This is a genomic window from Variovorax sp. RCC_210 (assembly GCF_041355175.1).
In the GTDB taxonomy this organism is placed as follows: domain Bacteria; phylum Pseudomonadota; class Gammaproteobacteria; order Burkholderiales; family Burkholderiaceae_C; genus Variovorax.
Genome location: NZ_JBFUPJ010000002.1, coordinates 57418 through 112075 on the forward strand (window position 1 = coordinate 57418; position 54658 = coordinate 112075).

At 69.1% G+C, this 54658-nt stretch carries 56 protein-coding genes and 1 tRNA gene (1 of these 57 cut by a window edge); 28 read left to right on the top strand and 29 right to left on the bottom strand.

Annotation, left to right across the window (positions count from 1 at the left end; genetic code table 11):
* Positions 1-42 precede the first annotated feature (42 nt).
* Entirely contained in the window at positions 43-510 is a 468-nt protein-coding gene (locus tag AB6807_RS08175) for an Lrp/AsnC ligand binding domain-containing protein (RefSeq protein ID WP_116913480.1), read from the top strand.
* Between the two features lie 21 nt (positions 511-531).
* On the opposite strand, the gene AB6807_RS08180 is transcribed toward AB6807_RS08175, so the two are convergent.
* The gene (locus AB6807_RS08180) at positions 532-1242 is read right to left on the bottom strand and encodes a YggS family pyridoxal phosphate-dependent enzyme (protein WP_371084198.1); all 711 of its coding nucleotides are present in this window, start codon (positions 1240-1242) and stop codon (positions 532-534) included.
* Between the two features lie 51 nt (positions 1243-1293).
* On the opposite strand from AB6807_RS08180, the gene AB6807_RS08185 reads away from it, so the two are divergent.
* Positions 1294-2337, top strand: a complete 1044-nt coding sequence (locus tag AB6807_RS08185; RefSeq protein ID WP_093132776.1) for a type IV pilus twitching motility protein PilT — start codon at positions 1294-1296, stop codon at positions 2335-2337.
* A gap of 26 nt (positions 2338-2363) precedes the next feature.
* Complete coding sequence (locus tag AB6807_RS08190) at positions 2364-3500, top strand: PilT/PilU family type 4a pilus ATPase (protein ID WP_116913482.1); 1137 nt, start codon at positions 2364-2366, stop codon at positions 3498-3500.
* A 24-nt stretch (positions 3501-3524) separates the two neighbouring features.
* On the opposite strand, the gene AB6807_RS08195 is transcribed toward AB6807_RS08190, so the two are convergent.
* Positions 3525-5081, bottom strand: coding sequence for an MFS transporter (locus AB6807_RS08195; RefSeq protein WP_371084199.1), 1557 nt, complete (start codon positions 5079-5081; stop codon positions 3525-3527).
* Between the two features lie 120 nt (positions 5082-5201).
* The gene (locus tag AB6807_RS08200) at positions 5202-5711 is read right to left on the bottom strand and encodes a MerR family transcriptional regulator (protein WP_371084200.1); all 510 of its coding nucleotides are present in this window, start codon (positions 5709-5711) and stop codon (positions 5202-5204) included.
* An 88-nt stretch (positions 5712-5799) separates the two neighbouring features.
* Here AB6807_RS08200 and AB6807_RS08205 point away from each other — a divergent pair, with 88 nt between their 5' ends.
* Positions 5800-6708 (top strand): NAD(P)-dependent oxidoreductase, encoded by a 909-nt coding sequence (locus tag AB6807_RS08205; RefSeq protein ID WP_371084201.1) that lies wholly within the window; start codon positions 5800-5802, stop codon positions 6706-6708.
* 45 nt (positions 6709-6753) lie between these two features.
* Here AB6807_RS08205 and AB6807_RS08210 read toward each other — a convergent pair whose 3' ends face one another.
* From AB6807_RS08210 to AB6807_RS08220, 3 genes are all read right to left on the bottom strand, one after another.
* A complete protein-coding gene (locus tag AB6807_RS08210) occupies positions 6754-7545 on the bottom strand; it encodes a BON domain-containing protein (RefSeq protein ID WP_371084202.1) in 792 nt (263 codons plus the stop codon).
* Positions 7542-8186: an SIS domain-containing protein gene (locus tag AB6807_RS08215; protein WP_116913487.1), complete on the bottom strand. Its 645-nt coding sequence runs from the start codon at positions 8184-8186 to the stop codon at positions 7542-7544. Before AB6807_RS08215 ends, AB6807_RS08210 begins: the two co-directional genes overlap by 4 nt.
* Positions 8187-8273: 87 nt before the next feature.
* The gene (locus AB6807_RS08220) at positions 8274-8666 is read right to left on the bottom strand and encodes a YraN family protein (protein ID WP_371084203.1); all 393 of its coding nucleotides are present in this window, start codon (positions 8664-8666) and stop codon (positions 8274-8276) included.
* Between the two features lie 76 nt (positions 8667-8742).
* On the opposite strand from AB6807_RS08220, the gene rsmI reads away from it, so the two are divergent.
* Complete coding sequence (rsmI, locus tag AB6807_RS08225; protein WP_116913489.1) at positions 8743-9708, top strand: 16S rRNA (cytidine(1402)-2'-O)-methyltransferase; 966 nt, start codon at positions 8743-8745, stop codon at positions 9706-9708.
* Here rsmI and AB6807_RS08230 read toward each other — a convergent pair.
* Complete coding sequence (locus AB6807_RS08230; protein ID WP_371084204.1) at positions 9705-10241, bottom strand: RNA 2'-phosphotransferase; 537 nt, start codon at positions 10239-10241, stop codon at positions 9705-9707. The two genes, rsmI and AB6807_RS08230, sit on opposite strands and share 4 nt — an antisense overlap.
* On the bottom strand, positions 10238-11131 hold the full coding sequence (locus AB6807_RS08235) for a LysR family transcriptional regulator (protein ID WP_371084205.1): 894 nt from the start codon (positions 11129-11131) through the stop codon (positions 10238-10240). The genes AB6807_RS08230 and AB6807_RS08235 overlap by 4 nt, the downstream gene beginning before the upstream one ends.
* Positions 11132-11226: 95 nt before the next feature.
* On the opposite strand from AB6807_RS08235, the gene AB6807_RS08240 reads away from it, so the two are divergent.
* Positions 11227-11724 (top strand): hypothetical protein, encoded by a 498-nt coding sequence (locus AB6807_RS08240; RefSeq protein WP_371084206.1) that lies wholly within the window; start codon positions 11227-11229, stop codon positions 11722-11724.
* 25 nt (positions 11725-11749) lie between these two features.
* On the opposite strand, the gene AB6807_RS08245 is transcribed toward AB6807_RS08240, so the two are convergent.
* On the bottom strand, positions 11750-12478 hold the full coding sequence (locus tag AB6807_RS08245; RefSeq protein WP_371084207.1) for a glutathione S-transferase: 729 nt from the start codon (positions 12476-12478) through the stop codon (positions 11750-11752).
* 108 nt (positions 12479-12586) lie between these two features.
* Positions 12587-13405, bottom strand: coding sequence for a sulfite exporter TauE/SafE family protein (locus AB6807_RS08250; protein WP_371084208.1), 819 nt, complete (start codon positions 13403-13405; stop codon positions 12587-12589).
* 124 nt (positions 13406-13529) lie between these two features.
* Between AB6807_RS08250 and AB6807_RS08255 the strand changes: the two genes are divergently transcribed.
* Positions 13530-14294, top strand: coding sequence for a helix-turn-helix domain-containing protein (locus AB6807_RS08255; protein WP_371084209.1), 765 nt, complete (start codon positions 13530-13532; stop codon positions 14292-14294).
* A 28-nt stretch (positions 14295-14322) separates the two neighbouring features.
* On the opposite strand, the gene AB6807_RS08260 is transcribed toward AB6807_RS08255, so the two are convergent.
* The 3 genes from AB6807_RS08260 to AB6807_RS08270 all read right to left on the bottom strand — a co-directional run bounded on the left by AB6807_RS08260 (position 14323) and on the right by AB6807_RS08270 (position 15827).
* On the bottom strand, positions 14323-14691 hold the full coding sequence (locus AB6807_RS08260; RefSeq protein ID WP_371084210.1) for a hypothetical protein: 369 nt from the start codon (positions 14689-14691) through the stop codon (positions 14323-14325).
* A gap of 349 nt (positions 14692-15040) precedes the next feature.
* Positions 15041-15115, bottom strand: a tRNA-Arg gene (locus AB6807_RS08265).
* A gap of 43 nt (positions 15116-15158) precedes the next feature.
* Entirely contained in the window at positions 15159-15827 is a 669-nt protein-coding gene (locus tag AB6807_RS08270; protein WP_371084211.1) for a TetR family transcriptional regulator, read from the bottom strand.
* A 181-nt stretch (positions 15828-16008) separates the two neighbouring features.
* Between AB6807_RS08270 and AB6807_RS08275 the strand changes: the two genes are divergently transcribed.
* From AB6807_RS08275 to AB6807_RS08290, 4 genes are all read left to right on the top strand, one after another.
* Entirely contained in the window at positions 16009-17337 is a 1329-nt protein-coding gene (locus AB6807_RS08275; protein WP_371084212.1) for an efflux RND transporter periplasmic adaptor subunit, read from the top strand.
* Between the two features lie 17 nt (positions 17338-17354).
* Positions 17355-20516, top strand: a complete 3162-nt coding sequence (locus AB6807_RS08280; RefSeq protein ID WP_116913497.1) for an efflux RND transporter permease subunit — start codon at positions 17355-17357, stop codon at positions 20514-20516.
* Positions 20513-21961 carry an efflux transporter outer membrane subunit gene (locus AB6807_RS08285; protein ID WP_116913498.1) on the top strand — a complete coding sequence of 483 codons (1449 nt, stop codon included), beginning with the start codon at positions 20513-20515 and terminating at the stop codon, positions 21959-21961. Before AB6807_RS08280 ends, AB6807_RS08285 begins: the two co-directional genes overlap by 4 nt.
* A 131-nt stretch (positions 21962-22092) precedes the next feature.
* Positions 22093-22761, top strand: coding sequence for a cytochrome c5 family protein (locus AB6807_RS08290; protein ID WP_371084213.1), 669 nt, complete (start codon positions 22093-22095; stop codon positions 22759-22761).
* 78 nt (positions 22762-22839) lie between these two features.
* Here AB6807_RS08290 and AB6807_RS08295 read toward each other — a convergent pair whose 3' ends face one another.
* The 3 genes from AB6807_RS08295 to AB6807_RS08305 form a co-directional block, all read right to left on the bottom strand.
* Complete coding sequence (locus tag AB6807_RS08295; RefSeq protein WP_371084214.1) at positions 22840-23412, bottom strand: DUF2946 family protein; 573 nt, start codon at positions 23410-23412, stop codon at positions 22840-22842.
* A 4-nt stretch (positions 23413-23416) separates the two neighbouring features.
* Complete coding sequence (locus AB6807_RS08300) at positions 23417-24469, bottom strand: YheT family hydrolase (protein ID WP_371084710.1); 1053 nt, start codon at positions 24467-24469, stop codon at positions 23417-23419.
* A 65-nt stretch (positions 24470-24534) separates the two neighbouring features.
* Positions 24535-24987 (bottom strand): nuclear transport factor 2 family protein, encoded by a 453-nt coding sequence (locus AB6807_RS08305; RefSeq protein ID WP_081266065.1) that lies wholly within the window; start codon positions 24985-24987, stop codon positions 24535-24537.
* A gap of 217 nt (positions 24988-25204) precedes the next feature.
* On the opposite strand from AB6807_RS08305, the gene rutA reads away from it, so the two are divergent.
* Genes rutA through rutF form a run of 6 tightly spaced genes read left to right on the top strand, consistent with a single transcriptional unit; the run spans position 25205 to position 29586 of the window.
* Positions 25205-26323 carry a pyrimidine utilization protein A gene (gene rutA / locus AB6807_RS08310; RefSeq protein WP_371084215.1) on the top strand — a complete coding sequence of 373 codons (1119 nt, stop codon included), beginning with the start codon at positions 25205-25207 and terminating at the stop codon, positions 26321-26323.
* Between the two features lie 34 nt (positions 26324-26357).
* A complete protein-coding gene (gene rutB, locus AB6807_RS08315; protein ID WP_371084216.1) occupies positions 26358-27176 on the top strand; it encodes a pyrimidine utilization protein B in 819 nt (272 codons plus the stop codon).
* Positions 27177-27198: 22 nt separating this feature from the next.
* On the top strand, positions 27199-27591 hold the full coding sequence (rutC, locus tag AB6807_RS08320) for a pyrimidine utilization protein C (RefSeq protein WP_371084217.1): 393 nt from the start codon (positions 27199-27201) through the stop codon (positions 27589-27591).
* A 5-nt stretch (positions 27592-27596) separates the two neighbouring features.
* Positions 27597-28421 carry a pyrimidine utilization protein D gene (gene rutD, locus AB6807_RS08325; RefSeq protein WP_371084218.1) on the top strand — a complete coding sequence of 275 codons (825 nt, stop codon included), beginning with the start codon at positions 27597-27599 and terminating at the stop codon, positions 28419-28421.
* On the top strand, positions 28418-29023 hold the full coding sequence (locus tag AB6807_RS08330) for a malonic semialdehyde reductase (protein ID WP_371084219.1): 606 nt from the start codon (positions 28418-28420) through the stop codon (positions 29021-29023). Before rutD ends, AB6807_RS08330 begins: the two co-directional genes overlap by 4 nt.
* 14 nt (positions 29024-29037) lie before the next feature.
* Positions 29038-29586 (top strand): NADH-dependent FMN reductase RutF, encoded by a 549-nt coding sequence (gene rutF / locus AB6807_RS08335; protein WP_371084220.1) that lies wholly within the window; start codon positions 29038-29040, stop codon positions 29584-29586.
* Positions 29587-29834: 248 nt separating this feature from the next.
* Here rutF and rutR read toward each other — a convergent pair whose 3' ends face one another.
* A complete protein-coding gene (rutR, locus tag AB6807_RS08340) occupies positions 29835-30560 on the bottom strand; it encodes an HTH-type transcriptional regulator RutR (RefSeq protein WP_116913508.1) in 726 nt (241 codons plus the stop codon).
* A gap of 208 nt (positions 30561-30768) precedes the next feature.
* Here rutR and AB6807_RS08345 point away from each other — a divergent pair, with 208 nt between their 5' ends.
* From AB6807_RS08345 to AB6807_RS08375, 7 genes are all read left to right on the top strand, one after another.
* Positions 30769-31770, top strand: a complete 1002-nt coding sequence (locus tag AB6807_RS08345; protein WP_371084221.1) for an isopenicillin N synthase family dioxygenase — start codon at positions 30769-30771, stop codon at positions 31768-31770.
* A 116-nt stretch (positions 31771-31886) separates the two neighbouring features.
* Complete coding sequence (locus tag AB6807_RS08350; protein ID WP_116913509.1) at positions 31887-32273, top strand: VOC family protein; 387 nt, start codon at positions 31887-31889, stop codon at positions 32271-32273.
* A 72-nt stretch (positions 32274-32345) separates the two neighbouring features.
* Positions 32346-33452 carry a BMP family ABC transporter substrate-binding protein gene (locus AB6807_RS08355; protein WP_116913510.1) on the top strand — a complete coding sequence of 369 codons (1107 nt, stop codon included), beginning with the start codon at positions 32346-32348 and terminating at the stop codon, positions 33450-33452.
* A gap of 39 nt (positions 33453-33491) precedes the next feature.
* A complete protein-coding gene (locus AB6807_RS08360) occupies positions 33492-35018 on the top strand; it encodes an ABC transporter ATP-binding protein (protein ID WP_371084222.1) in 1527 nt (508 codons plus the stop codon).
* Between the two features lie 97 nt (positions 35019-35115).
* Positions 35116-36204, top strand: a complete 1089-nt coding sequence (locus tag AB6807_RS08365) for an ABC transporter permease (RefSeq protein WP_371084223.1) — start codon at positions 35116-35118, stop codon at positions 36202-36204.
* Positions 36201-37133 carry an ABC transporter permease gene (locus AB6807_RS08370; RefSeq protein ID WP_371084224.1) on the top strand — a complete coding sequence of 311 codons (933 nt, stop codon included), beginning with the start codon at positions 36201-36203 and terminating at the stop codon, positions 37131-37133. Before AB6807_RS08365 ends, AB6807_RS08370 begins: the two co-directional genes overlap by 4 nt.
* A 5-nt stretch (positions 37134-37138) precedes the next feature.
* Complete coding sequence (locus tag AB6807_RS08375; RefSeq protein ID WP_371084711.1) at positions 37139-37813, top strand: cysteine hydrolase family protein; 675 nt, start codon at positions 37139-37141, stop codon at positions 37811-37813.
* Positions 37814-37852: 39 nt separating this feature from the next.
* Here AB6807_RS08375 and AB6807_RS08380 read toward each other — a convergent pair whose 3' ends face one another.
* Positions 37853-38644: a hypothetical protein gene (locus tag AB6807_RS08380; protein ID WP_371084225.1), complete on the bottom strand. Its 792-nt coding sequence runs from the start codon at positions 38642-38644 to the stop codon at positions 37853-37855.
* 151 nt (positions 38645-38795) lie between these two features.
* Here AB6807_RS08380 and AB6807_RS08385 point away from each other — a divergent pair, with 151 nt between their 5' ends.
* Genes AB6807_RS08385 through AB6807_RS08395 form a run of 3 tightly spaced genes read left to right on the top strand, consistent with a single transcriptional unit; the run spans position 38796 to position 40892 of the window.
* A complete protein-coding gene (locus tag AB6807_RS08385; RefSeq protein WP_207786841.1) occupies positions 38796-39395 on the top strand; it encodes a LemA family protein in 600 nt (199 codons plus the stop codon).
* Positions 39396-39407: 12 nt separating this feature from the next.
* Complete coding sequence (locus AB6807_RS08390; protein ID WP_371084226.1) at positions 39408-40352, top strand: YgcG family protein; 945 nt, start codon at positions 39408-39410, stop codon at positions 40350-40352.
* 12 nt (positions 40353-40364) lie between these two features.
* Positions 40365-40892 (top strand): TPM domain-containing protein, encoded by a 528-nt coding sequence (locus AB6807_RS08395; protein WP_371084227.1) that lies wholly within the window; start codon positions 40365-40367, stop codon positions 40890-40892.
* 136 nt (positions 40893-41028) lie between these two features.
* On the opposite strand, the gene pdeM is transcribed toward AB6807_RS08395, so the two are convergent.
* Entirely contained in the window at positions 41029-41697 is a 669-nt protein-coding gene (gene pdeM / locus AB6807_RS08400) for a ligase-associated DNA damage response endonuclease PdeM (RefSeq protein WP_371084228.1), read from the bottom strand.
* A gap of 98 nt (positions 41698-41795) precedes the next feature.
* Here pdeM and trxC point away from each other — a divergent pair, with 98 nt between their 5' ends.
* A complete protein-coding gene (trxC, locus tag AB6807_RS08405) occupies positions 41796-42260 on the top strand; it encodes a thioredoxin TrxC (RefSeq protein ID WP_116913517.1) in 465 nt (154 codons plus the stop codon).
* A 5-nt stretch (positions 42261-42265) separates the two neighbouring features.
* On the opposite strand, the gene AB6807_RS08410 is transcribed toward trxC, so the two are convergent.
* The 10 genes from AB6807_RS08410 to AB6807_RS08455 all read right to left on the bottom strand — a co-directional run.
* Positions 42266-45040, bottom strand: a complete 2775-nt coding sequence (locus tag AB6807_RS08410) for a ligase-associated DNA damage response DEXH box helicase (RefSeq protein WP_371084229.1) — start codon at positions 45038-45040, stop codon at positions 42266-42268.
* On the bottom strand, positions 45037-46716 hold the full coding sequence (locus AB6807_RS08415) for an ATP-dependent DNA ligase (protein ID WP_371084230.1): 1680 nt from the start codon (positions 46714-46716) through the stop codon (positions 45037-45039). The genes AB6807_RS08410 and AB6807_RS08415 overlap by 4 nt, the downstream gene beginning before the upstream one ends.
* Entirely contained in the window at positions 46713-47861 is a 1149-nt protein-coding gene (locus tag AB6807_RS08420) for a ligase-associated DNA damage response exonuclease (RefSeq protein WP_371084231.1), read from the bottom strand. The genes AB6807_RS08415 and AB6807_RS08420 overlap by 4 nt, the downstream gene beginning before the upstream one ends.
* 97 nt (positions 47862-47958) lie before the next feature.
* On the bottom strand, positions 47959-48510 hold the full coding sequence (locus AB6807_RS08425) for a DUF3617 domain-containing protein (RefSeq protein WP_371084232.1): 552 nt from the start codon (positions 48508-48510) through the stop codon (positions 47959-47961).
* A 107-nt stretch (positions 48511-48617) separates the two neighbouring features.
* Complete coding sequence (locus AB6807_RS08430; protein ID WP_371084233.1) at positions 48618-49349, bottom strand: phosphatase PAP2 family protein; 732 nt, start codon at positions 49347-49349, stop codon at positions 48618-48620.
* A 25-nt stretch (positions 49350-49374) separates the two neighbouring features.
* Entirely contained in the window at positions 49375-50538 is a 1164-nt protein-coding gene (locus AB6807_RS08435; RefSeq protein ID WP_371084234.1) for a Gfo/Idh/MocA family protein, read from the bottom strand.
* Positions 50539-50716: 178 nt separating this feature from the next.
* Positions 50717-51679, bottom strand: coding sequence for a substrate-binding domain-containing protein (locus AB6807_RS08440; protein WP_116913524.1), 963 nt, complete (start codon positions 51677-51679; stop codon positions 50717-50719).
* Between the two features lie 79 nt (positions 51680-51758).
* Positions 51759-52808: an ABC transporter permease gene (locus AB6807_RS08445; protein WP_371084235.1), complete on the bottom strand. Its 1050-nt coding sequence runs from the start codon at positions 52806-52808 to the stop codon at positions 51759-51761.
* Positions 52765-54318, bottom strand: a complete 1554-nt coding sequence (locus AB6807_RS08450) for a sugar ABC transporter ATP-binding protein (RefSeq protein WP_371084236.1) — start codon at positions 54316-54318, stop codon at positions 52765-52767. The genes AB6807_RS08445 and AB6807_RS08450 overlap by 44 nt, the downstream gene beginning before the upstream one ends.
* A protein-coding gene (locus tag AB6807_RS08455; RefSeq protein WP_371084712.1) for an ROK family protein crosses the window boundary here: on the bottom strand, positions 54315-54658 show its 3' end. 826 nt of this gene lie beyond the right edge of the window; only the last 344 of its 1170 coding nucleotides appear in the window; its start codon lies off the right edge, out of view — the gene reads right to left on this strand; its stop codon occupies positions 54315-54317. Before AB6807_RS08455 ends, AB6807_RS08450 begins: the two co-directional genes overlap by 4 nt.

Sequence of the window (54658 nt, forward strand, 5' to 3'; positions counted from 1 at the left end):
ATCTTCTGCCGCAGATCGAGGGGCCAGCCGGATAATCCTCCGATGCTCGACCTGGACCGCATCGATCTCCGGCTTCTGAAGATCCTTCAGGAAGACGGCCGCATCACCAACCTCAAGCTGGCGGAGGCGGTGGCGCTGTCGCCCACGGCGGTGCTGGCGCGGGTGCAGCGGCTCACGCGCGACGGTTTCATCCTGGGCTACGAGGCGCGGCTCGACCCGCACAAGCTCAGCCGCGGCTTCACGGTGTTCGTCGAGGTGCTGCTCGACCGCACCACCGCCAACGTGTTCGACCAGTTCAAGGCCGCCGTGCAGGTGCGCGACGAGATCATGGAATGCCACATGGTCGCGGGCGGCTTCGACTACCTGCTGAAGACCCGCATGGCCGACATGGCCGCCTACCGCGAGTTCGCCGGCACTGTGCTGTGGCAACTGCCCGGCGTGCGCGAGACGCGGACGTATGCGGTGATGGAAGAGGTCAAGAGCAGCGCGCGGCTGCCGCTCGGCATCTGAAAACCGAAACCCGGGAATGAGCTAGGCAGGCTTTCGCGCCCGCCCGCCGAAGATGGCCGTGCCGACCCGCACCATCGTGCTGCCCGCGGCAATCGCGGCCTCGAGGTCGGCGCTCATGCCCAGGGAGAGCGTGTCGAGCTCGGCTTGCGCAATGCCGGCGTCGCGAATCGCCTGGAACACCGCATGCGCGCGCAGGAACAAATCTCGCTGCGCCTCGAAACCCTCGGCCGGCTCGGGGATCGCCATGAGCCCTCGCAGCCGCAGCTGTGGCAAAGCCGCCACAGCGCGCGCCAGCGCCACGGCCTCCTGCGGGGGCACGCCCGACTTGTTCGCGCCGCCGTCCACGTTGACCTGCAGGCACACATTGAGCGGCGCCAACCCGGCCGGCCGCTGGGCCGACAGGCGCTCGGCGATCTTCAGCCGGTCGATGCTGTGGACCCAGTCGAACTGCTCGGCCACCGGCCGCGTCTTGTTGCTTTGCAGAGGGCCGATGCAGTGCCATTCGAGGCTGGCGCGCAGGTCGGCGAGCGCCTCGATCTTGTCCAGCCCCTCCTGCACATAGTTCTCGCCGAAGGCCCGCTGGCCGGCCGCATGCGCCTCGCGAACCGCGTCGGGGCCGAAGGTCTTGGACACCGCCAGCAGCCGGACCTCGCCCGGGCCGCGCCCGGCCGTTACACATGCCTGCGCGATCCGGTTGTTTACTTGCTGGAGGTCGTCGCCAATCATCGTCATAATCATCCAAAATCGTATCAAAACGTCACCGCACCCGAGCCGAGGAGCCCCGTGGACATCACCCAATTGCTGGCGTTCAGCGTCAAGAACAAAGCCTCCGACCTGCACCTTTCCGCCGGTCTTCCGCCCATGATCCGCGTGAACGGCGACGTGCGCCGCATCAACGTCGACGCGCTCGATCACAAGGGCGTGCACGCCATGGTGTACGACATCATGAGCGACACCCACCGCAAGCACTACGAAGAATTCCTGGAGGTCGACTTCTCGTTCGAAATCGACGGCCTGGCGCGCTTTCGCGTCAACGCCTTCAACCAGGCGCGCGGCGCGGCCGCGGTGTTCCGGACCATTCCCTCGAAGATCCTCACGCTCGAGCAGCTGAACGCGCCGAAGATTTTCGGCGAACTCGCGCTCAAGCCGCGCGGCCTGGTGCTGGTGACGGGGCCCACGGGCTCGGGCAAGTCGACCACGCTGGCCGCGATGGTCAACTACCTCAACGAAAACGAGTACGGCCACATCCTCACGGTCGAAGACCCGATCGAGTTCGTGCACGAATCGAAAAAGTGCCTGATCAACCAGCGCGAAGTCGGGCCGATGACGCTGTCGTTCTCCAACGCGCTGCGCTCCGCCCTGCGCGAAGACCCGGACGCCATTCTTGTGGGCGAGCTGCGCGACCTCGAAACCATTCGCCTGGCCATGACCGCGGCCGAAACGGGCCACCTGGTGTTCGGCACGCTGCACACCTCGTCGGCCGCCAAGACCATCGACCGGATCATCGACGTGTTCCCAGGCGAAGAAAAGGAAATGATCCGCGCGATGCTGTCGGAGTCTTTGCAGGCCGTGATCTCGCAGACGCTGTGCAAGACCAAGGACGGCCAGGGCCGCGTCGCGGCGCACGAGATCATGCTGGGCACGCCGGCCATCCGCAACCTGATCCGCGAGGCCAAGGTGGCGCAGATGTACTCCACCATCCAGACCGGCCAGGGCCAGGGCATGCAGACGCTCGACCAGAACCTGACGGAACTGGTGCGCCGCAATACCATCTCGGCTGCCGAAGCGCGCGGCAAGGCAAAGATCCCAGAAAACTTCCCCGGCTGACCCCAGCCCTCCGGAGCACCGACATCATGGAACGCGATCAAGCCAGCCAGTTCATCAACGACCTGCTCAAGCTCATGGTGAGCCGCAACGGCAGCGACCTGTTCATCACCGCCGACTTTCCGCCCGCCATCAAGGTCGACGGCAAGGTCACCAAGGTGTCGCAGCAGGCGCTGGGCGCGCAGCACACGCTGGCGCTCACGCGCTCGATCATGAACGACCGCCAGACGGCCGAGTTCGAGCGCACCAAGGAGTGCAACTTCGCGATCTCGCCCACCGGCATCGGCCGCTTCCGCGTGAACGCCTTCGTGCAGCAGGGCAAGGTCGGCATGGTGCTGCGGACCATTCCCGCCAAGCTGCCCACCATCGACGGCCTGGGCATGCCGCAGGTGCTGAAGGACGTGGCCATGACCAAGCGCGGCCTCACCATCATGGTGGGCGCCACGGGCTCGGGCAAGTCGACCACCCTGGCCGCCATGATCGACTGGCGCAACGAAAACTCCTTCGGCCACATCGTGACGGTGGAAGACCCGGTCGAATTCGTGCACCCGCACAAGAACTGCGTGATCACGCAGCGCGAGGTGGGCATCGACACCGACAGCTGGGAAGCGGCGCTGAAGAACACGCTGCGCCAGGCGCCCGACGTGATCCTGATGGGCGAAATTCGCGACCGCGAGACCATGGAGCACGCCGTGGCCTTCGCTGAAACCGGCCACCTGTGCATGGCCACGCTGCACGCCAACAGCGCCAACCAGGCGCTGGACCGCATCATCAATTTCTTTCCCGAAGAACGCCGCGCGCAGCTGCTGATGGACCTGTCGCTGAACCTGCGTTCGCTGGTGTCGCAGCGGCTGGTGCCCACCGAAGACGGCCTGGGCCGCGTGGCCGCGGTGGAGGTGCTGCTGAACACGCCGCTGATTTCCGACCTGATCTTCAAGGGCGAGGTGGGGGAGATCAAGGAAATCATGAAGAAGAGCCGCAACCTGGGCATGCAGACCTTCGACCAGGCGCTGTTCGACCTCTTCGAGAGCCACTCGATCACCTTCGAGGACGCCATCCGCAACGCCGACTCGGCCAACGACCTGCGCCTGCAGATCAAGCTGAACAGCCAGCGCGCGCGCAGCAGCGACCTGTCGGCGGGCACGGAGCACTTCGCGATCGTCTGAGCGCAAGCGCCGGACGAACCCGGCTCAATCGATCGTTCGCTGCCACGCGGCGAACACCCCCGCCACCAGCGCAATCACCGCCATCGCGGTGAAGCCGTCGAGCGAAGCCATGAAGGTGGCCTGCTGCTCCAGCGTGCGGTAGAGCGTGCCCAGCGCCATGGCATGCGCCTCGCCCGCCGCGTGGCCCAGTGCAACGAAGCCGTGCGTCAGCGAGTCCAGCGCCTGCATGAAGCTGGCGTTGGCGGCGTTGGCCGACTCGCCCAGGCGCACCTCGTGCAGCGCCTGGCGGTGCTGCTGAAGCGCGATGACCGAAGACGTCGCGAACGAAATCGCCAGCTGCCGCACCAGGTTCTTCAGCCGGTAGCCGTGCGCGAACTCCTCGGCCGCGAAGGGCTTGAAGGTGAGGTTGGCCACCGGCAGCACCACGAACAGCATCAGCAGCCCGCGCAGCAGCAGCGCCGGCAGCAAGGCCTCGCGCCCGGCCTGCGGCGTGACCTGCGACAGCCACCACGCGGCCAGCGCCGCGATGCCGAAGCCGGTGACGATGAGCCACTTCTTGCGCGCCAGCCGCGCCGAATAGCGCAGGTAGACGAACACCAGCAGCCCGGTCGCCAGCGACACCATGCCCGTGAAGTAGCCCGTGTTGCCCACGGTGAAGCCGAGCCCCCCTTCCATCAACCGCGGCAGCAGGTAGCTGAAGCCCGTCGACAGGTAGTAATAGACGACGTACAGCGCCAGCCCGACGCGAAACGACGCATTGCGAAACGCATGCAGCCGCACCAGCGGCGCCGGGTGGCGCCACTGCTGCCAGCCGAACCAGGCCAGCCCCGCCACGCCGGCGATGGTCAGGCCGATGAGCGCCGGCGAGCCCGTGAACAGCTCGAAGTGCGAGCGCGTCAGCACCACCTGCAGCGCCGCCTGCGCGAGCGCGAACACCCCGTAGGCGATGTAGTGCGGCTCGGTGCGCTCGTGCACCGGCACGTCGCCGATGTCGGGCAGCGTCCACAGCACCAGCAGCCCGATGGCCACCGCGACCGGGGCGGTGCTGGCGAACAGCCAGCGCCAGTCGAAATTGGTTACCAGGAAGGCGCCCGCGATGGGGGCCAGCGCGCCGCCGAAGACGATGAGCACCATGAACGCCTTCAGCGCCTTGGCGCGGCGCGCGGGCGGAATGCCGATCTGGATCAGGATGCGGCAGGCGCCCAGCATCGGGCCCACGAAGTAGCCCTGCACGGCGCGCGCGGCGGTGAGCTGCATGGAGCTGTCGCACAGCGCCGCGCCCACGCCGCCCGCGGCGAAGGCGAACATGCAGACGGCCAGGTAGCGGCGGTAGCCCAGCCGCTCGATCCATGCGTGCTGGTGAAGAATGCCGAGCACCGCGCCCAGCGCGTAGGCACTCGACGCCCACACCAGCTCGTCGGGCGAGGCGTTGACGCCGCCGGCGATGTAGCTGGCGAAGAAGGCGAACAGCGCGTTGTCGAAGTAGTCGATGGCCGTGACCAGCCCGATGGCCCAGGGCAGCAGCGCCAGCGCGGCGGTGCCGCGCGAGGGCCAGGGCAGGGCCGGGGCCGGAGCGCTCATTCCAAAGCCTCCGTGCTGCGCACTGCGGCACGAGCGCCTTCGGGCGGCCGTGCGGCGCTCATTCCAAAGCCTCCGTGCTACGCACTGCGGCGCGAGCGCCTTCGGGCGGCCGTGCGGCGCTCATGGCGCCGGCCTCTCCTTGCGGCGCTGCTCCAGCGCCTCCTCGACCGGTTCGCCGGCCAGCCGGCGCTCCACGTAGTCGAGGTCGCGCCGCAGCTGCGCCTGCAGCAAAGCGGCCTCCTTGAGCTCGCGGCGGACCTGGGCCACGCGCGTGTCCAGCGTGCCCAGCTGCTCGGTGAGCGTCTCGCGCAGCGCCTTGAGCGAAGCGTTCGACAGCCGCGGCCGGCCGCCTTCAGTTGGCGCCTCCACCGGCTGCTGCAGCATGGCGGTGATGACCGGCAGCGAGAAGCCCAGCGAGCGCATGCGCAGCACGCGCGCCAGCCTGTCGAGGTCGGCCTGCTCGTACAGGCGGTAGCCGCCCTCGCTGCGCACCGGCACCACGATGCCGAGCTCCTCGTAGTACTTGAGGGTGCGCGGGGTGACGTCGAGCCGGGCCGCGGCGTCGCGCACGGTCAGCGCCGTGGCGGGCAAAGACGCAGCGGGTGAAGGGGCGGCAGGCAAGGCGGTCATGACGTGCCCATCTTAGCCAAACCTGCACGTTCACGTACAGGTTGGGGCGTATCGCACCTGCCGCGGAATGGCTTTAAGCTGTCGCCCCATGAGCAGCATCAACCCCCGCACCTACGAATCCGCCCCCGCACAGACCGTCGCCTTTCTCGGCCTCGGCGTCATGGGCGGCCCCATGGCCGGCCACCTGGCCAAGGCCGGCCACACCGTCACGGTCTACAACCGCACGCCCGCCAAGTCGCAGGCGTGGGTCGACGAATTCGGCGCGCCCGGGCACCACGCGCCCACCCCGCGCGAGGCTGCCGCCGGCGCCGACATCGTGTTCTGCTGCGTCGGCAACGACGACGACCTGCGCTCCGTGGTGCTGGGCGACGACGGCGCCTTCGCCGGCATGAAGAAGGGCGCGACCTTTGTCGACCACACCACCGCCTCCGCCGACGTGGCGCGCGAACTGGCCAAGGCGGCGCAGGCGCTGGGCCTGCACTTCATCGACGCGCCCGTCTCGGGCGGCCAGGCCGGCGCGCAGAACGGCGCGCTCACCGTCATGTGCGGCGGCGACGCGGCCGTGTTCGAGCGCATCAAGCCGGTGGCCATGGCGTTCTCGCGCGCGGTCACGCTGCTGGGCGAAAGCGGCGCCGGCCAGCTCGCGAAGATGGTCAACCAGATCGCCATCGCGGGCCTGGTGCAGGGCCTGTCGGAAGCCATCGCCTTCGGCCAGCGCGCCGGGCTCGACATGGAAGCCGTGCTGGGCGTCATCAGCAAGGGCGCGGCCCAGAGCTGGCAGATGGAAAACCGCGGCAAGACCATGATCGCCGGCAAGTTCGACTACGGCTTCGCGGTCGACTGGATGCGCAAGGACCTGGGCCTGGTGCTCGACGAGGCCAAGCGCAACGGCGCGCGCGTGCCGGTGACGGCGCTGGTCGACCAGTTCTATGCCGACGTGCAGCAGGCCGGCGGCCGGCGCTGGGACACGTCCAGCCTCATCACCCGACTGAAATGAAAAAAGCCCGCGACAGCGGGCTTTTTTGATTCGGCGCTTCTTTGCTCAGCGGATCGGCGAAGTCGTCGCGCCGCTCGCGGGCAGCGGCTCCATCGGCGGGAGCGGCACGCGCGAAGACGACGAAGGCGCGGAAGGCGTCGAGGGCGACGCCGAGCTCACCGGCGCCGGGCCCTGCCCACCGCGTTGCGCCGCAGCCTGGTTGGCGGCCTGCGCCGCGGCCAGGTCGGCCTCGGACACGATCTCGACCACGCGCACCACCTTCAGCACGCCGGTCACGCCGCGCGTGATCTCGGTGGCGCGATCGGTCTCGCGCCGCGTGGCGATGCCCATGAGGTACACCGTGCCGCGCTCGGTCACCACCTTGAAGGAGTTGGCGAAGATGTCCTTCGCGTCGAGCAGCGAGGCCTTCACCTTGCCGGTGACGTAGAGGTCGTTCGAGCGGTCCTGGAAGGTGCTCGACGAACCGACGGTCAGCTCGTTGACCACCGAGCGCACGTTCACGATGCGGCCCACTTCCTCTTCCACGCGGCGGCGGTCGGCGTCGCTGCCCACGGCACCGGTCAGCAGCACCTGGCGGTTGTAGCTGGTGACGCTCACGTACATGTTGTCGTTGGCGATGTCGCGCACGCGGGCGGCGGCGCGCAGCTCGATGCCCTGGTCGTCCAGCTGGGCGCCCGAGCTGCGGCGGTCGGTGGCCACCATGCCCACGCCCACCACCGCGGCGCCACCCACGACGAGCGGCACGCAGGCGGACAGGCCGCCCACCAATGCGGCGCCCAGGGTGAGGGCAAGGGCAAGGCGCTGGGTCGACGTCTTCGTCACGGTCGTGAAGGTCATGAGGAAACTTCCTGTTCTCCGAGTAACTGGGCATCCACGCCGTCGCACAGGCAGTGCAGCGCGAGCTGGTGGATTTCGTGAATGCGCGCCGCACGCTCGTGCGGCACGCTGATCTGCACGTCGGTCTCGCGCAGCGCGCGGCCGATGGCGCCGCCGGAGCCGCTGCTGCCCGCGCCCGGCGCCGAAGGCGGCCCCGACACGGCATTGCCGAGCAGCGCCACCACCGTCATGTCGCGTTCGTGCGCGGCCGTGACCGCCGCCAGCACCGCCGCCGACTGCCCGCTGGCGCTGAGCGCCAGCAACACGTCGCCGGCCTGGCCGAGCGCGCGCACCTGGCGCGCGAAGCGGTCCGCATCCATGGCGCCGGCGGTGTCGGCCTCGGGGTCGGTGGTGTCGCCCGGCAGCGCGATGGCGCCGAGCTCGGGCCGCTCGCGTTCGAAGCGGCCCACGAACTGCGCGGCAAACTGCGCCGCCAACAGGCCCGACACGCCGGAGCCGCAGGCCAGCACCTTGCCGCCGCTGGTCACGCAGGCCAGGATGGCCTGCATCGCTTGAGAGATGGGTTTGCTGAGGACCGGTCCGGTCTGGTATTTAAGGTCGGCACTGTCGATGAAGTGCTGCTGAATCCGTTGCTCGAGCATGAGGCGGGATGATAACTGGGGGTTGTGAAACAAGACGTGTGAGTTGTGGAGCCTTCAGGAGGGCTTCAGTTCCCCACATGGGGCACTTCAGCGGGCGTCGAAAGCGCCTTGAAGCCAGGTGATTTTCTCCTCGACCAGCACCACGTCGAAACGGCAAGGCGGCACCGTGCGCAGCCCGTTCAGGAAATGCTGCGCGGCGAACACGATGCGCCGCTGCTTCACGCCGGTAATGCTGCCGCCCGCGCCGCCGTGCGTTCCCGTGCTGCGCTGTCGCACTTCCACGAACACCAGCGTGGCCTCGGGCGGGCGGCGCGCGTCGCGCATGATCAGGTCGATCTCGCCGCCGCCGCGCCCGGGCGTCCGATAATTGCGCGCGACCAGCGTCAGGCCGGCGTCCTGCAGGTGGTCGAGCGCGGCGTCTTCCGCCGCGTCGCCGCGATGCTTCGTGGTCTTGCTGTTGTTGGTGGTGGTGGTCTTCATGGCTCCCTGCCCTGCGAATCTTCTTTTTCGTTCTCTCGTTTTTCGTTCTTTTCTTTTTGTCTCTCGGAGAAACCTCTTGGCTTCACTCGCTCCTGCTTCTTTCGGCGCCGCCCTTGCGGCCGCGCACGACGCCGCGGGTGCGCAGCATTATCCGCAGGGCACCCTGTACGTGGTCGCCACGCCCATCGGCAACCTGGCCGACATCACGCTGCGGGCGCTGCATGTGCTGCAGCTGGTGGACGCCATCGCCTGCGAAGACACGCGCCACACCCAGACCCTGCTGCGCGCCTACGGCATCGACCGGCCCGGCTCGCGCCTGCTGGCCGTGCACCAGCACAACGAGGCCGAGGCCGCGCAAAGCGTGGTGGCGCGGTTGGCGCAAGGCGAGCGCATCGCCTACGTGAGCGACGCCGGCACGCCCGGCGTGAGCGACCCCGGCGCGCGGCTGGCGGCCGCCGTGCGCGCGGCCGGGCAGCGCGTGCTGCCGTTGCCGGGCGCCAGCGCCGTGACCACGCTCGTGGGCGCGGCCGGCCTGGTGGCCGACGGCGGCGACGGCAATGCCAGCAGCGCCTTCGTGTTCGCGGGCTTCCTGCCCAGCAAGGCCGGCGAGCGCGACACCGCTGTGCAGGCGCTGTCGCAGGAGCCGCGCGCCGTGGTGTTGCTCGAAGCGCCGCACCGCATCGAAACCCTGGCGCGCGCGCTGGCCACGCTGGGCGAACGCCGCATCACGGTGGGCCGCGAGCTCACCAAGCAGTTCGAAGAAATCGCGACCGTCGCCGCCAGCGCCCTGCCAGACTGGTTCAGCGCCGACCGCGACCGCACGCGCGGCGAATTCGCGCTGGTGCTGCACCCCGTGGCTGTGAGCGGCGACGACGGTGCCGAAGGCGAGCGCGTGCTGCGCCTGCTGCTGGCCGAGCTGCCCGTGAAGACGGCCGTGAAGCTGGCCGCCGAGATCAGCGGCGCACCGCGCAACACGCTGTACGACACCGCCCTGCGCATCCGCAAGGACGCGCAAGACACACACGACGCGCAGGACGACTAGCCCGAGAGAAATTTCGGCGGCACCGCGGCCGTCAGCCACACGCCGTTTTCCGCGCGATGAAAGGCGTGGCCCATCGCGTGCATGCGGCCCGCGTCCACGCGCAGCACATGCGCCTTGCCATGGCGCTGGCCCACCTGCACCGCGGTGGCTTCGTCGGCGGACAGGTGCACGTGCTGGCGCGAACCCGGCCGCAGCCCCTGCACGCGAATCGCTTCCAGGAAGCGCGTGGCCGTGCCGTGGAAGAGCAGCGCGGGCGGCGTCATCGCCTCGAAGCTGCGGCTGACCTGGGGCGTCGAGTGGCCCTGCAGCGCGCGAATGCGCTGGCCGTCGGCCGAGAGTTCGTAGCGCTTCTTCGCGCCTGAATCCACCGCGTGGACCACGTCCGCCCGCGCCATGTCGCGGCCTTCGGCGACGGCGCTGGCCACCAGCGCGTCGATGTCGGCCCAGCCTTCGGCGTCGAGGCGCAGGCCGATGGATTGCGGGGCGTGCCGCAGCACGTAGGCCATGAACTTGCTCGTGTCTTCGGGTGTCATGTGGTCTTCCAATGGTCGCCGTGCGCCAGCAGTGCGTTCCACAGGCGCAGCACATGCGTGGCGGGCGGGCGGTCGACCGCGTGGAACAGGTGGTAGTCGAGCGGCGGATAGCCCTGCAGCGGCACCGCCACCAACCCCTTGGGAATGCGGCAGCAGGCGTTCACCACCGTGAGGCCGAAGCCCAGTTGCGCGAACCGCAGCATCAGCTCCCAGCCATCGGCTTCGAGCGAAGGCTGCCATGGCACCGACTCGGCCTGCAGCAGCCGGCCCAGCAGTTCGCGGTGCGGGCGCCCGGCGGGCGGCACGATCAGCTGCGCGCCCTTCAGGTCGCGCAGGCGCACCGACTTGCGCGCGGCCAGCGCATGCCCGCGCGGCACCACCAGCACCTGGCCCACCGCCGTGAGCCGCACCGCATGCAGGTCCGCGGGCACGGTGCCCAGCGGCGCGATGCCCAGTTGGGCCTGGCCCGCGCGCACCGCCTGCACGGCCTCGTCGCGGTTGCGCGTGAGCAGTTGCAGGTGCGGCGACGCGGCCGGCCCCGAGAACTGCGACAGCGCCTTGCCCAGCAGGTACAGGTATGCACCCTCGCCCGCAGCCAGCGTGACCGCGGGTGTGTCGTGCCCCGCGGCCAGCCCCTTCACGAAGCGCTGGTTGAGCGTGAGCAACTCCCGCGCGTGGCGCGCGACCTGCTCGCCCGCGCCCGTGAGCGACAGCGCGCTGCCCACGCGCACGTAGAGCTTCGCGTCGAGCTGCTCCGACAGCTTGCGCACCTTGGCGTGCAACGCCGGCTGGCTGATGTGCAGCAGCCGCGCCGACTCGCTGAAGTTCAGCGTGTCGGCGAACACGGCGAAGGACTGCAGCGCGTCGAGGTTTGTGCGGGGAATGTCCATCTATCCATTTTATGGATAGCACATCTAATATCGGTAGTTCCTGGTGATGGGCTTCGTTTCTACGATCCGGCTGCATCCACACAAGGAACAAGAAGATGAAGAACACTGCAAGCATCGCCCGCCTGGGCATCGACATCGGCCGCGTGCTCATCGCGGCCGAAGGCGCCAACGGCGCGGACACCTCGTTCATCGGCGGCTCGCTGCAAGACGCGCTGGGCACGCCGCCTTACGAAGGCATGTTCGAAGCCGTCGCGCCGCTGGTCGAGAAGTTCGAGGGCCGCGTGTGGCTCGTGTCGAAGTGCGGGCCCAGCGTGCAGGCGAAGAGCCGCGCCTGGCTGCGCCACCACCGCTTCTTCGAGCGCACCGGCATCGCGCCCGAGAACCTGCGCTTCTGCCTGCAGCGGCCGCAGAAGGCCGACCACTGCCGGCAGTTGCGCATCACCCACTTCATCGACGACCGCACCGACGTGCTGCACCACCTCGAAGGGCTGGTGCCGCACCGATATCTTTTCGGCCCGCAGCGCAAGCCGGTGACGGTCGAGGGGCTGGTGCTGCTGCCGGCGTGGAAGGACGCGGCTGCGGTCGTCAACTGAAGGAGCGCGGGCCGCGGGTCGGGCGTCAACCGTCGAGCTCGGCGTAGCGCCTGAAGATGCCGTCTTCGTTGAACGCGATGCGGCGCGGGCTCTGCAGGTAGTCGTGCACGCGCTGGCGGCGCTTGATGTTGTCGTGCAGCTTCTCGACCGCCGGCGTCTTCGCCAGCGCCCGCGCGGTGGCCCCCGGAAAGGCGTAGTGCAGGCCGTCGACCAGCTGGAAGAGCGACAGGTCCGCATAGGTCAGCACGTCGCCCACCAGGTGCAGGCTGCCCGCGGGGTTGCGCTGCAGCACGCGTTCGAACCAGCCCAGGAACTTCGGGATGCGGTCGTCGCGAAACGCCTTGGCGCGTTGTTCGGCGGCGTCGCGCTGGTCTTCGTAGTAAGCGCCGGTGGAAATCGGGTGGTGCGTGTCGTGCGCCTCGGCCACCGCATCGGCGATGGTGAGCTGCAGCTGGTGCGTCCACAACCCGTCGGACTCGCCCACGCCCGCCAGGCCGAGCCGCGGGCCCAGGTACAGCAGGATGGCGGCGGTCTGGCCGACCACGACGTCGCCGTCGATCAGGAACGGCGGCGCGAAGGCGGGGCGTGCGTTGTCGGGGTCGCCCAGGCGCTCGCCGAGCGCGGACTCGCCGCCGCCCTTCGACTCGGGCAGGCGCGCCACGTCGACATAGTCGGCGCCGGCCGCCTCCAGTGCGAGCCGCACGAATTCGCCGCGGCCCTGGATGGTGGGCCAGTAGTGGAGTTGGTAAGGCATGCGGCCATGGTGGCAGGGTCGGCGGGGCGCCGCAACCGTGTGCACGCATAAGTCGAACTTGGCCTACGCGGGCGTGCGCTGGCATGCCGGTACGTCGTCACGCCAGGTTCAGCGCAGCGCCATGCCCGCGAGCACCAGCACCAGCAGCGCGATGTAGCCCCAGGTGTGCACGCGCTCGGGCATGCGCCCGATCAGCGGCGCCGCAGCGCGCACGCCCACCAGCGAGCCCGCGACCAGCGCGGCAAAGGCGGGCACGTCAACATAGCCGATGTGCCATCCCTCCAGCGTCGCGGTCGAGCGCCACGCCAGCAGCATGTAGGTGGCGGTGCCGGCCAGCGCGATGGGCAGCGACAGCGGGTTGGCCATGGCGGTGGCGCGGGTCATGTCGATGCCGCGGCGGCGCATGAGCGGCACCGTCATCACGCTGCCGCCCACGCCCAGAAAGGCAGCGACGAGGCCGATGACGAAGCTGCCGAGCGTGGTCACGCCGCGCGACAGCGGACGAACGACGGCCGCGGCATCGCGCGTCATGAAGCCGGGGCGGAACAGGCAGTCGAGGATGGTCGCGCCCAGGTAGGCGATGAAGGCCCAGCGCACGAACTCGCCACGGGCGGCCACCGCCAGCGAAGCCCCCACCACCGCGCCGATGCCGATGAACGCGAGCAGCGGGCGAACCAGCGCCCCATCGAGCGTGCCCGCGCGCTGGTGGCGGCGCGTGGCCAGCGAAGCGCTGACGATCATCACGCAGGTCGAGGTGGCCACGGCGATGTGCATGGCCGCCTGGCCGACCGCGCTGTCCGCGCCGTGCGCCAGGATCAGCGCGCGGTACAGCAAGGGCACCACGACGAAGCCGCCGCCAAAACCGAACAGCACGGTGGTGACGCCCGCCAGGCCACCGAAGGCCGCGAGCACGAGATAGATCGACACGAAGAAGCTCCAGGCAAGTGAGTGGACAAGCCCTTGAAGATAGGGTCGACCTGGCTGGCGCGCTTGCGCATGTTCGACAATGATGTTTTCGTTTCAGCCAACCCGCGAAGTCGCGTTTTTTCGCATGCGCAACGTCAAGATCGACTCGGTCGACGCCATCGACCGCCCGGTGCTGGCCATCGGCACCGACTACCCCTCGGGCTTCCTGCTGCCCACGCACAGCCACCGGCGCGCGCAGTTCCTGTACGGCGCCACGGGCGTGATGGAGGTGGGCAGCGATGACGGCGCCTGGGTGGTGCCACCGCAGCGCGGTGTGTGGATCCCGGCGGGCAAGCCGCACCGGGTGCGCATGCTGGGCGTGAGCACGCGCAGCCTTTACATCGAGCCCCGCGCGGTGCCGCGCCACGGCGACCAGTGCGAGGTACTCAACGTGTCGCCGCTGCTGCGCCAGTTGCTGATGGAGGCCGTCGAGCTGCCGCCCGCCTACGACCGGCAGGGCCGCGACGGCGCGCTGGTGCGCCTGGTGCTGCACGAATTGGCGCGGGCCGAGACGCTGCCGCTGCACGTGCCGCTGCCGCGCGACACGGCGCTGGCCGGCCTGTGCGTGGCGTTTCTTCGGCAGCCCGACGTGCACGTGGCGCCTGGCGTCTGGGCGGCGCAACTGAACGTGAGCGAGCGCACCTTCAACCGGCGCTTCAGCCTGGAGACGGGCATGTCCTTCGGCAAGTGGCGCCAGCGCGCCTGCGTGCTGGTGGCGCTGGCGCGGCTGGCCGCGGGCGAGCCGGTGACGGCGGTGGCGCTGGACATGGGCTACGACAGCCCGGGCGCGTTCTCGACGATGTTCCACAAGACGCTGGGGCGGCCGCCCTCGCATTTCGCGATGGCGTAGGCGCGGCGGCCCTCTTCTTTCTTCGTGGCTAACCGCGAGCGATGCGCACCGGCCCTTTCGCGGTCCAGCCGTAGCCGCCGGACGGCTCCGGCGTGCCGCGGTCGATCCGGTCGCGCGGGGCCGCCTGAATGGCGCTTCTCAGCGACTTGATCGTCGCGTCGGCCGCATCGATGCGGCGGTGCAGTTCGTCGTTGACGAGGCGCATCAGCGCGCCGAGTTCGGAGCGGGTGGGATGCACGTCTTCGGTCTCGTCCACGCGCTGCGGGAGGATGAGCTTTTCGAGGCAGGCGCAGGCGCAATGCACGTTGCGGATGCTCTCGATGTCGTCGTCCGCTTGCAAGGCGAGGGAGTCGGGGTCGGTGTGCGAGGGGGCGTGCGCGCGAGTGGAAGTAACCATGAATGGCCTCCGTAGGGTTCGATTTGCAACAACCGCCGCACCCAACGCCAATTGGAGGCGGCAGCTCGAACAGGTTGGCGTACCGGGAACCCGCTTGCGCGAACCGGCGAGCCTCGCGGCTCCCTGCCCGAGCCGCCAAAACTGGAGGCACGAACAACGAAGCCGCAGAGTCTCTGCGGAGAAATCTGCGGCTTGCGTCGCAGCGAGTTACTCGGGACGCCAATCCCGATCACGCCGTGTTTCGACGTGACGGCGCAGTATATCTAGGGGGGTTGTGCTTCCGGGCCGCTCCAGCAGCCCCAGAAACGAGAAAACCGGAAGTCTCGAGAGAAACTTCCGGTCTTGCATGTGGTCCCGCCGCCAGGAATCGAACCTGGATCTCAGCCTTCGGAGGGCCGAATTCTATCCGTTGAAATACAGCGAGGAATAGGGTTCCGGCGTGCACCGGAGCCCGTGATTATGGCCTATCAGACGCTCAAAGTTTCGTGCTCGTTTTCCACGGGCGCTCCCGGCGCCGGCCGGACGAACCCGAGCCCCGCCAGATACACCCGGAACGTGCGCCTGCCGGTGGCCACCAGCTCGAAGGCCTCGGGGTCGAGCAGCCAGTTCTGGATGAGCCCGCTGATCAGCGCGTGCAGCCCCTGCGCCGCCACGTAGCCCGGCACCGGCAGCTTGATGTGGCCGCGTCGCGCGGCCAGGCGCAGCGCCTTCTCGAAATCGACCACGCAGGCGTTGCGCGCGGCCAGGTGGCGCTGCTGCACCGAGGCCATGTCGTGCGTGTACTCGACCTTGTGCGTGGCCACGTCGAACACGCGGCGCACCTGCGGGTCGGTGGTCATGAGGGTGAGCGCGTGGACCATGCCCTCTTCGATCTCGTCCAGGGGGTCGTCGGTGCCGATGGCGCTCGCGGCCTTGGGGCCGGCCTCCAGCGGGAGGATCACGCGCTCCATCATCGCGTTGAAGAGGTCGGCCTTGTCCTTGAAATGCCAATAGATGGCGCCCCGCGTTGCGCCGGCCTGCTGCGCGATCTGCTGCAGCGTGGTCTGCGAAACGCCTTGCGCCTGAAACAGCAGCTCCGCCGCATCGAGCAAGCGATTCCGCGTGGCCAATGCCTCTTCCTTCGTACGACGTGCCACCCAGTCTCCTGATTTGTAAAGGCAACGCCCTTTAAGTATCGTGGGGCCATTGCACGGCTGTCACTATACATCCATGAATGTATGTAAACTACCGGGCTTCCCCGATGGCCCGCCTGTCTGTGCTGGTTTGCGGCTCGCGCCGCCAACGCGCCATCTCCCGTCTTCGCTTCAAAGGAATCGCATGCCTCTCCTGCATGTTTCGCGTCAATCGTCCTTTTCGCCGCGTCTCGCGACCGTGGCCGCCGTCGTCCTGCTGGTCCTCGCGGGCTGTGGCAAGAGCGATGCGCCCGCCGCCCAGGGCGGCGCTGGCGGCGCCCGCCCCGCGCCCGAAGTGGGCGTGGTGGTGGCCGCACCGGCCGATGTCGGCCTGGTGACCGAGCTGCCCGGCCGCCTCGAAGCCTCGCGCGTGGCCCAGGTCCGCGCCCGCGCGGCCGGCATCCTGCTGAAGCGCGAATTCCGCGAAGGCAGCGACGTGAAGGCCGGCCAGGTGCTGTTCACCATCGACCCGGCACCGCTGCTGGCGGCTTCGCAGAATGCCCAGGCCACGCTGGCCCGCGCCGAAGCCAACGCCGTGCAGGCCAAGGCGCTGGCCGACCGCTACAAGCCGCTGGTCGAGGCCAACGCCGTGAGCAAGCAGGAATACGCGACCGCCGTGGCCTCGCAGAAGACGGCCGAAGCCGACGTGGTCGCAGGCCGCGCCGCCGTGCAAACCGCCAAGATCAACCTCGGCTACGCCACGGTGACCTCACCCATTGCCGGTCGCATCGGCCGTGCGCTGGTGACCGAAGGCGCGCTGGTGGGCCAGAGCGACGCCACCGAGCTGGCCGTGGTGCAGCAGATCAACCCCGTGTACGTGAACTTCACGCAGTCGGCCACCGACGTGCTCAAGCTGCGCCGCGCCGTGGCCGACGGCCAGTACAAGCGCGCCGGCGGCGGCGAGGCCGCCAGCATCCGCGTGGTGCTCGAAGACGGCAGCGACTACCCGCTGGAAGGCAAGCTGCTGTTCTCCGACCTCACGGTCGACGCGACCACGGGCCAGATCACGCTGCGCGCCGAAGTGCCCAACCCCAAGGGCGAGCTGCTGCCCGGCCTGTACGTGCGCGTGAAGCTCGAGCAGGCCCAGGCCACCAACGCCATCACGCTGCCGCAGCAGGCCGTTACCCGCACCCAGCAGGGCGACACGGTCTCGGTGGTGAGCGCGGACGGCAAGATCAGCCAGCGCCAGGTGAAGATCAGCGCCGCCAAGGACAACCAGTGGGTGGTGCTCGACGGCCTGAAGGCCGGCGAACAGGTGATGGTCGACGGCTTCCAGAAGCTGCAGATGATGCCGCCGGGCACGCCAGTGAAGGCGGTGCCCTGGAAAAAGACCGACCCCAATGCCGCACCGGCACCGGCCGCCGCCGCATCGGGCGCAGCCCCCGGCGCCGCGCCGGCTGCCGCACCAGCCGCCGCACCCGCTGCGGCCCCCGCCGCGAACGGCCAGGCTTCCGCCCCGGCCGATAAGAAGTAAGTCAGGAGCGCGCCCGCATGGCCAAATTCTTCATCGACCGCCCGATCTTTGCCTGGGTGATCGCACTGTTCATCCTGGTGATGGGCAGTGTCGCCATCACGCAGCTGCCGATCTCGCAGTACCCACCGGTGGCGCCTCCGGCCATCGTGATCAACGCCGCCTACCCCGGCGCGTCGGCCCAGACGCTCGAGGACAGCGTGCTGTCCGTGATCGAACGCGAAATGAACGGCTCGCCGGGCCTGATCTACATGGAATCGGTGGCGCAAGCCGACGGCACCGGCACCATCACGATCAGCTTCGAGCAGGGCACCGACCCCGACCTGGCACAGGTGGACGTGCAGAACCGGCTGTCGCGCGCAACGCCGCGCCTGCCGGCCACGGTGACGCAGCAGGGCGTGCGCGTGGACAAGTCGCGCAACAACTTCCTGCTGTTCACGATCCTGTCGTCCGACAACCCGGCCTACGACCCGGTGGCGCTGGGCGACTACGCCTCGCGCAACATCGTTCCTGAACTGCAGCGCATTCCCGGCGTGGGCCAGGCGCAGCTGTTCGGCACCGAGAACGCGATGCGCATCTGGATCGACCCGGCCAAGCTGCAGGGCTTCAACCTGTCGCCGCTGGACGTGAACAACGCCATCAAGGCGCAGAACGCGCAAGTGGCCTCCGGCACCATCGGCGACCTGCCGAACGTGCCCGGCCAGGCCATCGCCGCCACCGTGGTGGTGAACGGCCAGCTCGCCAACGTCGACCAGTTCAAGGAAATCGTGCTGCGCGCCAACACCGACGGCTCGACCGTGCGGCTGAAGGACGTGGCCCGCGTGGAGCTGGGCGGCCAGGCCTATGCCACCTCGGCGCGCCTGAACGGCCAGCCGGCCGTGGGCGTGGGCGTGCAGCAGACGCCCACGGGCAACGCGCTGCAGACGGCCAAGGCCGTGCGCGCGAAGATGGACGAGCTGTCCAAGTACTTCCCGCAGGGCGTGAAGTGGGCCATTCCGTACGACAGCTCGCGCTTCGTGAGCATCTCGATCACCGAAGTGGTCAAGACGCTGCTGGAAGCCGTGGCGCTGGTGTTCGTGGTGATGTTCATCTTCCTGCAGAACTGGCGCTACACCATCATCCCGACCATCGTGGTGCCGGTGGCCCTGCTGGGCACCTTCGCCACGCTGCTGGCGCTGGGCTTCTCGATCAACGTGCTGACCATGTTCGGCATGGTGCTGGTGATCGGTATCGTCGTGGACGACGCCATCGTGGTGGTGGAGAACGTCGAGCGCATCATGAGCGAGGAGGGGCTGTCGCCGCTCGAAGCCACGCGCAAGGCCATGAAGCAGATCTCGGGCGCCATCATCGGCGTGACCGTGGTGCTGATCTCGGTGTTCGTGCCGCTGGCGTTCTTCGCGGGCTCCACCGGCAACATCTACCGCCAGTTCTCGGCGGTGATGGTGGCGTCGATCGCGTTCTCGGCCTTCATGGCCCTGTCGCTCACGCCCGCGCTGTGCGCCACGCTGCTCAAGCCGGTGGAAGCCGGCCACCACCACGAGAAGCGCGGCTTCTTCGGCTGGTTCAACCGGGTGTTCACGCGCACGGCCAAGGGCTACGAAAGCGTGGTCTCGCGCCTGCTGCGCCGCGCGGCGCGCTACCTCATCATCTACGCGGCGATCATCGGCGCGGTGGTGGTGGCCTACATGCGCCTGCCCAGCTCGTTCCTGCCGCAGGAAGACCAGGGCAACATCATCGTGAACGTGCAGCTGCCGCCAGGCGCCACGCAGGAGCGTGCGTTGTCGGTCATGCAGCAGGTCGAAGGCTTCATCCTGAAGCAGCCTGAAGTGCAGAGCATGGTGGGCGTGATGGGCTTCAGCTTCTCGGGCCAGGGCCAGAACGCCGGCCTCGCCTTCGTGACGCTGAAGGACTGGGACGAACGCAAGGACCCGGCCCACTCCGCCAGCGCGCTGGCCGGGCGTGCCTTCGGTGCGCTGTCGGGCATTCGGGACGCCTTCATCTACCCGCTGAGCCCGCCGCCCATTCCCGAACTGGGCAACGCCACCGGCTTCAGCTTCCGGCTGCAGGACCGCGCGGGCGCGGGCCACGAGGCGCTCGTGAACGCGCGCAACCAGCTGCTGGGCATGGCCGGGCAGAGCAAGATCCTGGCGCAGGTTCGCCCCGACGGCCTGGAAGACGCGCCGCAGTTGCAGATCGACATCGACCGCGACAAGGCCAACGCGCTGGGCGTGACCTTCGACGCGATCAACTCGACGCTGTCGACCGCGCTGGGCTCCAGCTACGTGAACGACTTTCCGAACCGCGGCCGCCTGCAGCGCGTGGTGGTGCAGGCCGACGCGCCCGCCCGCATGCAGCCCGACGACCTGCTCAAGCTGACGGCCCCCAACGGCCAGGGCCTGCCGGTGCCGCTCGCGGCCTTCGCGACCACCAAGTGGGTCAAGGGCGCCACGCAGACGGTGCGCTACAACGGCTACCCGGCCATCCGCATCAGCGGCGACGCGGCACCCGGCTTCAGCACGGGCGCGGCAATGGCCGAGATGGAAAAGCTCGCCACGCAGCTGCCCCCGGGCTTCGGCTTCGAGTGGACCGGCCAGTCGCGCGAGGAAAAGCTCGCGGGTTCGCAGTCGATCATTCTTTACGGCTTCGCGATCCTGGCGGTGTTCCTGTGCCTGGCCGCGCTGTACGAGAGCTGGACGATTCCGCTGGCGGTGATTCTGGTGGTGCCGCTGGGCGTCATCGGCGTGCTGCTGGCGACCATGCTGCGTTCGTATTCGAACGACGTGTACTTCCAGGTGGGCCTGATCACCATCATCGGCCTGTCCGCGAAGAACGCAATTCTGATCATCGAGTTCGCGAAAGACCTGCAGGCGCAGGGCAAGGGCGTCGTGGAAGCGGCGCTCACCGCGGCCCACCTGCGGTTCCGCCCGATCGTGATGACCTCGCTGGCCTTCGGGCTGGGCGTGCTGCCGCTGTTCCTCGCCTCCGGCGCGGGCTCGGCCAGCCAGCGTGCCATCGGCACCGGCGTGATCGGCGGGATGATCACCGGCACCGCGCTGGCCGTGTTCTTCGTTCCCATCTTCTTCGTGGTCGTGCGCACGCTGTTCAAGGGCAGCGCGCGACAGCACGAGGCCGAAAAGCGGCACGCCGAAGCCGCAGGCATCGTGGAGGAACCCCAACAATGACCAAGAAACTCATTCCGACGGCCCTGGCCGCAGCCCTGCTGCTGGCCGGCTGCTCGCTGATTCCCACCTACGAGCGCCCCGCGGCGCCGGTGCCGACCACCTACCCGGGCGACCCGACACAGCCGGCCGGCCAGGCCGCGGCCAGCCTGCCGTGGCAGGACTTCTTCACCGACGCGCGGCTGGCGGGCCTGATCCAGACCTCGCTGGCTAACAACCGCGACCTGCGGGTGTCGGTGCTCAACATCGAGCAGGCGCGCGCGCAGTTCCAGATCGAGCGCTCGGCGCTGTTCCCGGCGCTGGGCCTCACGGGATCGGGCTCGCGCTCGAGCCCCAACGCCTACCAGGCGATCGACCCGAGCCAGGGCAGCGTGTCGTCGCAGTACAGCGTCAACTTCGGCTTCACGGCCTGGGAGCTCGACTTCTTCGGCCGCATCCGCGCGCTGAAGGACCAAGCCCTGGCGCAGTACCTGGCCACCGACGAGACCCGCAAGGCCGTGCAGATCAGCCTGATCGCCTCGGTCGCCAACGGCTGGCTCACGCTGCTGGCGGACGACGAGCTGCTCGAGATCACGCGCCAGACGCTCAGCACGCGCGAAGAGTCGGTGCGCCTGACCAAGCTGCGCTTCGACAACGGCGTGTCGTCGGAGCTCGACTTTCAGGCCGCGAACTCGCTGCTGGAAACCGCACGCGCGGCCTACGCGCAGCAACTGCGCACCCGCCAGCAGGACGAGAACGCGCTGGCGCTGCTGCTGGGCGCGCCGGTGCCCGCCGATGCCACCGCCGGCGGCACGACCGCGGCGAAGGGCCTGGACGGCATCAGCCCGATGCCCGACGTGCCGGCCGGCCTCCCCTCCGACCTGCTGGCCGAGCGGCCCGACATCCGCTCCGCCGAGCAGCAGCTGATCGCGGCCAACGCCAACATCGGCGCGGCGCGCGCGAACTTCTTCCCGCGCGTGTCGCTCACCAGCTCCATCGGCACGGCGAGCACCGAGTTCTCCGGCCTGTTCGACCGCGGCTCCAAGGCCTGGTCGTTCGCGCCCACGGTGACGCTGCCGATCTTCAACGCCGGCGCCAACATCGCCACGCTCGACTCGGCCAAGGCCGGGCGCGAGATCGCGGTGGCGCAGTACGAGAAGTCGGTGCAGACGGCGTTCCGCGAAGTGGCCGATGCGCTTGCGGGCCGCGCCACGCTGGGCGAGCAGGTGCGCGCGCAGCGTGCGCAGGCCGACGCGGAAGGCGTGCGCTTCAAGCTGTCGGACCTGCGCTACCGCAACGGCATCGCCAGCGCGCTCGACCTGCTCGACGCGCAGCGCTCGCTGTTCACGGCCCAGCAATCGGCCGTGACCACGCGGCTGTTGCAGCTGCAGAACCAGGTCACGCTGTACAAGACGCTGGGTGGCGGCTGGGCCACGCGCGAGCAGATCGAGAAGAACCAGAAGAGCTGAGGCGACTTCGTGCGCGCCGAATGCGCGTCCTCTAAGGGTAGGCCCCTTCCCCCTTCGGGCGGGGGGTCTCTCTATAATCGCCGGTTGGTTAGGAAACGCCCCCCGACGAGCCCCCGATATTGAGGACGCCAATGAGCGCAGACCCGCATTACCAGGCCACAGAAGAAGCCCACACCGGGCCCATCAAGAACCCGAAGCAGCTGCTGCTGGCGGTATTTTTCTCCTTCATCGTACCGATCCTGATCATCGTGGGACTTGTCTCCTACGTGGTCTCGGGCAACAAGCCCGCCGGCACCGCGGAGGGCGACAACATGGCGCTCTACGGCGTGACGAAGGAAGCGCGCGACCGTGAAGTGGCCGAGCGCCTGAAGAAGATCGGCGCCATCGAGATCCGCGACGCCAACCGCCCGCTGGCCACCGGCGAGGCCGTGTTCAAGGCCCAGTGCGCAACCTGCCACGGTGCCCCCGGCATCCCTGGCGCGCCGCACTTCCAGGACGCAGCCGCCTGGGGCCCGCGCATCGGCCAGGGCTATGCCACCCTGCTGGAACACGCGTTGAAGGGCAAGGGCGCGATGCCGGCCCAGGGTGGCGGCGACTTCGAAGACCTCGAAGTGGGCCGTGCCGTGGTGTACATGGCCAATGCCGGCGGCGCCAAGTTCCCGGTGCCGGACCGCCCGGCCGCCGCGGCGCCCGCGGAAGGTGCCTCGGGCGCGGCAGGTGCAACGGCTGCGGCCCCTGCGGCTTCCGCAGCGGCGCCTGCGGCTCCCGCGGCTCCGGCCGCCAGCGAAGCCGCCAAGTAAGCGTTTTCCCTGGTCAAACAAAACTCGTAAAAAAGCCGGCTTCGCGCCGGCTTTTTCTTTGGTCGAAATCCGCGACGTTCAGGGCTTGGCGGCATCGGGCTTTGCCCCGGCGGCATGTTCGGCGTGCCGCTCGGCAGGGCTCAGCACATGCCCGAAGCGGCCGGGCAAATCGGCGGCCTGCACGGCCTCAGGCTCCCACAGGCCGCGCTCGACGGCCTCGGCCGCAATGCCCACGTCCTGCGTGTGCACCAGGCCCAGCCCCAGCGGCGACGACAGGTAGAGCCGGCCGTGCTCGTCGAGCAGGCAACCCGACACCTCGACCGCCTTGCCGGTGTGGGACACGACACCGAAGTCCTCGCCCTCTTCCGATACCCGCCACACCAGCGGCGCGGCCTCCAGCTCCACGTACACGCGCTGCGGCCCGTTCTGGAAGAACCACTGGCCCTGCTCGTCGTGCTCGTAGTTGCGGTGAATGAAGTCGATCAGCTTGTCGTGCCGCAGCATCGAGCCCTTGGCCGTGCGGAACGGGCCCTCGGCCTGGGTGCGGTCGTCGCGCATGTACCAGTTGCCGCGCGCGTCGAGGCCGAGCCAGCCGTAGCAGTGCGGCACGTTGGGCCATTTGGCCAATGCTTGTTTGACGATGTCGTCCATGGCGTCATTCTCTTCCCGCGAGCGGGGGCGCGCCGTCAGCCAATGTGCCGCTTGTGCCGCTTGTGCTGCTCGTGCCTGCATGCAGGCGCAGCCAGTTGCCCACGCGCTCCGGCATGCCGCGCACATGCCCCGGCGGCGGCCCCATCGGAAAGCCCACATGCCCGCCCTGCGCCGGCTGCCACAGCGTGACATGCGCGCCGACTTCGCCGGGCCCGGGCAGGCTGTCGGCCGGAATGAACGGGTCGTTGCGCGCATTGACCACCAGCGCGGGCACGCGGACCGACGCCAGGTGCGGCTTGGCCGAGCCGCGCGACCAGTAGTCGGCCACGTCGCGAAAGCCGTGCAGAGGCGCGGTGAACACGTTGTCGAAGTCGTGCAGGTTGCGCGCCTGCAGCAGCCGCTCGCGGTCGAACAGCCCCGGAAACTGCGCCAGCTTGGCCAGCGCCTTCGGCTTCATGGTGTTGAGGAACATGCGCGTGTACACCAGCTTGTTGAAGCCGCGGCCGATGGCTTCGCCGCCCGCCGCGAGATCGAGCGGCGCGCAGACCGAGGCCACGGCGCTCACCACGCCCGAGGCGGTTTCGCCGGCTTCCGAGGCCCATCGCATGAGCGCATTGCCGCCCAGCGACACGCCCGCGGCCAGCACCGGGCCGCCGCCCTTGGCCACGTGCTGCGCGCGCATGCGCGCCAGGATCCAGCCGATTTCCTCGAAGTCGCCCGAGTGGTAGGCGCGCGGCGCCAGGTTCAGCTCGCCGCTGCAGCCGCGAAAGTGCGGCACCGCGAAGGCCATGCCGTGCGCGGCGGCGAAGGTGGCGAAGGCCTCGGCGTAGTGGCTGCGGGACGAACCTTCGAGGCCGTGGAACAGCACCAGCAGCGGCGCGCCGGTTGACGCGGTGGGCGCAACGACGAAGTCTACGTCGATGAAGTCGCCGTCCGGCGCGGCCCAGCGCTCGCGCCGGTACACGGGTGCGGGCCCGTCGAAGCGGCGCGCGTACAGCGCGGCCCAGATGGTCTGCAGGTTGCCGCCGGGCAGCCAGCGCGGCGCGGTGTAGTCCAGCGCGGGCTGCGGCTCACCGCGCGAAGCAGAAGAAGAAGCAGAGGATGAAGAAACGAAGGACGGCATCAATGCAGGGTCTGGGGCGGGTCGTTCGCGTCGTCGGGCTCGCGCGCGCTGCCGGGGCTGGCATGGTGCGCCACCAGGCGCCAGCCCTGGGCGGTCTTGTGATAGACGTTGGTGGCCAGCACGAAGGCGTGGCGCGGGCCTTCGGCGGTGAGCACCTCGATGCGCTCCAGCACGTTGTGCACGGCGCTGGCGAGCGACTCGATCTTGCGCACCCGCGCCGGCGTGGCGTGGATGGCGCCGTTGCCGAACATCTGCTCGAAGGCCGCGCGAATGGCCACGGCGCCCACCAGGCGCGGGCCGCCGGGGTGCACGCAGAACACCTCGTCCTCGTCGGCCCAGCAGGCCATCAGCGCATCGATGTCGCCGCGTTGCAGCGCTTCGTAGAAGGCCGCCTCGACGTCGTCGGCAGTGCCGCCGATGGCCGCGGCGGCGCGGAGTGGGGTCTTGGGCATGGCGTGATTCTGCCGCGCAGACCGTGACGATGGCACTGCACCGCTTTGGCACCTGGCGCACCGCGCCGCCGCAGGCCGAGCCGTTCGTCTGCGCCACTTTGGACCATTTGGTCAAAACCTGGAACTCGAATTCTCCTAAGTGCTTGATTGAAAACGGTTAATTCATCTGGCACGGCACATGCAAGGCATTGCGAAACCCCGCAACAGGAGCCTTTCCATGAACGTCGGCATCTTCATTCCCATCGGCAACAACGGCTGGCTGTTGTCCGAAAACGCCCCGCAGTACAAGCCCAGTTTCGAGCTCAACAAGCAGATCACGCTGAAGGCCGAGCGCTACGGCGTCGACTTCGCGCTGTCCATGATCAAGCTGCGCGGCTTCGGCGGCAAGACCGAGTTCTGGGACCACAACCTGGAGTCGTTCACGCTCATGGCCGGCCTGGCGGCGGTCACCAGCAAGATCAAGCTCTACGCAACGGCCGCCTCGCTGGTGATGCCGCCGGCCATCGTGGCGCGCATGTCGGCCACCATCGACTCCATTTCCAACGGCCGCTTCGGCCTGAACCTGGTCACCGGCTGGCAGCGCCCCGAGTACTCGCAGATGGGCATGTGGCCCGGCGACCAGTTCTTCGGCACGCGCTACGCGTACCTGAGCGAATACATCCAGGTGCTGCGCGACCTGTGGGGCACCGGCCAGTCCGACTTCAAGGGCGAGCACTTCAAGATGGACGACTGCCGCATGAGCCCGCAGCCGCAGGCCGACATGAAGGTGATCTGCGCCGGCCAGAGCGACGCCGGCATGGAGTTCTCCGCCAGGTACGCCGACTACAACTTCTGCTTCGGCAAGGGCGTGAACACGCCCAAGGCCTTCGCGCCCGCCGCCGAGAAGCTCATCGAGGCCACCGCCAAGACCGGCCGCCACGTGACCACCTACGTGCTGATGATGGTGATTGCCGACGAAAGCGACGAAGCCGCGCGCGCCAAGTGGGAGCACTACAAGGCCGGCGCCGACCACGAGGCCATCGCGTGGCTGGGCCAGCAGGGCGCGGCCGACACCAGGTCGGGCGCCGACACCAACGTGCGCCAGATGGCCGACCCGACCTCGGCCGTGAACATCAACATGGGCACGCTCGTGGGCTCCTACGCGAGCGTCGCGCGCATGCTCGACGAGGTGGCCGAAGTGCCCGGCACCGAAGGCGTGCTGCTGACCTTCGACGACTTCGTGCAGGGCGTGGAAGCCTTCGGCGAGCGCATCCAGCCGCTCATGAAGAGCCGCGCGCATGTGCAGAGCCCGGTGCCTTCGCAGGTCGCGCCCGAGCCCGAACGCCTCGCGGCCTGAGCCATCGCAATCCAGGATCGATCCAGGAACGAGCATGAACGCACCCGCACGAAACACCACCCTCACCTCCACCACGCCCGTCGGCGCACCGCGCCTGCCCGGGGCGCCCGCGCCGCTCGTGCTGCCCGCGCGGCCCGAGCCGCTGGCGCTGCACGCCACCGACTCGGCCCTGGTCGTGGTCGACATGCAGAACGCCTATGCCTCGCTGGGCGGCTACGTCGACTCGGCCGGCTTCGACATCTCCGGCGCGCAGGGCACCATCGAAGGCATCGTGCGCGCCATTGCCGCGGCGCGCGCTGCCGGCATGCTGGTCGTGTTCCTGCAGAACGGCTGGGACGCGGCGTACGTGGAAGCCGGCGGCCCCGGCTCGCCCAACTGGCACAAGTCGAACGCACTGAAGACCATGCGCGCCAAGCCCGAGCTGCAGGGCAGGTTCCTCGCCAAGGGCGGCTGGGACTACGAACTCATCGAGCAGATGAAGCCGCAGGCCGGCGACATCGTCGTGCCCAAGACGCGCTACAGCGGCTTCTTCAACAGCACGCTCGACAGCACGCTGCGCGCGCGCGGCATCCGCCACCTGGTGTTCACCGGCATTGCCACCAACGTGTGCGTGGAGTCGACGCTGCGCGATGCCTTCCACCTCGAGTACTTCGCGGTAATGCTTGAAGACGCCACGCACGAGCTCGGCGGGGCCGCCATCCAGAAGGCCTCGGTCTACAACGTGGAGACCTTCTTCGGATGGGTCTCCACCGTGCAGCAGTTCTGCAGCACCTTCGCGCCTGGCGTTGAACCTGAACCCGCCATCGCACAGTCCGCCCCGGCGCAAACGAGCGCCGAAGCCGCCACCGCCTGATTCTTTCCAAGGAGCCTTCCTCATGCCCAAGCAAGCCATCATTCCGCCGGGCACCGGCGTTCCCCTCGCTCCCTACGTGCCCGGCACGCTCGCCGATGGCGTGCTCTACGTGTCGGGCACGCTGCCCTTCGACAAGGACAACAACGTGGTGCACGTCGGCGACGCCGCCGCGCAGGCGCGCCACGTGCTCACCACCATCCAGGGCGTGGTCGAGGCCGCCGGCGGCACCATGGACGACGTCACGTTCAACCAGATCATGATCAAGGACTGGGCCGACTACGCGAAGATCAACACCGTGTACGCCGAGTTCTTTCCCGGCACCAAGCCCGCGCGCTTCTGCATCCAGTGCGGCCTGGTGAAACCCGACGCGCTGGTCGAGATCGCCTCGATCGCGCACGTGGGCAAGAAGGCCTGAGCCGAATGACGCGAACCACGTCTTTGCACTTTGAGGTGCACGGCCCCTCCGATGCGGCTGCCTCCGTGCTGCTGTCGTCGGGCCTCGGCGGCTCGGCCGGGTTCTGGCAGCCGCAGCTGGGCGCGCTGATTGCCGCGGGCCACCGCGTGATCGCGTACGACCAGCGCGCCACCGGCCGCAGCCCCGGCACGCTGCCCGACGCCTACGCCATCGCGGACATGGCGAACGACGTGCGCGAGATTCTCGATGCCACGAAGACCGCGCGCTGCCACTTCGCGGGCCATGCGCTGGGCGGCCTCGTCGGGCTGCAGCTGGCGCTCGACACGCCCGAGCGCATCGCCAGCCTGGTGCTCGTCAACGCGTGGTCCAGGCCCAACCCGCATTCGGCGCGCTGCTTCGATGCGCGGCTCGCGCTGCTGGGCGCCGTCGGCCCGCGCGCGTACGTGGAGGCGCAGCCCATCTTCCTGTACCCCGCCGCGTGGTGCGCCGCGCATGCCAAGCGCGTGGCCGACGAGGTCGACCATGCCTTCGCCCACTTCCCCGGCGAGCACACCATGCGCACGCGCATCGCCGCGCTGCGCGCCTTCGACATCGACGCGCGCCTGCGCGACATCGCCGCGCCCACCCTGGTGGCCGCCGCGAAAGACGACGTGCTCGTGCCCTGGACCTGCTCGCTGCGCCTGGCCGACGGCCTGCCCAACGCCACGCTCAACCTCATGGCGCACGGCGGCCACGCCCACAGCGTGACCGAGGCCGATGCCTTCAACAGCACCCTGCTGGCCTTTCTTTCGCGGGCCAGCGCGCCCGCCACATCCACCGTTGCCGCATGACCACCACCGCCACTCTTTCCACGCTCGACGACGCGGCGCTGTCGCTGCTGTTCACCGCCGCGCGCAGCCACAACGGCTGGACCGACGAACCCGTCACCGACGCGCAGCTGCAGCAGATCTACGCGCTCGCGAGCCTCGGGCCCACGTCGGCCAACTGCTCGCCCGCGCGCTTCGTGTTCGTGCGCACGCCAGAGGGCAAGGAACGCCTCGCGCCCGCGCTCTCCAAGGGCAACCTCGAGAAGACCCTGAGCGCGCCCGTCACCGTCATCGCCGCGTGGGACCGCAAGTTCTACGACAAGCTGCCCACGCTGTTCCCGCATGCCGATGCGCGCAGCTGGTTCACCGGCAGCCCCGAGGCCGCGCACGAGACCGCGTTTCGCAACGCCAGCCTGCAGGCCGGCTACCTGTTGCTGGCCGCGCGCGCGGTGGGCCTGGACGCGGGGCCGATGTCGGGCTTCGACAAGGCGAAGGTCGACGCCGCCTTCTTCGAAGGCACCGACTGGACCGTCAACTTCCTCATCAACCTGGGCCACGGCGACGCGTCGAAGGTGTTCGGGCGCCTGCCGCGCCTGCCTTTCGACGAGGCGTGCGTGCTGGCCTGACGGAGTCATTGCACATGCTGAACGCCATGGTTTCCCACGCTGCTTCACCGAACCCCGCCGGCCTTGCGCAAGGCCTCCCCAAGGCGGACTACCGCAACGCGATGGCACGCCTGGGCGCCGCGGTGAACATCATCACCACCGACGGGCCCGCGGGCCGCGCGGGCTTCACCGCGTCGGCCGTGTGCAGCGTGACCGACGAGCCGCCGACCCTGCTGGTGTGCCTCAACCGGTCGGCGTCGGTGTATCCGGCGTTCAAGGCGAACGGCGTGCTGTGCGTGAACGTGCTGGCGGCGGGACACCAGTCGCTGTCGGCGTTGTTCGGCGGCAAGACGCCGATGGACGAACGCTTCGCAGCGGGGCAATGGAGCCGCAAGACCACGGGCTCGCCGATGCTCGACGACGCGGCCGTGTCCTTCGACTGCCGCGTGGTGCATGCGACGAGCGCGGGCACGCACGACGTGCTGTTCTGCGAGGCGGTGGCGATCGCGATCGGCGGCGCGGCGCAGGGGTTGATCTACTTCGATCGGCGGTATCACGAGATAGCGGTGCCGCCGCAGCATTAGCGCGAGCGAGAACGACGCTCCAGTGTTGTCCCCTCTCCCCTTGGGGAGAGGGAGCAATACATCGACGCGCCGCGTTGTCCCCTCTCCCCTTGGGGAGAGGGTTAGGGTGAGGGGGCTGCAGCGCTAGCAAACAGCTGTCGTGGATTCGGTGCCGCAGCCCTCACCCCAGCCCTCTCCCCAAGGGGAGAGGGAGCAAGGCCCGCCGCGGCCTCCGCGTCTTCTCTCCCGCCTCGGAGAGGGAGCAAAACTCAACGCGGCGTGATCCCCTGCAGCACGATCTGCTGCACGTTCTCCACCGTCCGCTCGAAGAACGCTTCATCGTCCAGCGTGTGCCCCGACAGCGCCTGCACCTGCACGCCGAAATCCGCGTAGTGCTGCGTGATCGCCCACAGCGCGTAGATCAGGTGCTGCGGGTCCACCGGCGCGAGCTTGCCCGCCGCCACCCACGCCGCGATCACCTCCGACTTGCGCTCCACCAGCGTTCGCAGCTCGCGGTCGAGTTCGTCGCGCAGCAGCGGCGCGCCCTGGATCATTTCCAGGCAGAACAGCCGCGACGCATCGGGCCGGTCGCGCGAGATTACGAGCTTGCGGCGGATGTAGCCGCCAATGGCTTCGCTCGGGTCCTGCTCCTCGCTGAAGCCGCGCAGCGGCTCCAGCCACAGCGCGAGCAGGTCGCGCAGCACGTTGACGTACAGCTCCTCCTTGTTCGCGAAGTAATAGAGCAGGTTGCTCTTGGACACATCGGCGCGCGCCGCCACCTGGTCGATCGACGTGCCATGCAGGCCGAAGCGCGAGAACAACCCCAGCGCCGCACCGAGGATGGCGCTGCGCTTGTCCTCGATCTGGCGCAGCCGACGGCTCACCGCCGACGCGCTGCGCACCGCGGGCTTCGCACGCTGGCGCGGGCCTTCCTTGCTGGCTTCCTTGCCGGCTTTTTTGCTGATGTTCGCAACCAGCGCCTTGGTCTTCGGCATCTTCCCTCGCTCTCTCTTCTGTCTTCGGTTTCGTACTGCGCACCACTGTAAGGCCGCGGTGCATCGCCTTGCGTCATGACGGCCTTCGAAGGCCTGTGCGAAGGCCTCTTCGCGCACCATGCTGACGCGGCCATCGCGATTTGTCCATTTGGTCCAACTGGCACAGACGTTGCATGGCGAAAGGCATGCCAAGCATGAGGAACTCGCCATGACATTGCTGTCCGTCCCCATCATCGATCTCGCGCCCTACTTCGCCGGCACGGCCGAGGGCAAGGCGGAGGTCGCGAAGAAAGTCGATGAAGCCTGTCGCAGCATCGGCTTCCTGGTCATCACCAACCACGGCATCGCGCCCGAGCTGATCGCGAGCGTGTCGTCGCTCTCGCGCACCTTCTTCGACATGCCGCTCGCCGAGAAGCGCAAGGTCGACCGGCCGCGCGAAGACGCGGTGCGCGGCTACAGCGCGGTGGGCGAAGAAGGCCTCTCGTACAGCCTGGAAGAAGCGGCACCGGGCGACCTGAAGGAGTCGTTCTCCATCGGCCCGTCGAACGTGCCGGACGACGACTACCACCGCGGCCCCGCGGCGGGCCCGCACTTCGAGCCCAACAGCTGGCCGCCCATCGACGGCTTCCGCGAAGCGTACGAAGGCTACTTCGGGGCCATGAGCGATCTCTCGCGCTCGCTCATGCGCATCTTCGCGCTCGGCCTGTCGCTGCCCGAGAAATTCTTCGACGACAAGATCGACGAGCACATCAGCATGTTCCGCGTGCTGAGCTATCCGCCGCAGCGCGAACAGCCGCTGCCGGGCCAGTTGCGTGCGGGCGCGCACAGCGACTACGGCAGCCTGACCATCGTGCTGCCCGACGACAAGGGCCTGCAGGTGTTCAACAAGGCCGGCCAGTGGGTCGACGTGCCGCAGGTCGAAGGCGGGCTGGTGGTCAACATCGCCGACCTGATGATGCAGTGGACCAACGACCAGTGGGTGTCCACGCTGCACCGCGTGATCAACCCGCCGTTCGAAGTGGCGAGCACCAACCGCCGCCAGTCGCTGGTGTTCTTCCACCAGCCCAACTACGACGCCATGGTCGAGTGCCTGCCGAGCTGTCTGGCACCGGGCGAGAGCGCCAAGTACGCGCCGATTTCCTCGGGCGACCACCTGACGTCCAAGTTCGTCAAGCAGACGACCTTCGGTGGGACCAAGGTGTCGGCCTGAGCGATGTCTTGCATTTCTGTTCGTGGTGATCGCTATGCAGCGCAGTCGTTGATCCCGGATCACTCGCCCTGAACAGCAGCACAAGAAACACCAGCAACGAACAGCACAACACCGACATGGCCCACCTCTCCTACGTCAACGTCTTCGCCAAGGACGTGGTCGCGCTCAGCGGCTTCTACCAACGCGTGTTCGATTTCAAAGAGATCGAAGCGATCCGCTCGCCCATCTTCCGCGGGCTGGACACCGGCAAATCGAGCCTCGGCTTCAACGCCCTCGATGCCTACGAGCTCCTGCACCTCGCCGAGTTCTCCGACACGCGCGGCGTGAAGTTCCTGCTGAACATCGATGTCGACAGCCAGGCCGATGTCGACCGCATGGTGCCCGTCGCGCTCGAAGCCGGCGCCACGCTCATCAAGCCGCCGTACGTCACTTACTACAACTGGTACCAGTCGGTGCTGCTCGACCCCGAAGGCAATGTGTTCCGCATCAATTTCATGATGTAGCGCGCACCGCGTTCCCTTCTTCTTTTTTCCGTTGCTCTCCCTCCTTCAAAGCCTCTACTCAAAGGTAGTTCCATGCAGTTGCGCACCCTCACTCCAGGCCTGGGCCTCGCGATGACCATCGCAGCCGGCGGCGCGGTCTTCACGACGCTGCCCGCCGCGGCCGCCGACGGCTTCACGCTGAAAGACAAGCCGAAGATCGCGATGCTCTACTTCGGCCCGAAGAACGACGGCGGCTGGACGCAGGCCTTCGACGAAGCGCGCGTGAAGATCGAGAAGGAAATCGGCCAGAAGATCCAGTTCGTCGAGAACGTGCCCGAAGACGCCTCGGCCATCAAGCCGGCGGCCGAGAAGTTCATCCAGCGCGGGGCCAACATCGTCATCGGCACCGCCTTCGGCTACTCCGACAGCTTCAAGGACCTGGCCGCCAAATACCCCGACGTGGCCTTCCTCAACGGCTCGGGCACCACCAACGGCACCAACCTCGAATCTTTCTACGGCCGCACCTACGAGAGCCAGTACCTCTGCGGCATGGCCGCGGGCGCGGCGTCGAAGACCGGCAAGCTCGGCTTCGTCGCGGCCAACCCCTTCGGCGTGGTGAACTGGACCATCAACGCCTTCGCGCTCGGCGCGCAGAAGATGAACCCCAACGCCACCGTCAACGTGATCTACACCGGCGCGTGGAACGACCCCGTGAAGGAGCGCGCCGCCGCGGCCGCGCTGATCGACCAGGGCGCAGACGTCATCGGCCAGCACGTGGACAGCCCCACCCCGCAGATCGTTGCGCAGGAGCGCGGCGTGTACGGCACCGGCCACCACCGCGACCTGCGCCAGTTCGCGCCCAAGGCCACGCTGTGCTCCTCGGTGTGGGTGTGGGACAAGTTCCTCACGCCGGAGCTGAAGAAGGTGATGGCCGGCGGCTGGAAGCCCGCGCAATACGGCGCCTTCATCGAGATGAAGGACGGCGGCACCGACATCGCGGGCTTCGGCCCCGCCGTGCCCAAGGACAAGGCCGCGGCCATCACCGCCGAGCGCGACGCGATCATGAAGGGCAAGCAGATCTATGCCGGCCCGCTGGCCGACCGCGACGGCAAGGAGCGCGTGGCCAAGGGCGCGGTGCTGTCCGATGCGGACCTGTGGAAGATGGACTGGTTCGTCAAGGGCGTGGTCACGCAGAAGTAAGCGGAAGCCATTCAGAAGAAACCGCTGCCTGACGACACCATGCCCAACGCGCTCGAACTCACCGGCATCCGCAAGTCCTTCGACGGCTTCGCGGCACTGGCCGACGCCCACTTCGCCGCGCGATGGGGCGAGGTGCACGCCCTGCTGGGCGAGAACGGCGCGGGCAAGTCGTCGCTGATGAACATCGCGGCCGGGCTCTATGCGCCCGAGGCCGGGCAGCTGCTGGTGGACGACAACGCGGTGCGCTTTGCCGGACCGCGCGACGCCGCGAAGCACCGCATCGGCATGGTCCACCAGCATTTCAAGCTGGTGCGACCGTTCACGGTGGCGCAGAACATCCTGCTCACCGCGCCGCCGCCGGCGGAGTTCCAGAGCCACGGCGAACGGCTGCGCGAGATGGCGCGCGACATCCGCAACAAGGCGTCGGAGCTGGGCTTCGACATCGATCCGTCGAAGCGCGTCGATGCGCTGTCGATTGCCGAACAGCAGCGCGTAGAGATCCTGAAGGTGCTGCTCGCGGGTGCGCGCATCCTCATCCTCGACGAGCCCACCGCCGTGCTCACCGACCAGGAGGCCGCGCGCCTGCTGCAGACCGTGCAGGGCCTGGCGCGCGCCGGCGCCGCCGTGGTGCTGGTCACGCACAAGATGGCCGACGTGAAGACCTACGCCGACCGCGTGACGGTGATGCGCGGCGGCCGCACGGTGGCCACGCTGCAGCCGCGCGATGCGTCGGTCGCCGAGCTGGTGAAGCTCACCGTGGGCGAGTCGATTGCGGCGCAAACCTTCCAGCCCTCTGCCACCGCGCGTGGCGGGGTGCGGCTGTCGGTGCGGGGGCTGCGCACGGCGGCCTCGCCCGAAGGCCGGCGCGTGCTCGACGGCGTCGACCTCGAGCTGCACGCCGGAGAAATCTACGGGCTGGCCGGCGTAGGCGGCAACGGGCAAGGCGAGCTCGCGGGCGCGATCATGGGCCTGCCGGGCGAAGCCACCGAAGGCGCCATTCACTTCGAAGGCCACGGCGACCTGAAGACCTTGCCTGCCGCGCAGCGCCGCGGCATCGGCATTGCCGCCATTCCGGCCGACCGCTACGGGCTCGCGCTCGCGGGTGGCCTCTCGGTCGCGGAGAACTACGCCATCGGCCGCGTGCACACCGGGCGCTACGGCCCCGTGTGGCGCCTGCGCCGGGGGCGCATCCAGAGCGACACGCAGGAAGCCGTGCGCGCCTTCGACGTGCAGGGCGTGCGCTCGGTGTCGCAGAAGGCCGCGCTGCTCTCGGGCGGCAACGCGCAGAAGCTGGTGCTGGCGCGCGAGTTCGGCAAGTCGCCCACGCTGGTGCTGGCGCACAGCCCGAGCCGCGGGCTCGACGTGCGCGCCAGCGCCGAGGTGCATGCGCGCCTGCGCGCCGCGCGCGACGGCGGCGCCGCGGTGCTGCTGATCAGCGAAGACCTCGACGAAGTGCTGCAGCTGGCCGACCGCGTGGGCGTGATGACGCGCGGGCGCATCGCCGGTGAATTCGCACAGCCGGCCGACCGGCAGGCCATTGGACAGGCGATGGTCGACCATGGCTGAAGCATCCCTCCCGGCCGACATGGCACACGCACCCAAGACCCCCGCGCCTCTCAAAACCGCACCCCTCGCTCCCGTTGCGCATGGAGGGCCGCGCGCCATGCAACCGCTGGCGCGCCGCCGCTACGCGCTGGAGATCCGCCAGCACATGGCGTGGCGCTGGCAGGCGCTGATCCTCGCGGTGGCGTTGCTGGTCGGCTTCGCCATTTCCGCGGCCATCCTCGTGGCCGCGGGCGTGCCGGCCGACGAACTGGCCAACGAGTTCGTCACGCAGACCTTCTTCGACGGGCAGAACTTTCGCGCCGTGCTGTTCCAGGCCGCGCCGATGATCCTGGTCGGCCTGGCGGGCTGCATCGCGTTTCGCGCGCGCTTCTGGAACCTGGGACTGGAAGGCCAGATGGTGTGGGGCGCCATCGGCGCGACCGCCGTGTCGATGTGGCAAGTGGGCCCCGAGCACCTGCGCCTGCCGCTGATGTTCGTCACCGCCGTGGGCTGCGGCCTGCTGTGGGTGTGGGGCCCGGCGTGGCTCAAGCTGAAGCTCGGCGTGAACGAGATCATCTCGACGCTGATGCTCAACTACATGGCCGCCAACTTCCTGCTGCACCTGGTGTACGGCAGCTGGAAAGACCCGAAGGACAACTTTCCGTACTCGCCGCAGTTCCGCGCGTTCGAGCGGCTGCCCGAACTGGGCGGCGGCGTGGGCAGCGCGATCCTGCTGGCGGGCATCGTCGCGCTGCTGGCGTGGTGGCTGGTGAGCGTGAGCCGCGCGGGGCTGTACCTGCGCTTCGTCGATGCGAACCCGCGCGTGGCGCATGCCAACGGCGTGCCGGTGCGCCGGACCATCTACGGTGCCGTGCTGCTGTCGGGCGCGATGGCGGGGCTGGCGGGCTTCGCGGTGGTGGCGGGGCAGGAGGGGCGGCTCACGCAGGCCTTCTACCAGGGCTACGGCTTCTCGGGCATCCTCATCGCCTTCCTGGCGCGCAACAACCCGCTGGCGGCCACGGTGGTGGCGCTGCTGGTGGCGGCGCTGTTCGTGACCGGGCGCAGCCTGCAGGTGTTCTACCAGGTGCCGTTCTCGATGGTGCAGCTCATCCAGGCCATCATCGTGGTGTGCGTGGCGTCGAGCGACTTCTTCATTCGCCACCGGCTGCGCCGCGTGGGTGGTGTCGGCGGGGAGGCCGCGGCATGAACGGCGGCGTCATCCTGAACTGGCTCGCGAGCACGCCCGATTTCGCGGTGCCCTACGCGCTGGCGGCGCTCGGCCTCATCGTCTGCGAGCGCGCGGGCGTGCTGTCGCTGGGCGCCGAAGGGCTGATGCTGGTCGGCGCGCTGGCGGGCATCGGCGCGCAGATCGCCATCGGCCAGCCGGCGGTGTCGCTGGTGCTGGCCATGCTGGCGGCCAGCTTGGTGTCGGTGCTGTTCGCGGTGATGGTGATCTGGCTGCGCGTGAACCAGGTGATTGCCGGGCTCGCGCTGGTGTTCTTCTGCCAGGGCCTCACCTCGCTGGTCGGCTCCATGGCCGACTGGACCAACCACGCCACCGGCGGCATCGGCGCGATGGCGCTGTGGCCGCTGTCGATGCTGCCGGGCGTGGGCAAGCTCTTTGCGCAGAACGCGATGGTGTGGCTCACGCTGCCGATCTTCGGCGCGGTGGCCTGGTTCTTCGCGCGCACCTCCACCGGGCTGCGGCTGCGCGCCGTGGGCGAGAACCCGCAGGCCGCGGACGCGGCGGGCATCAACGTGACGGCGTGGCGCTTTGCCGCGGTGCTGGCCGGCTCGGCGCTGGTGGGCCTGGCGGGCGCCTACATCTCGGTGGTCAGCACCAAGCTGTGGATCGCCGGCATGACCGGCGGGCGCGGCTGGATCGCGGTGGGCCTGGTGATCTTCGCGCGCTGGTCGCCCTGGAAGGCGCTGGTGGGCGCGGTGCTGTTCGGCTGCATCGAGGCGCTGATTCCGCAGCTGGCCGCCGCCGGCGTGCAGCTGCCGCAGTACTTCGTGATGATGACGCCCTACGCGGTCACGCTGGGCGTGATGGTGTGGGTGGCGCTGTCGCGGCGCGGTGCCGACGAAGAGCCCGGCGCGCTGGGCCAACCCTATGTGCGCGAGGAACGCAGATGAACCCGATCAAGGCCTGGGTCTACAACGAGCAACGCGAGCTCGACGCCGCGCAGTTCGCCGACTACCTGAACCCCGCCACCACCGCGGTCGTGTCCATCGACATGCACCGCGGCCACCTCGACGACGACCCCGACTGCCCCTGCCCCGCGCCCCGTGCGCGCGACGTGGTGGCGCCCATCGACAGCTTTCACGACGAGGTACGCGCGCTGGGCGTGCGCATCGTGCACGTCAAGTCGGTGCTGCGGCCCGGCGGGGAAGACGACACGCGCGGCATTCCGGCGGCGTGGCGGCGCACCTTTCCGCTGCACGTGGGCGAGATTCCCAATGCCGACGCGCATGCGCTCGAAGGCTCGAAATGGACCGAGTGGGTCACGCGCGTGGAGCCTGGCGACATGCGCGTGGACACCAAGCGCAGGCTGTCGGCGTTCTACCCGACCGACCTCGACTTTCTGCTGCGCAACCAGCGCATCGAGACCGTGGTGCTCGACGGCGGCTTCACCGACTGCTGCGTGCTCAACACCGCCTTCGACGCCAACAACCACAACTACCGCGTGATCGTGCTGCGCGACCTGGTGCGCGGCACCGACGCGCACCTGGAAGGCGCGGCGCTGGCGATGGTGTCGCTGCACCTGGGACTGGTGCTGGACTCCCAAGAGCTGCTGCGCCAGTGGCGCAAGTGAAATGCCCGCTGGAATGCGCGGCGAAGCGCTGACGGCCCGCTAGCCCGGCAGGCCCAGCCAGCGCGCGGCCACGCCCTGCATGTCGCCTTGCGCGGCCTGCCACACCAGTTCGGGCGCGGCCACGTGCACGCCCGGCGGCGCGATGCGCAGCGCCAGGTCGACCAGCTCGGCCACCTTCGACGCGCGCACCGGCTGTTCGCTGCTGGGCACCATGAAGCGCACGACCGACAGCATCCACGCGGCCAGCCGCTCCAGCGGGTTGGCGAAGCTGGGGTTCACCGGCTTGCGCGCCGAGCGCACCAGGATCACGCGCTCGAAGCCGCAGGCCACCACCGCCTGCTCGTCGAGGCTCGCGAGCCCGCGCTTCAGCGACTCGGGCAGCCGGCCCTGGTCGTGCGGCTGCACGATGGCCAGCGTCTGCACGCCGCAGGCTCGCAGCCAGCGCGCGAGCGCGGGCAGCTCGGCGGGGTCGGGCATCCACAGCGCGCGTTCGCGGTCGTGGTACAGCCGTGGCGGGTCGAAGGCGACGATGGCGGTGTGGGCAGAGGTGAGCGGCCATTGCGCGATGGGCAGCGCCGGGCTCAGGCAGGTCTCCACGCCGCGCAGCCCGTCGCGCATCGGCTCGCGCGCCAGCACGCGGGTGTGCGCATGGCGGTGGCTGCCAGCCAGCCGCCGCAGCAGCTCGGCGCCCAGCGCGCCGGTGGCCCCCGCGATCAGCAGCGTGCCGAAGGCCGTGGAAGCGGCGGGTGCTGCCGGACGGTGGGCGGCCTGCAGGGCTTGGAGCGGGCTGATCGAATAAGACGAAGAAGACACCATCGCAGTGGACACCATTGGATTCTTTTCGAAGAACACCATGGACCCGGCTTGCCGGGCCGCAGGTGTTACACCGGCAGGGGGTTGGCCTAGCGACATGAAGTGCGCGAAGCCTGGGGTCGGGCAACGTCCTATGCTACCTTCCGCCTCTTCTGTGGAGGTAATGCAAATGATGATGAAGCGCTGGTTCCTGATTCTTGCGGCGGCCGTGTCGCTGAGCGGCTGCGGCTACAACGACTTCCAGTCGCTCGACGAGGCCAGCAAGTCGGCCTGGAGCGAAGTGCTCAACCAGTACCAGCGCAGGGCCGACCTGGTGCCCAACATCGTCGCCACCGTGAAAGGCGAGGCCAGCTTCGAGCAGGACACGCTCACCAAGGTGATCGAGGCGCGCGCCAAGGCCACCTCGATCACGGTGACGCCCGAGACGCTGAACAACCCCGAGGCCTTCCAGAAGTTCCAGCAGGCGCAGGGCGAGCTGTCTTCCGCGCTGTCGCGGCTGATGGCGGTGTCGGAGCGCTACCCCGACCTGAAGGCCAACCAGGCGTTTCGCGACCTGCGCGTGACGCTGGAAGGCACCGAGAACCGCATCACCGTGGCACGCAACCGCTACATCGAGAGCGTGCAGGAGTACAACGTGCTCGCGCGCAGCTTCCCGACCAACATCACGGCCAAGATCTTCAGCTACGCGCCCAAGCCGAATTTCTCGGTGCAGAACGAGGCGCAGATTTCCACGCCGCCTACCGTCGACTTCAGCGCGCCCAAGAAGTAACAAGCGCAACCGATGGCCGTTGCCTTCCTGTTCCGCCGCGCGGCAGCAGCGCGTTGCTTGGCGCTCTCCGTTGCACTCTTTGTCGCACTCTTCGCCTGCATGGGCCCGGGCGCGCTGGCGCAGGGCCTGCTGCCGATTCCCGCGCTCACCGCGCGCGTGATCGACCAGACCCAGACGCTCGACAGCGCGCAGCGCAACGGCCTGGAGACCAAGCTCGCGGCCTTCGAGCAGCGCAAGGGCTCGCAGATCGTGGTGCTGATGGTGCCGACCACCGCGCCCGAAGACATCGCCAGCTTCACGCAGCGCGTGGGCGACACCTGGAAGATCGGCCGCAAGGGCGTGGGCGACGGCCTGCTGGTGGTGGTGGCCAAGAACGACCGCGCGATGCGCATCGCCACGGCCAAGACGCTGGAAGGCGCGGTGCCCGACCTGGCGGCCAGCCGCATCATCGACGAGGAGATGAAGCCGCGCTTTCGCAACAACGACTTCGCGGGCGGGTTGAATGCCGCGGTGGACCGGCTCATCGGGCTGGTCGACGGCGAGCCGCTGCCGGCGCCGGCAAGCGACACGGGTGAATCGAGCGGCTTCGGCAACGCGGGCATCTTCGGCTTCCTGCAGCACTTCGGCTTGTTCCTGTTCGTGGGCGTGTTCATCGGCGCGCCGATCGTGCGGGCCATCCTGGGCAAGAAGCTGGGCACGGTGGTGGTGGGCGGTGGCGTCGGTGTCGTTGCTTTTCTGATCACGGCCAGCATCGCCATCGCGGTGGTGGCGGGGGTGATCGCGCTCATCGTCACGCTCGTCACGGCCGCGGGGCGCGGGGGCGGTGGTGGTGGCGGCTGGAGTTCGGGCGGCGGCGGGGGCTGGAGCAGCGGCGGCGGCAGCAGTGGCGGCGGCGGGGGTTTCAGCTCGGGTGGCGGCGGCAATTTCGGCGGCGGTGGCGCCTCGGGAAACTGGTGAACAGGTAACACGATGACAACCGACGCAACCCTGTTCACCAAGCTCGGGCGCATCTGGCGCCATCGCTGGATCGACGAATCCGAGGTGCGCCGCGCGCTGCCCGAGGCCGTGATGCAGCGCCTGACCGGCCGCGTGGGCGCGAGCGAGCGGCGCCACAGCGGCGAGATCCGCATCTGCGTCGAGGCGGGCTTGCCGATGTCGTACCTGTGGCGGCATGCCTCGGCGCGCGAGCGCGCGGTGATGCTGTTCGGCAAGCTGCGCGTGTGGGACACGGCGCACAACAACGGCGTGCTCATCTACCTGCTGCTGGCCGAGCACGCGATCGAGATCGTGGCCGACCGCGGGCTCGATTCGCACGTCGACGACGCGGCGTGGGCCGCGATGACGCAGCGCATGAGCGCGGCGTTTCGCGACGGGCGCTTCGAGGACGGACTGACGCAGGCGCTGGAAGAGATCTCGGCCTTGCTGGTGGAACACTTTCCGCTGGGCGAGGGGGAGCTGGATGTGAACGAGTTGCCGGACGAGCCGGTGGTGCTTTGAGGGTTTGAATTGCGCCCTCCCCCGCTGGGGGAGGGTTGGGGTGGGGGCACGACGGCGTCGACGACCACACAGTGCCTCATCGAACGCCGCCTGCCCCCATCCCAGCCTTCCCCCAAAGGGGGAAGGAGCAAGACAGTCAGTCCGCCGCGGGCAGCGCCCACACGGCCGATCCGCCCACCGCATGAAAACGCCGCCCAGGCGCCGCTTCCATCAACCAACCACCCGTGAACTCACCGAAGGCCGGCAGCACGGCCTGCTGCGCATCGCTCACGAAGCACGGCAGGCGCACGCTGTCGCGCCCTGGCCCATACAGCTTGCATGCAGGGTGCAGATGCCCCGCGAGCACGAAGTGCGTGGCATGCGCCTGCGGGTGATGGCAGCACGCGAACGGCCCCAGCAGGTACGGCTCTTCCACCACGTCGATGCGCATCGCCTCGGGCGGATCGCCCGCGCGGCTGTCGTGGTTGCCGCGCACCAGCGTCATGGCGATGTCCGCATGCCGCGCGCGCCAGGCGGACACGGTCGCGAGCACGGTGCGCGCCTGCGCCGCATGCAGGAAGTCGCCGAGAAACACGATGTGCGTCGGCGCGTGCGCGGCGATCAGCGCATCGAGCCGCGCGAGGTTCTCCTGCGTGGTGCCGCCCGGCACCGGCTGGCCCAGCGCGCGGTACGTCGCGGCCTTGCCGAGGTGAAGGTCGGCCAGGAACAGCGTGCGTTGCGCGGGCCACCACAGCGCGCGCTCGGGCAGCAAGTGCAGCTGCTCGCCGGCCCACTGAACAGCGTGCGAAACCCCAGGCGATGCCACGGAAGAAGAGGAAGTGTTCACTGCCCGCCAGTGTCGCAAAACCCGCCCCGCTCGGCGCCCGCCTTGCAATTCGCCCCCGCGGCCCCCAGCTTTTTGGCATGACCGCCGAATCGACCACCGAATCGCCCCCGCTGCACATCGTCTGTCCGCACTGCCATACCACCAACCGCGTGCGCGCGGCGCAGCTGGGCAGCGCGCCCGACTGCGGCAGTTGCCACCGCGCGCTGTTCACCGGGCACTCCACCGCGCTGCCCGACGCGGCCACCTTCGATCGCCACATCGCGCGCAACGACATCCCGGTGCTGGTCGATTTCTGGGCGCCCTGGTGCGGCCCCTGCCGCCAGATGGCGCCGGGCTACGAGCAGGCCGCGGCCCAGCTCGAGCCCCAGGTGCGGCTGGCCAAGGTCGACACCGAGGCCGTGCAGGCGCTGGGCGCGCGCTTCAACATCCGCAGCATTCCGACGCTGGCGCTGTTCCGCGGCGGCCGCGAAGTGGCACGGCAGGCCGGCGCGATGAGCGCGTCGGACATCGTGCGGTGGGTGAAGGCGCACGGCGCGGGCTGAGCGCTTCACAGCGGCGGCAGCGGGCGTGACGGCTTGCGCCGCTCGCGCCCATTCCGCCCACCCCGCCGCGGCGCCGCCGACTTGCCCGCCCCCTCCTGCCCGAAGGCCAGCGAGCCTTTCACGCGGTCCACGCCGCCGGCCGTGACCACCCCGCCCGCGGCTTTTTCCAGCTGCTCGACCATGCGCGCGATGCGGTCGGCCACGTTCTCGTTCGACAGCTTCTCGCGGAACAGCTCGACCATCAGCGGAAACGAAAACGGCGTCGGCCGCGCGAGCGGCTTCAGCACCAGTTGCTGGGCGGCCATGCGAACCAGGCTGGCGCGCAGCCGGCCGATTTCGAGCTCCTGCGCCAGCAGCTCCTGCTCGGCCTGCTGCAGCAGCCGGTTGCCGGGGTCGTACTTGCGGAACACCTCCCAGAACAACGAGGAGGAAGCCTGCAGCTGCTTGCCGCTGCGCTTCTCGCCGGGGTAGCCCTGGAAGATCAACCCTGAAACGCGCGCGATCTCGCGAAAACGCCGCTGCGCGAGTTCGCCCGCGTTGAGCGAGGCCAGCACCTCGTGAAGCAGCGCCTCGCGTGCATCGGAGCTATCACCCTCACCTTCGCCGTGCAGGCGCAGCACCTGCGGCAGCAGCACCGGCCAATCGACCGGCGTGGCGCTCAGCAGCTCGAAGCCGTAGTCGTTCACCGCAATGGAGAAGGTGCGCGCCTCGTGCTGCGCGACGCGCCACGCCAGCAGGCTTGCCAGCCCCAGGTGCACATGCCGCCCCGCGAAGGGGTACAGGAACAGGTGCGAGCCTTCGCGCGTGGTCAGCGTCTCGGCCAGCAGCGTCTGCGGCGTGGGCAGGGCCGACCACTGCTGCTGCAGCTCGAGCAGCGGCCGCACGCATTGCAGCTCGGGTGAGTCGTAGCGGCCCTCGTCCGCCAGGGCCAGCTGCTGCACCACGGCATCGGCCAGCGTGTTCGACAGCGGCATGCGCCCGCCGTTCCAGCGCGGCACCGCGGGGCGCTTGCCGCTGGCGCGCCGCACCCAGGCCGTCATGTCGTGGATGCGCACCAGCTCCAGCAGCCGGCCGCCGAAGAGAAAGCAGTCGCCGGGTTTCATGCGCGCGACAAAACCTTCTTCGACGCTGCCGATCTTCGCGCCCGCGAGGTACTGCACCGTCATGCTGGCGTCGCTCACGATGGTGCCGATGTTCATGCGGTGGCGCCGCGCCAGCCGCGCATCGGGCACGCGCCACACGCCCTCGGCGTCGGGCACGGCGCGCTTGTAGTCGGGGTAGGCGGCGAGCGAGGCGCCGCCTTGCGACACGAAGTCGAGGCACCACTGCCAGCTTTCGCGCGACAGGTTGTCGTAGGCGGCCGTGCCGCGCACTTCGCGGTAGAGGTCGTCGGGCACAAAGCCGCCGCCGAGCGCCACCGTCACCAGGTGCTGCACCAGCACGTCGAGCGGCTGGTCGGGCGAGTGGCGCGCCTCGATGTGCCCCGCCGCAATGGCCGCGCGCGCGGCCGCGCCCTCGACCATCTCGATGCTGTGCGTGGGCACCAGCGTGATGCGCGACGGCCGCCCCGGCGCGTGGCCCGAGCGGCCGGCGCGCTGCAGCAGCCGCGCCACGCCCTTGGGCGAGCCGATCTGCAGCACGCGCTCCACCGGCAGAAAGTCCACGCCCAGGTCCAGGCTCGACGTGCACACCACCGCCTTCAGCTCGCCGCTCTTCAGGCCCCGCTCGACCCACTCGCGCACTTCGCGGTCGAGCGAGCCGTGGTGCAGCGCGATGGTGCCGGCCCACTCGGGCTTGGCCTCCAGCAGGGCCTGGTACCAGATCTCGGACTGCGAGCGCGTGTTGGTGAAGACCAGCGTGGTGCTGCTGCCCGCGATTTCGTCGACGACCTGCGGCAGCATCGTGAGCCCGAGATGGCCGCCCCACGGAAAGCGCTCGGCGCGCCCGGGCAGCAGCGAATCGATGACGAGCTTCTTGGGCACCTGGCCTTGCACGAGCACGCCGTCCTCATGGCCCAGCAGGGCATGCATCGCCTCGTGCAGGTTGCCCAGCGTGGCCGACATGCCCCAGACCGCGAGGCCCGGGTTCCAGCGCCGAAGGCGCGCCAGCGCGAGCTGCACCTGCACGCCGCGCTTGTTGCCGAGCAGTTCGTGCCATTCGTCGACCACGGTCATGCGCACGTGGCCGAGCACCTCGTGCGCGTCGGCGCGCGCGAGCAGCAGCGAGAGGCTCTCGGGCGTGGTGACGAGCACCGTGGGCAGGCGCTGGTTCTGCGCGCTGCGTTCGGACGACGAAGTGTCGCCGCTGCGCGCGCCGGCGCTCCAGGGGTGCACTTCGGCGCCCAGGGCTTCGAGCGGCTGCTGCAGGGCGCGCAGCGTGTCGGCGGCCAGGGCGCGCATGGGGGTGAGCCACAGCAGGGTGAGCGGCGGGGCCGCGGGGCGGGCCGTGGCCTTGCGGGGTTGCGAGAAGGCCTGCAGCGCGCCGAGCCACACGGCGTAGGTCTTGCCTGCGCCGGTGGTGGCATGGAGCAGGCCGGACTTGCCTTCGGCGATGGCTTTCCAGACCTCGCGCTGGAACCTGAAGGGCTTCCATTCGCGCGCGGCGAACCACGCGTCGAGCGCAGCCTTGACGTGGGTCTTGCTCCTTCCCCCTTTGGGTGAAGGCTGGGATGGGGGCACGCGGCCTTCGACCGATGGCTGGTCCTTGATACGCCGCTTGCCCCTACCACCGCCCTCCCCCAGAGGGGGAGGGAGAAATTCAGCGTCCGCCGGCGAGCTCATGACGGCAACAACGCAGCCAGCGTCTGCAAGGTATCCGCCTCCCCCACCGGCTTGTCCTCCCGCCACCGCAGCATCCGCGGAAAGCGCACCGCGATCCCGCTCTTGTGCCGCGTACTGCGCGCGATGCCCTCGAAGCCCAGCTCGAACACCAGCGTCGGCTTCACGCTCTTCACCGGGCCGAAGCTCTCCACCGTCGTCTTGCGAATAACCGCGTCCACGCGCCCCATCTCCGCATCGGTGAGCCCCGAATACGCCTTGGCGAAAGGCACGAGCTTGCGGTCTTGCTGCTCGGGCGGGCCGTCCCACACCGCGAAGGTGTAGTCGCTGTACAGGCTCGCGCGGCGGCCGTGGCCGCGCTGCGCGTAGATCAGCACGGCGTCGATGCTCAGCGGCTCGATCTTCCACTTCCACCACACGCCCACGTCCTTGGTGCGGCCCACGCCGTACTGCGCGTCGCGGCGCTTGAGCATCATTCCTTCGACGCCCATGGTGCGCGCGGCCTCGCGCTGGCGCGCAAGGTCGGCCCAGTCGGTGCCCGTGAGCATCGGGCTCGGCAGCAGTGTCGGATGCTGCATGCGCGCGACCAGGTCGTCGAGCAGCGCGCGACGCTCCGATTGCGGCAGCGCGCGCAGGTCTTGCCCTTCCCATTCGAGCAGGTCGTAGGCCAGCAGCACCACCGGAATGTCGCGCAGCAGTTTCGGCCCCAGCGTCTTGCGGCCGATGCGCTTCTGCAACTCGGCAAAGGGTTGGACCTTGCCTTCGCCTTCCGGCGCGGCCTCGTCCCTGCGCCACACGGCAATCTCGCCGTCGAGCACCGTGCCGTCGGGCAATGCGTCGCCCAGCGCGGCAAGCTCGGGAAAGCGCTCGGTCACCAGTTCTTCGCCGCGCGACCACACCCACGCCACGCCCGCGCGCTTCACCAGTTGCGCGCGAATGCCGTCCCACTTCCACTCGACCACCCAGTCGCCCGGCGGCCCCAGCACCGCATCGAACTGCTCGACCGGCAGGTTGAACGGATGCGCGAGAAAGAACGGGTACGGCTGCCCGCTGGTCTTCTGCACCTGTTCGGCGCCCGACTCCGGCGCGATGAGCGCGCTGTAGTCCACGGGCTGCGGCCGCGCGCCGATGTGCGTGTAGCCCATGAGCCGCTGCGCGACGCGCTTGCCGTCGATGCCGCCCACCGCCGCCAGCGCCTGCGTGACCTGCAGCTTCGACACGCCCACGCGAAACGCGCCGGTGATGAGCTTGAAGTACACCAGCCGCTCCTCCGCCGCGAGCTGGCGCCACTGCGCGCGCAGGCGGTCGGCCAGTTGCTCGGGCGCGGTCTTCGCGGCGTCGCGCAGCGGCAGCAGGTGCTGCTCGACCCAGGCGGCGAGCCCGAGGTCGTGCGTTTCATCGGGCGGCGGCAACAGCAGCGCAATGGTTTCGGCCAGGTCGCCCACGGCGTCGTAGCTCTCGTCGAACAGCCACTCGGGCAGGCCGGCGGATTCCTGCGCGAGCAGGCGCAGCAACTTGGTGGGCACCAGCTGGCGCGGCTTGCCGCCCGCCAAAAAGTAGACGGCCCATGCGGCGTCGGCTGCATCGGCATCGCGCAGGTAGCGCTGCAGGGCGGCCTGCTTGGCGAGGTTCGACGTGCTGGCGTCGAGCTCGCGGTACAGCGCGGCAAACGCCTTCATGGCGTGTCTCCTTCCCCTTCCGGGGGAAGGTCGGGAAGAACTGGATGAGGGCGCCCGGCGTCCCCCTCGGGCGCATCTGGTGGCTGCACTGCCGCGGAAGCAGCGGGCGCTTCCTGGTCGTCCTCGTCGCCGTACTCGGTCTTGAAGCCGCGCGCGTCGAGCCCAATCTCCGACAGCCATCGCACCATCACCTGCACGCTGCCGTGCGTGACGAACACGCGCTCCGCGCCGGTGCCGGCAATCGCCTGCTGCAGCCCGGGCCAGTCGGCGTGGTCGGACATGACGAAGCCGCGGTCGACGCCGCGCCGGCGCCGCGTGCCGCGCAGCTGCATCCAGCCGCTCGCGAAGGCATCGGCGTAGTTGCCGAAGCGCTTCATCCATGGCGTGCCCTGCGCCGACGGCGGCGCGAGCACCAGCGAGCGTTTCAGCAGCGCCGCGTCGACGCCTTCGTCGCTCACGCGCAAGGTCGGCGGCAGCGCGACGCCCGCGGCGCGGTACACCGCGTTCAAGGGTTCAACCGCGCCGTGCACCACGATCGGCCCGATGCTCGCGTCCACCCCGTGCAGGATGCGCTGCGCCTTGCCGAAGGCATAGCAGAACAGCACCGACGCGCGCCCGGCCTGCGCATTGGCGCGCCACCACGCATCGATCTCCGCGAACAGCACGGCCTGTGTGGGCCAGCGATAGATCGGCAGGCCGAAGGTCGACTCGGTGATGAAGGTGTCGCAAGGCACCGGCTCGAAGGGCGTGCAGGTGCCGTCGGCCTCGGTCTTGTAGTCGCCCGAGGCCACCCACACGCGCCCGCCGTGTTCCAGCCGCACCTGCGCCGAGCCCAGCACATGGCCGGCGGGGTGCAGCGACACCCGCACCCCGTGGTGCTCGATGGCCTCGCCGTAGGGCAGCGTCTGCAGGTTGATGTCCTGCCCGAGGCGCGTGCGCAGCGTGCCTTCGCTGTCGGTGTGGGCCAGGTAGTGCGCGTGCCCGACGCGGGCGTGGTCCGAGTGCGCGTGCGTGATGACCGCGCGCGCCACCGGCCGCCAGGGGTCGATGTAGAAATCGCCCGGCGGGCAGTACAGGCCTTCGGGGCGGGCCACGACCAGGTTCGTGTCCAGGTGTGCGGCGAGGTTTTCTTGCGGTGCGGCCATGGCAGGCCATCGTAGGGCGGCCGCGGCTTTCGTGCGTCCGCGCCGCAGCCGCGATGCGCTGTGGGCCGGCGCCTACTTCGGCCGGCCCGGCCTGGGCTCAGGGCTTTTTCGGCCGGCCGCTCATCATGTCGAGCACGTTCATCTTCATGCCGTTGGACATGACCATGTCGCCCGGCTTCTGGTCGGCCTTGCAGGGGCCGATCCATTTGGCCTCCATCACGCTGGTGCCTTCGGCGCGGCCCATCAGCGGCGGGCTGTAGCTCGACTTGCTCTCCATGCGGTAGGCGGAGCTGAAGTCGCCGCTCATCACCGCGTGCGAGGTGGCGGTGGTGTTGCCGATCTTGCAGACCGAGTCCATCACCAGCTTGCCGCCGTCGGCGCGCAGCTCCTGCTTCGAGCACATGTCCTTGCCCATGCCCTGGCCCATGTCGCGCAGGGCCTTGTCGCTGGCGGCGTCGATGCACTGCTGCATGGTGTGGCCACCTGCGGGGCCATTGCCGGGGCCATTGCCAGGGCCCTTGGCGGTGCCGTCGCCGGTCTGGATTTCCCACAGGCCCGGCTTGCGCGAGGGAAAGTCGAGCGCGAAGGCGGGAGCGGCGATGGCGCCGGCCCCCATGCAGGCCGCGACGGCGAACAAACGGATCTTCATGGCGGCTCCCTCAGCGGTGAACGGGTGGACGGACGGACAGGCGGGCGACGGTGCCGGGGTTGTACCGCGCGCGCCGCCGCGGCGGAATACCGCAATCGGCCTAAGCCCTAGGCCGCGCGCGCCTGCGCCAGGGGCGCGGCGAGCGGCCGCTGCCGCGTGGCCACGCCCAGCAGCACGCCCAGCGCGAAGCCACCCATCACGTCGATCAGCACGTGCTGGCGCACCGCCATCGTCGAATAGACGATGCCCACCGCCCACGCCACGTTCACCACGCGCAGCCACGCCGGCGCACCCACCTCGCGCAGCTGCCGCGCGAGCACCACGCAGGCGAACACCGAGAACGACACGTGCAGCGAGGGAAAGGCGTTGCCGGCCGAATCCACCATCTTCAGGAACTGCAGCGACGTGCCCGGCAGCGTGTCGACCGTGAAGTTGGGAATGGCCGTGGGCATGAACCAGAACACCAGCAACGCCAGCGCCGTCATGGCCGCGCAGCCGAGCGAGAAGCTCAGCAGCTCGCGCTTGTCCTTGGCCAGCAGCACGGGCAGCGCGATGTAGCCCCAGAGCGAGAGGTACACCGGCAGCAGCGCCGGCCAGAAGGCGATGAGCTGGTCGACCGCGGTGAGCGGCAGCACCCACGCCTGGCCCGCGTTCTTCATGATCCAGAAGTACAGCGGAAAGAAGCCCAGGGTGGCGACGGTGTTGCCGACCAGCTTCAGCGGGAACAGCGTGGCGCAGCGCCGCCAGAGGGCGGCGAGCCAGGGCCGGGCCGCCGAGGGAGAGACGTGAGAAGCGTCGGAAGAAGAATCGTCGGAAGAAGGAGGCGTCGGAGGCGTCATGGCAGCCCGGGCAGCGCGCCGCGCGCTACCAGGGCGTCCACTTTAATTCGCTTTTCGCCGAAGCCACTGTGCGCTCGATGAAGCGCACGCCGCGCGCGCCGTCCGCCACGCGCGGGTAGTCCGCGTCCAGCGGGTCGGCCACCTGCCCCGCGAGCCGGGCGCGAATGTCCGCCGCCACGCCCGCGTACACATTGGCGAAGGCCTCGATGAAGCCTTCGGGGTGGCCGGCCGGCAGCCGGCTCGCGCGCCGCGCGGCTTCGCACAGCCACGGCGCGCCGCGCGTCAGCACGCGCCTGGGGCCGTCGTGCGGCAGGTGCACCAGCTGGCTCGGCTGCTCCTGGTGCCATTCGAGCGTGCCCAGCGTGCCCGACACGCGCAGGCGCAGGTCGTTCTCCAGCCCGGTGTTGATCTGCGAGGCGACGAGCACGCCGCGCGCGCCGCCCTTGAAACGCAGCAGCAGGCTGCCGTCGTCGTCCAGCATGCGGCCCGGCACCAGCGCGCCCAGGTCGGCGCACAGGCTGTCGATTTCGAGCCCGGTCACGGTGGCCACGAGGTTCTCGGCATGCGAGCCGATGTCGCCGATGGCGCCGGCCGCGCCGCTGCGCGCGGGGTCGGTGCGCCAGTCGGCCTGCTTGTTGGTGCCGCCTTCGACATGGCTCGCGAGCCAGCCCTGGTTGTATTCGACGACCACCTTGCGGATGTCGCCGAGCTGGCCCGAGCGCACCATCTCGCGGGCCTGCCGCACCATCGGGTAGCCGGTGTAGTTGTAGGTCACGCCGAACACCGTGCCTCGCGCGGCCACGGTGGCGACCAGCGCATCGGCCTGCTCGCGCGTGTGCACCAGCGGCTTGTCGCACACCACGTGGAAGCCCGCTTCGGCAAAGGCCTGCGCCACCGGAAAGTGCACATGGTTGGGCGTGACGATCGACACGAAGTCGATGCGCTCATGCGCCGGGCGCGCAAGCTCGTCGGCCAGCAGCGCCTGCCAGTCGCCGTGGTTGCGCGCGTCGGCCAGGCCCAGGTCGCGGCCCGAGGCGCGCGCCTTGTCCGGGCTCGAGGACAGCGCGCCGGCGACCAGCCCGATCTGCCCGTCCAGCGCCATCGCCTTGCGGTGCACGGCGCCGATGAAGGCGTCGCGCCCGCCGCCGACCATGGCGTAGCGCAGCTTGCGAAGCGGTGTATCGCTCATCGATCTCCTCGGTGGTCCTGTCTTGGGTAACTGTTCCCTCTCCCATTGCGGCGAGAAGGCTAGGGTGAGGGTTCGGGTCTTTGCAAGCGCACGGCTTCAGCCGCCGCCGCTGCCCTCACCCCGGCCCTCTCCCCGAAGGGAGAGGGAGTGATGCGATCGGCCACGGGGCCGATCGCATTCAGAACGGCGAGTTCGGGTGGTAGAAATCCTTGGCGTTGTCCTTGGTGATCAGCACCGAAGGAATGATCGTCGTCGCCGGCAGCTTCTCGCCCTTCAGCCGCGCCTCGGCCGTGAGCTTGATCGCGTCGTAGATGAACTTGGGCGAGTAGCTCACGTCGGCGCCGATGCGCTTGTCCTTGCCGTCCATGATGGTCTTGACCATGTCCTTGGCGCCCGCGCCGCCGAACACGATCTTGATGTCGTCGCGCTTGGCCTGCGAAATGGCCTTGAGCACGCCCACGGCCATGTCGTCGTCGGCGGCCCAGATGGCGTCGATCTGCTTGAAGCGCGTGAGGTAGTCCTGCGTGACCTTGAAGGCGTCGTCGCGGTTCCAGTTGGCGTACTTGGCGTCCAGCAGCTTGATGTCGGGGCTGCCCTTGAGCACGGCGTTGAAGGCGTCCATGCGCTCGTTGTCCAGCGTGGTGGCAATGCCGCGCAGCGCCACCACGTTGCCCTTGCCACCCAGCGTCTTCACGATGTACTCGGCCGGGATCTTGCCGAAGGCGGTGTTGTCGCCGGCCACGTAGGCGTCTTGCGCGCTGGTGTCGGTCAGGCCGCGGTCGACCACGGTCACGTAGGCGCCCTTGGCCTTCACCTGCGCCACCGGCTTGGTCAGCGCGGCCGATTCGAACGGGAACACGACCAGCGCGTTGATCTTGGTGACCGTCGACAGGTCTTGCAGCTGGTTGGCCTGCTCGGGCGCGTTGGCGGCCGTCTTGATGGTGATCTTCAGGTCCTTGTGTTCCTTCTCGAGGTCCTTCTTCGCCTGGTTGGCCCAGTAGTTGATGCCGCCCATGAAGCTGTGCGTGGCCGCGGGAATCGAAACGCCGAGGTTGACCTTTTCCGCGGCGAGCGCGGGCAGGCTGGCAAACGCCGCGGCCGCGACGGCCGTGAGTGCGATGCGACGGGTGAAAGTGGTCATGCTGGATGTCTCCTCTTGGTGGGTGGAACAGAACGAACGAACAACGAACGAGAAACGAGAAAAAAGCGAACCGAAGCGCCTAGCGCCTGCCGCGCTGCAGGAACGCCACGATGATGATCACGAAGCCCTGCACCGCCGCGTTCAGGTACACGCTGATGATGCTGGTGAGGTTCAGGATGTTGCTGATGACCGAGAGCAGGATGGCGCCCACCACCGTGCCGGTGATGCTGCCCGCGCCGCCCTTCAGCGCGGTGCCGCCGACGATCACCGCGGCAATCGCCTCGAGCTCCCACAGCAGCCCGGTCGTGGGCGACGCAGAGCCCAGGCGCGGCACGTACAGCAGCGTGGCAATGCCCACGCACACGCCGAGCAGCACGTAGGTGAGGATCTTCACGCGGTCGACGTCCACCGCCGCGTAGCGCGCCACCTGCTCGTTCGACCCGATCGCCTGCACGTAGCGTCCGTAGGCCGTGCGGTTCAGGATGACGCCGCCGATGATCGCGACGATCACGAACACCCACACCGGCACCGGAATGCCCGCCAGGCTCGCGTAGTACACGGGCGCGTACAGGTCCGACAGGTCGTTGTCGAGCGTGAGCGCGCCGCCGTCGGCAAAGTAGGTGAGGTACGCGCGAAAGATGCCCAGCGTGCCCAGCGTCACGATGAAGGGCTCGATGCGCCCCTTGGTGATGAGCAACCCGTGCGCCAGCCCGAACACCGCGCCCAGCACGATGGCCAGCACCGCGCCCATCACCACCGCCAGCAGCGGCGAGCCCGACGCGGGCCCGGCCCAGTTGATGAACATGATCACGCTGCCCGCGATGAGCGCGGCCATGGAGCCCACCGACAGGTCGATGCCGCCCGAGATGATCACGAAGCACATGCCCACCGCGATGATGCCGATGAAGGCAGTGCGCGTGAGCACGTTCATCGCGTTGTCCAGCGTGGCGAAGTCGCCGTTGAGCAGCGTGCCGGCAATGCACAGCAGCACCAGGCCGATGACCGGGCCGAGGCCGTGCAGGCGCTCGGTCCAGCGCGGCTTGGCCTCGCTGCGGTGCTGCGGCTGTTGCAGCGGTTGCGCGGCTTCAGGCCGCGGTGTCGATGGGGGTGTCTGCTGTTCCGGTGGCATGAGCGATGAGCTCCTCTTCTGTGAGACGGTCCGCGTCCAGCGTGGCAACCAGCCTGCCCGCGCGCATCACCGCGACGCGGTGGCACAGGCCGATCAGCTCCATCAGCTCGGACGAGACAACGATCACCGCGAGCCCTTCGCGGGCGAGTCGCTGGATCAGGAAATAGATGTCGCGCTTGGCGCCCACGTCCACGCCGCGCGTGGGCTCGTCGAGCACCACCACCTTCGGTTGCGGCTGCAGCACCTTGGCGAGCGCGAGCTTCTGCTGGTTGCCGCCGGACAGCGACGAGGCCTTCACCTCGAGCGAGCCGGTGCGAATGCCGTAGTCCTTCACCGCTTCGGCCAGCGCGCCGCGCTCGGCCTCGGGCTGCAGCCAGGGCTGGGCGTAGCGCTCCAGCGCCATCAGCGTCAGGTTCTGGCGCAGGCCGAAGTTGACGTGCAGGCCCTTGCCCTTGCGGTCTTCGCTGAGGTACGTGAGGCCGTGCCTGGCCGCGTCGCGCGGGTTGCGCCAGCCCCCGGCGCCGGGCACGGGCTTGCCGAGCATCTCGACCTTGCCGCTCGCGGGGCGAAGGCCGAGCAGGCCTTCGAAGAGTTCGGTGCGGCCCGCGCCCACGAGGCCCGCGAAGCCGAGGATCTCGCCGGGGCGCACCTCGAAGCTCGCGTCCTGCGCCCAGCCGGGCACGTTGAAATTGCGCACGCGCATGGCGGGTGCGTCCGCGGCCACGACGAGGTCGCGCGGCGGATACAGGTCGGCCAGCTCGCGGCCCACCATCAGGTTGGCCATCTGGTGGCGCGTGACCTCCGGCGTGGGCGAGCGCGCGACGAAGCGGCCGTCGCGCATCACGATGACCTCGTCGGTCACCTGCTCCACCTCGTCGAGCTTGTGCGAGATGTAGACGATGGTCACGCCGTCGGCGCGCAGCTGCGCGATGAGCTTGAACAGGCGCTCGGTCTCGCCGGGCGTGAGCGTGGCGGTGGGCTCGTCCATGATGAGCAGGCGCGCGCGGCGGGCGATGGCCTTCGCGATTTCCACCAGCTGCTTCTCCGCGACGATGAGCTTGCGCACCTTGGTGCGCGGCTCGACCTGCAGGCCGACGGCCGCGAGCGCGGCGGCGGCGTCGCGTTCCATCGACACGTCGTCGAGCAGCCAGCCCTTCTTCTTTTCATGGCCCAGGAAGATGTTCTGCGCAACGCTCAGGTCTTCGGCGAGATTGAACTCCTGGTGGATCAGCACGATGCCCAGCGCTTCGGCGTCGCGCGAGCTGCTGAACTGCTGCGGCTGGCCGTTGATGCGCAACGCGCCGCCCGTGAGCTGTTCGTAGCCCGCGAGGATCTTCATCAGCGTGGACTTGCCCGCGCCGTTCTCGCCGAGCAGGCCGTACACACGGCCGGGCGAAAGCGCGAAGCTCACGCCGTGCAGCACCTGCACCGGGCCGAAGGCCTTCACCACGCCGTCGAACTCCACGGCCACGCTGCCCTTGTTCACGTTGCCTTTGTTGTCTGCGTTCATGGCGCCACTCCGCGGACCTTCAGCGTTTCGTGCATCGCCAGCACGCCGGCGCCGATCAGCCCGCCCTGCATGCCCAGCGGCGTGTACTGGATTTCGAGGTGCCGCGTCGACAGCGCGAGCGAGCGCTGGTACACGCTCTGGCGCACGGCGGCGAGAAACAGCGGCCCGATGCGCGTGATGCCGCCGCCGATGAACACGTGCGACGGATTGAAGAAATTCACCACCGACGCGAGCATCTGCCCGATGAGGCCGCCGGCGCGCTGGATGATGCCGTTGGCCGCGGTGTCGCCGCCGCGGCTGGCCTGGCCCACGTCGATGGCGTCGATGCGCCCGTGCACGC

Coding starts and splice junctions, on each gene's coding strand:
- AB6807_RS08175 (WP_116913480.1), top strand. CDS start 43: ATGCTCGACCTGGACCGCATCGATCTCCGGCTTCTGAAGATCCTTCAG.
- AB6807_RS08180 (WP_371084198.1), bottom strand. CDS start 1,242: ATGACGATGATTGGCGACGACCTCCAGCAAGTAAACAACCGGATCGCG.
- AB6807_RS08190 (WP_116913482.1), top strand. CDS start 2,364: ATGGAACGCGATCAAGCCAGCCAGTTCATCAACGACCTGCTCAAGCTC.
- AB6807_RS08195 (WP_371084199.1), bottom strand. CDS start 5,081: ATGAGCGCTCCGGCCCCGGCCCTGCCCTGGCCCTCGCGCGGCACCGCC.
- AB6807_RS08200 (WP_371084200.1), bottom strand. CDS start 5,711: ATGACCGCCTTGCCTGCCGCCCCTTCACCCGCTGCGTCTTTGCCCGCC.
- AB6807_RS08205 (WP_371084201.1), top strand. CDS start 5,800: ATGAGCAGCATCAACCCCCGCACCTACGAATCCGCCCCCGCACAGACC.
- AB6807_RS08210 (WP_371084202.1), bottom strand. CDS start 7,545: ATGACCTTCACGACCGTGACGAAGACGTCGACCCAGCGCCTTGCCCTT.
- AB6807_RS08215 (WP_116913487.1), bottom strand. CDS start 8,186: ATGCTCGAGCAACGGATTCAGCAGCACTTCATCGACAGTGCCGACCTT.
- AB6807_RS08220 (WP_371084203.1), bottom strand. CDS start 8,666: ATGAAGACCACCACCACCAACAACAGCAAGACCACGAAGCATCGCGGC.
- AB6807_RS08230 (WP_371084204.1), bottom strand. CDS start 10,241: ATGACACCCGAAGACACGAGCAAGTTCATGGCCTACGTGCTGCGGCAC.
- AB6807_RS08235 (WP_371084205.1), bottom strand. CDS start 11,131: ATGGACATTCCCCGCACAAACCTCGACGCGCTGCAGTCCTTCGCCGTG.
- AB6807_RS08240 (WP_371084206.1), top strand. CDS start 11,227: ATGAAGAACACTGCAAGCATCGCCCGCCTGGGCATCGACATCGGCCGC.
- AB6807_RS08245 (WP_371084207.1), bottom strand. CDS start 12,478: ATGCCTTACCAACTCCACTACTGGCCCACCATCCAGGGCCGCGGCGAA.
- AB6807_RS08255 (WP_371084209.1), top strand. CDS start 13,530: ATGCGCAACGTCAAGATCGACTCGGTCGACGCCATCGACCGCCCGGTG.
- AB6807_RS08260 (WP_371084210.1), bottom strand. CDS start 14,691: ATGGTTACTTCCACTCGCGCGCACGCCCCCTCGCACACCGACCCCGAC.
- AB6807_RS08275 (WP_371084212.1), top strand. CDS start 16,009: ATGCCTCTCCTGCATGTTTCGCGTCAATCGTCCTTTTCGCCGCGTCTC.
- AB6807_RS08280 (WP_116913497.1), top strand. CDS start 17,355: ATGGCCAAATTCTTCATCGACCGCCCGATCTTTGCCTGGGTGATCGCA.
- AB6807_RS08285 (WP_116913498.1), top strand. CDS start 20,513: ATGACCAAGAAACTCATTCCGACGGCCCTGGCCGCAGCCCTGCTGCTG.
- AB6807_RS08290 (WP_371084213.1), top strand. CDS start 22,093: ATGAGCGCAGACCCGCATTACCAGGCCACAGAAGAAGCCCACACCGGG.
- AB6807_RS08295 (WP_371084214.1), bottom strand. CDS start 23,412: ATGGACGACATCGTCAAACAAGCATTGGCCAAATGGCCCAACGTGCCG.
- AB6807_RS08305 (WP_081266065.1), bottom strand. CDS start 24,987: ATGCCCAAGACCCCACTCCGCGCCGCCGCGGCCATCGGCGGCACTGCC.
- rutA (WP_371084215.1), top strand. CDS start 25,205: ATGAACGTCGGCATCTTCATTCCCATCGGCAACAACGGCTGGCTGTTG.
- rutB (WP_371084216.1), top strand. CDS start 26,358: ATGAACGCACCCGCACGAAACACCACCCTCACCTCCACCACGCCCGTC.
- rutC (WP_371084217.1), top strand. CDS start 27,199: ATGCCCAAGCAAGCCATCATTCCGCCGGGCACCGGCGTTCCCCTCGCT.
- rutD (WP_371084218.1), top strand. CDS start 27,597: ATGACGCGAACCACGTCTTTGCACTTTGAGGTGCACGGCCCCTCCGAT.
- AB6807_RS08330 (WP_371084219.1), top strand. CDS start 28,418: ATGACCACCACCGCCACTCTTTCCACGCTCGACGACGCGGCGCTGTCG.
- rutF (WP_371084220.1), top strand. CDS start 29,038: ATGCTGAACGCCATGGTTTCCCACGCTGCTTCACCGAACCCCGCCGGC.
- rutR (WP_116913508.1), bottom strand. CDS start 30,560: ATGCCGAAGACCAAGGCGCTGGTTGCGAACATCAGCAAAAAAGCCGGC.
- AB6807_RS08345 (WP_371084221.1), top strand. CDS start 30,769: ATGACATTGCTGTCCGTCCCCATCATCGATCTCGCGCCCTACTTCGCC.
- AB6807_RS08350 (WP_116913509.1), top strand. CDS start 31,887: ATGGCCCACCTCTCCTACGTCAACGTCTTCGCCAAGGACGTGGTCGCG.
- AB6807_RS08355 (WP_116913510.1), top strand. CDS start 32,346: ATGCAGTTGCGCACCCTCACTCCAGGCCTGGGCCTCGCGATGACCATC.
- AB6807_RS08360 (WP_371084222.1), top strand. CDS start 33,492: ATGCCCAACGCGCTCGAACTCACCGGCATCCGCAAGTCCTTCGACGGC.
- AB6807_RS08365 (WP_371084223.1), top strand. CDS start 35,116: ATGCAACCGCTGGCGCGCCGCCGCTACGCGCTGGAGATCCGCCAGCAC.
- AB6807_RS08370 (WP_371084224.1), top strand. CDS start 36,201: ATGAACGGCGGCGTCATCCTGAACTGGCTCGCGAGCACGCCCGATTTC.
- AB6807_RS08380 (WP_371084225.1), bottom strand. CDS start 38,644: ATGGTGTCCACTGCGATGGTGTCTTCTTCGTCTTATTCGATCAGCCCG.
- AB6807_RS08385 (WP_207786841.1), top strand. CDS start 38,796: ATGATGATGAAGCGCTGGTTCCTGATTCTTGCGGCGGCCGTGTCGCTG.
- AB6807_RS08390 (WP_371084226.1), top strand. CDS start 39,408: ATGGCCGTTGCCTTCCTGTTCCGCCGCGCGGCAGCAGCGCGTTGCTTG.
- AB6807_RS08395 (WP_371084227.1), top strand. CDS start 40,365: ATGACAACCGACGCAACCCTGTTCACCAAGCTCGGGCGCATCTGGCGC.
- trxC (WP_116913517.1), top strand. CDS start 41,796: ATGACCGCCGAATCGACCACCGAATCGCCCCCGCTGCACATCGTCTGT.
- AB6807_RS08410 (WP_371084229.1), bottom strand. CDS start 45,040: ATGAGCTCGCCGGCGGACGCTGAATTTCTCCCTCCCCCTCTGGGGGAG.
- AB6807_RS08415 (WP_371084230.1), bottom strand. CDS start 46,716: ATGAAGGCGTTTGCCGCGCTGTACCGCGAGCTCGACGCCAGCACGTCG.
- AB6807_RS08420 (WP_371084231.1), bottom strand. CDS start 47,861: ATGGCCGCACCGCAAGAAAACCTCGCCGCACACCTGGACACGAACCTG.
- AB6807_RS08425 (WP_371084232.1), bottom strand. CDS start 48,510: ATGAAGATCCGTTTGTTCGCCGTCGCGGCCTGCATGGGGGCCGGCGCC.
- AB6807_RS08430 (WP_371084233.1), bottom strand. CDS start 49,349: ATGACGCCTCCGACGCCTCCTTCTTCCGACGATTCTTCTTCCGACGCT.
- AB6807_RS08435 (WP_371084234.1), bottom strand. CDS start 50,538: ATGAGCGATACACCGCTTCGCAAGCTGCGCTACGCCATGGTCGGCGGC.
- AB6807_RS08440 (WP_116913524.1), bottom strand. CDS start 51,679: ATGACCACTTTCACCCGTCGCATCGCACTCACGGCCGTCGCGGCCGCG.
- AB6807_RS08445 (WP_371084235.1), bottom strand. CDS start 52,808: ATGCCACCGGAACAGCAGACACCCCCATCGACACCGCGGCCTGAAGCC.
- AB6807_RS08450 (WP_371084236.1), bottom strand. CDS start 54,318: ATGAACGCAGACAACAAAGGCAACGTGAACAAGGGCAGCGTGGCCGTG.